Source organism: Agrobacterium sp. ST15.16.055 (assembly GCF_027956555.1).
Lineage (GTDB): Bacteria > Pseudomonadota > Alphaproteobacteria > Rhizobiales > Rhizobiaceae > Agrobacterium > Agrobacterium salinitolerans.
Map to the genome: position 1 here is coordinate 399,157 of NZ_JAQKGN010000003.1, position 56,260 is coordinate 455,416.

Annotated in this window: 56 protein-coding genes and 1 tRNA gene (1 of these 57 cut by a window edge); 28 read left to right on the top strand and 29 right to left on the bottom strand. The window is 60.2% G+C overall.

Annotated features, from left to right (window positions below):
• On the bottom strand, positions 1–84 hold the 5' portion of the coding sequence (gene aroC, locus PL599_RS07905; protein WP_269823270.1) for a chorismate synthase. The gene continues 1,014 nt to the left of window position 1, outside the view; the window shows 84 of its 1,098 coding nt (coding positions 1–84); its start codon is at positions 82–84; its stop codon lies beyond the left edge, outside the window.
• A 436-nt stretch (positions 85–520) separates the two neighbouring features.
• Here aroC and PL599_RS07910 point away from each other — a divergent pair, with 436 nt between their 5' ends.
• Entirely contained in the window at positions 521–781 is a 261-nt protein-coding gene (locus tag PL599_RS07910) for a DUF1344 domain-containing protein (protein WP_162520615.1), read from the top strand.
• Between the two features lie 218 nt (positions 782–999).
• Here PL599_RS07910 and PL599_RS07915 read toward each other — a convergent pair whose 3' ends face one another.
• The 4 genes from PL599_RS07915 to PL599_RS07930 form a co-directional block, all read right to left on the bottom strand.
• On the bottom strand, positions 1,000–1,593 hold the full coding sequence (locus tag PL599_RS07915) for a histidine phosphatase family protein (RefSeq protein ID WP_269823268.1): 594 nt from the start codon (positions 1,591–1,593) through the stop codon (positions 1,000–1,002).
• A 30-nt stretch (positions 1,594–1,623) separates the two neighbouring features.
• The gene (fabI, locus tag PL599_RS07920; protein WP_077982821.1) at positions 1,624–2,442 is read right to left on the bottom strand and encodes an enoyl-ACP reductase FabI; all 819 of its coding nucleotides are present in this window, start codon (positions 2,440–2,442) and stop codon (positions 1,624–1,626) included.
• Between the two features lie 131 nt (positions 2,443–2,573).
• The gene (locus PL599_RS07925) at positions 2,574–3,674 is read right to left on the bottom strand and encodes a DnaJ C-terminal domain-containing protein (protein ID WP_269823266.1); all 1,101 of its coding nucleotides are present in this window, start codon (positions 3,672–3,674) and stop codon (positions 2,574–2,576) included.
• A gap of 212 nt (positions 3,675–3,886) precedes the next feature.
• Positions 3,887–4,336, bottom strand: a complete 450-nt coding sequence (locus tag PL599_RS07930) for an RT0821/Lpp0805 family surface protein (protein WP_077982819.1) — start codon at positions 4,334–4,336, stop codon at positions 3,887–3,889.
• A 56-nt stretch (positions 4,337–4,392) separates the two neighbouring features.
• Here PL599_RS07930 and pdxH point away from each other — a divergent pair, with 56 nt between their 5' ends.
• Entirely contained in the window at positions 4,393–5,013 is a 621-nt protein-coding gene (gene pdxH / locus PL599_RS07935) for a pyridoxamine 5'-phosphate oxidase (protein WP_269823265.1), read from the top strand.
• A gap of 29 nt (positions 5,014–5,042) precedes the next feature.
• Here the strand turns inward: pdxH and PL599_RS07940 are convergent, their stop codons facing one another.
• Entirely contained in the window at positions 5,043–5,822 is a 780-nt protein-coding gene (locus PL599_RS07940) for a sulfite exporter TauE/SafE family protein (RefSeq protein WP_271358978.1), read from the bottom strand.
• Between the two features lie 154 nt (positions 5,823–5,976).
• Between PL599_RS07940 and PL599_RS07945 the strand changes: the two genes are divergently transcribed.
• Entirely contained in the window at positions 5,977–6,285 is a 309-nt protein-coding gene (locus PL599_RS07945) for a MazG nucleotide pyrophosphohydrolase domain-containing protein (RefSeq protein ID WP_077982817.1), read from the top strand.
• On the opposite strand, the gene PL599_RS07950 is transcribed toward PL599_RS07945, so the two are convergent.
• The 4 genes from PL599_RS07950 to PL599_RS07965 all read right to left on the bottom strand — a co-directional run bounded on the left by PL599_RS07950 (position 6,274) and on the right by PL599_RS07965 (position 9,615).
• On the bottom strand, positions 6,274–6,948 hold the full coding sequence (locus PL599_RS07950) for an HAD family hydrolase (protein WP_269823262.1): 675 nt from the start codon (positions 6,946–6,948) through the stop codon (positions 6,274–6,276). The two genes, PL599_RS07945 and PL599_RS07950, sit on opposite strands and share 12 nt — an antisense overlap.
• A 6-nt stretch (positions 6,949–6,954) precedes the next feature.
• A complete protein-coding gene (locus tag PL599_RS07955; protein ID WP_077982815.1) occupies positions 6,955–7,392 on the bottom strand; it encodes a bleomycin resistance protein in 438 nt (145 codons plus the stop codon).
• Between the two features lie 200 nt (positions 7,393–7,592).
• Positions 7,593–9,008, bottom strand: a complete 1,416-nt coding sequence (gene tldD, locus PL599_RS07960; protein ID WP_077982814.1) for a metalloprotease TldD — start codon at positions 9,006–9,008, stop codon at positions 7,593–7,595.
• 82 nt (positions 9,009–9,090) lie between these two features.
• On the bottom strand, positions 9,091–9,615 hold the full coding sequence (locus tag PL599_RS07965; RefSeq protein ID WP_003521101.1) for an invasion associated locus B family protein: 525 nt from the start codon (positions 9,613–9,615) through the stop codon (positions 9,091–9,093).
• Between the two features lie 432 nt (positions 9,616–10,047).
• Between PL599_RS07965 and coxB the strand changes: the two genes are divergently transcribed.
• From coxB to PL599_RS08025, 12 genes are all read left to right on the top strand, one after another.
• Entirely contained in the window at positions 10,048–10,911 is an 864-nt protein-coding gene (gene coxB, locus PL599_RS07970) for a cytochrome c oxidase subunit II (RefSeq protein ID WP_416172485.1), read from the top strand.
• A gap of 14 nt (positions 10,912–10,925) precedes the next feature.
• Positions 10,926–12,626 (top strand): cytochrome c oxidase subunit I, encoded by a 1,701-nt coding sequence (gene ctaD / locus PL599_RS07975; RefSeq protein ID WP_142914139.1) that lies wholly within the window; start codon positions 10,926–10,928, stop codon positions 12,624–12,626.
• Positions 12,627–13,122: 496 nt separating this feature from the next.
• On the top strand, positions 13,123–14,076 hold the full coding sequence (locus tag PL599_RS07980) for a heme o synthase (RefSeq protein WP_269823259.1): 954 nt from the start codon (positions 13,123–13,125) through the stop codon (positions 14,074–14,076).
• The gene (locus tag PL599_RS07985) at positions 14,076–14,207 is read left to right on the top strand and encodes a hypothetical protein (protein ID WP_077982810.1); all 132 of its coding nucleotides are present in this window, start codon (positions 14,076–14,078) and stop codon (positions 14,205–14,207) included. Before PL599_RS07980 ends, PL599_RS07985 begins: the two co-directional genes overlap by 1 nt.
• 29 nt (positions 14,208–14,236) lie before the next feature.
• The gene (locus tag PL599_RS07990) at positions 14,237–14,854 is read left to right on the top strand and encodes a cytochrome c oxidase assembly protein (protein ID WP_137409883.1); all 618 of its coding nucleotides are present in this window, start codon (positions 14,237–14,239) and stop codon (positions 14,852–14,854) included.
• Positions 14,855–14,915: 61 nt separating this feature from the next.
• Positions 14,916–15,791: a cytochrome c oxidase subunit 3 gene (locus tag PL599_RS07995; protein WP_077982808.1), complete on the top strand. Its 876-nt coding sequence runs from the start codon at positions 14,916–14,918 to the stop codon at positions 15,789–15,791.
• Positions 15,792–16,083: 292 nt separating this feature from the next.
• Positions 16,084–16,470 (top strand): DUF983 domain-containing protein, encoded by a 387-nt coding sequence (locus tag PL599_RS08000; RefSeq protein WP_077982807.1) that lies wholly within the window; start codon positions 16,084–16,086, stop codon positions 16,468–16,470.
• A 10-nt stretch (positions 16,471–16,480) separates the two neighbouring features.
• Entirely contained in the window at positions 16,481–17,215 is a 735-nt protein-coding gene (locus PL599_RS08005) for an SURF1 family protein (RefSeq protein ID WP_137410965.1), read from the top strand.
• Between the two features lie 77 nt (positions 17,216–17,292).
• On the top strand, positions 17,293–18,339 hold the full coding sequence (ispH, locus tag PL599_RS08010) for a 4-hydroxy-3-methylbut-2-enyl diphosphate reductase (protein ID WP_269823258.1): 1,047 nt from the start codon (positions 17,293–17,295) through the stop codon (positions 18,337–18,339).
• A gap of 92 nt (positions 18,340–18,431) precedes the next feature.
• The gene (locus PL599_RS08015) at positions 18,432–19,400 is read left to right on the top strand and encodes a homoserine kinase (protein ID WP_269823257.1); all 969 of its coding nucleotides are present in this window, start codon (positions 18,432–18,434) and stop codon (positions 19,398–19,400) included.
• Complete coding sequence (rnhA, locus tag PL599_RS08020) at positions 19,397–19,837, top strand: ribonuclease HI (protein WP_060723001.1); 441 nt, start codon at positions 19,397–19,399, stop codon at positions 19,835–19,837. Before PL599_RS08015 ends, rnhA begins: the two co-directional genes overlap by 4 nt.
• Before the next feature lie 135 nt (positions 19,838–19,972).
• On the top strand, positions 19,973–20,281 hold the full coding sequence (locus PL599_RS08025) for a Dabb family protein (protein ID WP_077982804.1): 309 nt from the start codon (positions 19,973–19,975) through the stop codon (positions 20,279–20,281).
• A gap of 14 nt (positions 20,282–20,295) precedes the next feature.
• On the opposite strand, the gene PL599_RS08030 is transcribed toward PL599_RS08025, so the two are convergent.
• From PL599_RS08030 to PL599_RS08040, 3 genes are all read right to left on the bottom strand, one after another.
• A complete protein-coding gene (locus tag PL599_RS08030) occupies positions 20,296–22,773 on the bottom strand; it encodes an autotransporter domain-containing protein (protein ID WP_269823255.1) in 2,478 nt (825 codons plus the stop codon).
• Between the two features lie 502 nt (positions 22,774–23,275).
• Entirely contained in the window at positions 23,276–23,761 is a 486-nt protein-coding gene (locus PL599_RS08035) for a peroxiredoxin (protein ID WP_269823254.1), read from the bottom strand.
• A 100-nt stretch (positions 23,762–23,861) separates the two neighbouring features.
• A complete protein-coding gene (locus PL599_RS08040; protein WP_269823253.1) occupies positions 23,862–24,713 on the bottom strand; it encodes a protein-disulfide reductase DsbD domain-containing protein in 852 nt (283 codons plus the stop codon).
• A gap of 161 nt (positions 24,714–24,874) precedes the next feature.
• Between PL599_RS08040 and PL599_RS08045 the strand changes: the two genes are divergently transcribed.
• The 3 genes from PL599_RS08045 to PL599_RS08055 all read left to right on the top strand — a co-directional run bounded on the left by PL599_RS08045 (position 24,875) and on the right by PL599_RS08055 (position 27,030).
• The gene (locus tag PL599_RS08045) at positions 24,875–25,480 is read left to right on the top strand and encodes a YqgE/AlgH family protein (RefSeq protein ID WP_077983033.1); all 606 of its coding nucleotides are present in this window, start codon (positions 24,875–24,877) and stop codon (positions 25,478–25,480) included.
• 106 nt (positions 25,481–25,586) lie between these two features.
• Positions 25,587–25,778, top strand: coding sequence for a CsbD family protein (locus PL599_RS08050; protein ID WP_077982800.1), 192 nt, complete (start codon positions 25,587–25,589; stop codon positions 25,776–25,778).
• Between the two features lie 157 nt (positions 25,779–25,935).
• The gene (locus tag PL599_RS08055) at positions 25,936–27,030 is read left to right on the top strand and encodes a zinc-binding metallopeptidase family protein (protein WP_269823252.1); all 1,095 of its coding nucleotides are present in this window, start codon (positions 25,936–25,938) and stop codon (positions 27,028–27,030) included.
• A gap of 144 nt (positions 27,031–27,174) precedes the next feature.
• On the opposite strand, the gene PL599_RS08060 is transcribed toward PL599_RS08055, so the two are convergent.
• The 4 genes from PL599_RS08060 to thrC form a co-directional block, all read right to left on the bottom strand.
• A complete protein-coding gene (locus PL599_RS08060) occupies positions 27,175–30,090 on the bottom strand; it encodes a sensor domain-containing phosphodiesterase (RefSeq protein WP_137409890.1) in 2,916 nt (971 codons plus the stop codon).
• Positions 30,087–30,686, bottom strand: coding sequence for a GNAT family N-acetyltransferase (locus PL599_RS08065; protein WP_077982798.1), 600 nt, complete (start codon positions 30,684–30,686; stop codon positions 30,087–30,089). Before PL599_RS08065 ends, PL599_RS08060 begins: the two co-directional genes overlap by 4 nt.
• Positions 30,687–30,779: 93 nt before the next feature.
• A complete protein-coding gene (locus tag PL599_RS08070) occupies positions 30,780–32,078 on the bottom strand; it encodes a M16 family metallopeptidase (RefSeq protein WP_080791210.1) in 1,299 nt (432 codons plus the stop codon).
• Positions 32,079–32,099: 21 nt separating this feature from the next.
• Positions 32,100–33,497, bottom strand: coding sequence for a threonine synthase (gene thrC / locus PL599_RS08075; RefSeq protein ID WP_269823251.1), 1,398 nt, complete (start codon positions 33,495–33,497; stop codon positions 32,100–32,102).
• Between the two features lie 275 nt (positions 33,498–33,772).
• Between thrC and PL599_RS08080 the strand changes: the two genes are divergently transcribed.
• Positions 33,773–34,312: a PilZ domain-containing protein gene (locus tag PL599_RS08080; protein WP_165691208.1), complete on the top strand. Its 540-nt coding sequence runs from the start codon at positions 33,773–33,775 to the stop codon at positions 34,310–34,312.
• Between the two features lie 71 nt (positions 34,313–34,383).
• Here PL599_RS08080 and PL599_RS08085 read toward each other — a convergent pair whose 3' ends face one another.
• The 3 genes from PL599_RS08085 to PL599_RS08095 form a co-directional block, all read right to left on the bottom strand.
• Complete coding sequence (locus PL599_RS08085; RefSeq protein ID WP_269823250.1) at positions 34,384–34,698, bottom strand: BrnA antitoxin family protein; 315 nt, start codon at positions 34,696–34,698, stop codon at positions 34,384–34,386.
• Complete coding sequence (locus PL599_RS08090) at positions 34,677–34,955, bottom strand: BrnT family toxin (RefSeq protein ID WP_173988315.1); 279 nt, start codon at positions 34,953–34,955, stop codon at positions 34,677–34,679. Before PL599_RS08090 ends, PL599_RS08085 begins: the two co-directional genes overlap by 22 nt.
• A 70-nt stretch (positions 34,956–35,025) precedes the next feature.
• Complete coding sequence (locus tag PL599_RS08095) at positions 35,026–35,715, bottom strand: HAD family hydrolase (protein WP_077982794.1); 690 nt, start codon at positions 35,713–35,715, stop codon at positions 35,026–35,028.
• A 222-nt stretch (positions 35,716–35,937) separates the two neighbouring features.
• Here PL599_RS08095 and PL599_RS08100 point away from each other — a divergent pair, with 222 nt between their 5' ends.
• Complete coding sequence (locus PL599_RS08100; protein ID WP_077982793.1) at positions 35,938–36,618, top strand: GntR family transcriptional regulator; 681 nt, start codon at positions 35,938–35,940, stop codon at positions 36,616–36,618.
• Positions 36,619–36,663: 45 nt separating this feature from the next.
• The gene (locus PL599_RS08105) at positions 36,664–37,137 is read left to right on the top strand and encodes a DUF1284 domain-containing protein (protein ID WP_077982792.1); all 474 of its coding nucleotides are present in this window, start codon (positions 36,664–36,666) and stop codon (positions 37,135–37,137) included.
• Between the two features lie 84 nt (positions 37,138–37,221).
• On the opposite strand, the gene PL599_RS08110 is transcribed toward PL599_RS08105, so the two are convergent.
• Positions 37,222–38,322, bottom strand: a complete 1,101-nt coding sequence (locus tag PL599_RS08110; RefSeq protein WP_269823249.1) for a hypothetical protein — start codon at positions 38,320–38,322, stop codon at positions 37,222–37,224.
• Between the two features lie 237 nt (positions 38,323–38,559).
• Here PL599_RS08110 and PL599_RS08115 point away from each other — a divergent pair, with 237 nt between their 5' ends.
• Positions 38,560–39,705 (top strand): site-specific DNA-methyltransferase, encoded by a 1,146-nt coding sequence (locus PL599_RS08115; RefSeq protein WP_077982790.1) that lies wholly within the window; start codon positions 38,560–38,562, stop codon positions 39,703–39,705.
• Positions 39,706–40,038: 333 nt separating this feature from the next.
• Here PL599_RS08115 and PL599_RS08120 read toward each other — a convergent pair whose 3' ends face one another.
• The gene (locus PL599_RS08120) at positions 40,039–40,650 is read right to left on the bottom strand and encodes an HAD family hydrolase (RefSeq protein ID WP_142914152.1); all 612 of its coding nucleotides are present in this window, start codon (positions 40,648–40,650) and stop codon (positions 40,039–40,041) included.
• A gap of 46 nt (positions 40,651–40,696) precedes the next feature.
• Positions 40,697–41,833, bottom strand: a complete 1,137-nt coding sequence (gene mutY, locus PL599_RS08125) for an A/G-specific adenine glycosylase (RefSeq protein WP_244614298.1) — start codon at positions 41,831–41,833, stop codon at positions 40,697–40,699.
• A gap of 98 nt (positions 41,834–41,931) precedes the next feature.
• Here mutY and PL599_RS08130 point away from each other — a divergent pair, with 98 nt between their 5' ends.
• The 3 genes from PL599_RS08130 to PL599_RS08140 all read left to right on the top strand — a co-directional run bounded on the left by PL599_RS08130 (position 41,932) and on the right by PL599_RS08140 (position 46,820).
• Complete coding sequence (locus PL599_RS08130) at positions 41,932–42,459, top strand: DUF721 domain-containing protein (protein ID WP_269823248.1); 528 nt, start codon at positions 41,932–41,934, stop codon at positions 42,457–42,459.
• Positions 42,460–42,587: 128 nt separating this feature from the next.
• Positions 42,588–43,268 (top strand): DsbA family protein, encoded by a 681-nt coding sequence (locus PL599_RS08135; protein WP_269823247.1) that lies wholly within the window; start codon positions 42,588–42,590, stop codon positions 43,266–43,268.
• A gap of 84 nt (positions 43,269–43,352) precedes the next feature.
• The gene (locus PL599_RS08140) at positions 43,353–46,820 is read left to right on the top strand and encodes a chromosome segregation SMC family protein (RefSeq protein WP_269823246.1); all 3,468 of its coding nucleotides are present in this window, start codon (positions 43,353–43,355) and stop codon (positions 46,818–46,820) included.
• 435 nt (positions 46,821–47,255) lie between these two features.
• On the opposite strand, the gene PL599_RS08145 is transcribed toward PL599_RS08140, so the two are convergent.
• Entirely contained in the window at positions 47,256–48,227 is a 972-nt protein-coding gene (locus PL599_RS08145; protein WP_269823245.1) for a VOC family protein, read from the bottom strand.
• Positions 48,228–48,453: 226 nt separating this feature from the next.
• Here PL599_RS08145 and ppdK point away from each other — a divergent pair, with 226 nt between their 5' ends.
• A complete protein-coding gene (gene ppdK, locus PL599_RS08150) occupies positions 48,454–51,180 on the top strand; it encodes a pyruvate, phosphate dikinase (protein ID WP_269823244.1) in 2,727 nt (908 codons plus the stop codon).
• On the opposite strand, the gene PL599_RS08155 is transcribed toward ppdK, so the two are convergent.
• The gene (locus PL599_RS08155) at positions 51,158–51,430 is read right to left on the bottom strand and encodes a hypothetical protein (protein ID WP_077982781.1); all 273 of its coding nucleotides are present in this window, start codon (positions 51,428–51,430) and stop codon (positions 51,158–51,160) included. The genes ppdK and PL599_RS08155 overlap by 23 nt on opposite strands.
• Before the next feature lie 150 nt (positions 51,431–51,580).
• Complete coding sequence (locus tag PL599_RS08160; protein ID WP_269823243.1) at positions 51,581–52,945, bottom strand: dicarboxylate/amino acid:cation symporter; 1,365 nt, start codon at positions 52,943–52,945, stop codon at positions 51,581–51,583.
• Between the two features lie 318 nt (positions 52,946–53,263).
• Between PL599_RS08160 and PL599_RS08165 the strand changes: the two genes are divergently transcribed.
• Positions 53,264–54,187, top strand: coding sequence for a DUF1499 domain-containing protein (locus PL599_RS08165; RefSeq protein ID WP_269823242.1), 924 nt, complete (start codon positions 53,264–53,266; stop codon positions 54,185–54,187).
• Between the two features lie 248 nt (positions 54,188–54,435).
• Here the strand turns inward: PL599_RS08165 and PL599_RS08170 are convergent, their stop codons facing one another.
• The gene (locus PL599_RS08170) at positions 54,436–55,344 is read right to left on the bottom strand and encodes an MBL fold metallo-hydrolase (RefSeq protein WP_269823241.1); all 909 of its coding nucleotides are present in this window, start codon (positions 55,342–55,344) and stop codon (positions 54,436–54,438) included.
• A gap of 203 nt (positions 55,345–55,547) precedes the next feature.
• On the opposite strand from PL599_RS08170, the gene PL599_RS08175 reads away from it, so the two are divergent.
• Positions 55,548–55,622 (top strand) — tRNA-Gln (locus PL599_RS08175).
• Positions 55,623–55,634: 12 nt separating this feature from the next.
• Here the strand turns inward: PL599_RS08175 and PL599_RS08180 are convergent.
• Together PL599_RS08180 and PL599_RS08185 are read right to left on the bottom strand one after the other, a co-directional pair.
• Complete coding sequence (locus PL599_RS08180) at positions 55,635–55,946, bottom strand: type II toxin-antitoxin system RelE/ParE family toxin (protein WP_269823240.1); 312 nt, start codon at positions 55,944–55,946, stop codon at positions 55,635–55,637.
• Positions 55,936–56,217: a type II toxin-antitoxin system ParD family antitoxin gene (locus tag PL599_RS08185; RefSeq protein ID WP_077982777.1), complete on the bottom strand. Its 282-nt coding sequence runs from the start codon at positions 56,215–56,217 to the stop codon at positions 55,936–55,938. The genes PL599_RS08180 and PL599_RS08185 overlap by 11 nt, the downstream gene beginning before the upstream one ends.
• Positions 56,218–56,260: the final 43 nt, after the last annotated feature.

Genomic DNA, 56,260 nt, shown 5'->3' on the forward strand with positions numbered 1-56,260 from the left:
ATCCACCACACAGCCGAGCGACGGCCCGTGGCTTTCTCCCCAGGTGGTAACGCGAAAAAGGTGACCGAAACTGTTATGCGACATCGTTCTCAAGACCGGAAACAGGGCGCCTGTGGACGGCGCCGTTTAAAACAAGCGGATTTGTCTTAGTGGAAAATCCGGGCAAGGCAAAAGCCTTTCTTTCATCGCAAACGGGATATGGAGGTGACGTACCGTTCACGACTGGTGAAATGACGAAAAACGACAGTCCCCGGGATGGGCGGCGCAAAGCGATTCGACGGTTTCAACGGATTTCCGAGATGACGAAATTGTAAAGGGACGGAGGTTTTCCACCTTAAACCGGAGTTTTCCAATATTGCCGGAAAATGCGGTGTAAAAACCACTAACGGCTTGAACAGGATTTGAAATCCGTTCATCAATTGGGCTGAAAATGTCATGGTTGCGGGCAATTTCCGCCACATTCGAAAGGCAATTCTTCATGCATGTAAGGTTTTCACGCAAATCCACGAAAGCTAGATCGATGCGTATGATGATTGCCGCCCTTCTGGCCACCGCCAACCTCCTGATGCCTATTAACGGCTACGCCCAGAGCGTCGATGTGGAAGGCACGATCAGCAAGATCGATGCCAATGGGCTGAGCATTACCTTGAACGACGGCAAGACCTACCGCGTGCCGGAGGAGTTCAATTTTGAAGGTTTGAAAGCGGGCGTGAAGGTCGTGGTTTTCTACACGGAAGTGGATGGAAAACGCGTGGTCGACGACCTTCAGGTCGTTGAGTAAGCTCCAGGCCTTATGCCAAACCTTCGTTGCGAGACGAGCGGGTGTCGCGTGTTTCTTCTCCCCGCCGGGGAGAAGTCCGCGGCAGCGGGATGAGGGGGCACGGCTAGAGGGATTCGGCGACGTCGCCCCCTCATCCGACCCTTCGGGCCACCTTCTCCCCGGCGGGGAGAAGAAACGAGCCGCGATGTCCTGCCAGTCTTAGCAAACCTTGACAGCCCTCAAGAAATCCACTCCGCACTATTCCTGTCGATCTGAACCTTCAAGATCTGGTCCTGCGGGATCTGCGTTCTCGACGCCTCGTCCTTGTCCATGCCAGAAACCAGCCGGAAGATCGAGCGGATCACACCGCCGTGGCAGACGCAGACGGATTGCCTCTCAACCGAAGAAAGCCATGCGCCGATGCGCCAGGAGAGGATTTCATAGCTTTCGGCGTCCTGGCCGGGCGGAATGAAATCCCATTTATTGGCCTTGCGCGCCTTCACCCGGTCCGGAAACTCTTTCTTCAGCTCCGGCAGGGTCTGTCCCTCCCAGTCGCCGAAAGAGACTTCGATCAGACGATCGTCGGTGCGGTAGGCAAGAGGGTCGAGGCCCATCGCGCCGCGCATCAGTTCCATGGTCTCGCGCGTGCGCCCGAGCGGGCTCGCCACATAGTCGAAATCCGTGGCCTGTTCTCCCAGCAGCTGCGCGAGGAGCTTGCCGTTTCCGACCGCCTGCTGGCGGCCGAAATCGTTGAGCGGAATGTCTTTCTGGCCCTGAAGCCGGCGTATCGCATTCCAGTCCGTTTGTCCGTGCCGGATCACATAGACGAGCAAGGCGATACCCCGTTCTTACACTTTTCAGGCTTAGTCCTTCACCACCGAGATGTCAGGCGCATCCACGGCCTTCATGCCGATGGTGTGGTAACCGGAATCGACATGGTGGATTTCGCCGGTCACGCCGGTCGAAAGGTCGGACAGCAGGTACAGCGCCGACTTGCCGACTTCCTCGATGGAAACGGTGCGCTTCAGCGGCGCATTGTATTCGTTCCACTTCAGAATATAGCGGAAGTCGCCGATGCCGGAAGCTGCAAGCGTCTTGATCGGGCCGGCGGAAACGGCGTTGACACGGATGCCGCGATTGCCGAGGTCGACGGCGAGATAACGCACGCTGGCCTCGAGAGCAGCCTTGGCCACACCCATGACGTTGTAATTCGGCATGACCTTTTCGGCGCCGTAATAGGTCAGCGTGATGATCGAGCCGCCGTCATTCATGACCGGCTCGGCGCGCTTGGCAATGGCGGCCAGCGAGAACACGGAAATATCCATGGTGCGGTTGAAGTTGTCGCGGCTGGTGTCGAGGTAACGGCCGGTCAGCTCGTCCTTGTCGGAGAACGCAATAGCGTGCACGACGAAGTCGATCTTGCCCCAATGCTTTTCCAGCGAGGCAAAAACGGCGTCGATCGTCTCGAGATCGGTCACATCGCAATGACCGGCCATGAAGGCGCCGAGTTCCTGCGCCAGCGGCTCTACGCGCTTCTTCAGCGCATCGCCCTGCCAGGTCAACGCAACTTCCGCGCCCGCGTCGGCACAGGCCTTGGCGATGCCCCAAGCGATGGAACGATTATTGGCGACACCCATGATGAGGCCGCGTTTGCCAGCCATGAGGCCGGATGCCTGAGCCATTTTGTGCTCCCTAGTACTTATGATCGGTCCTGCCTATGGCATAGGCTGCAATCCTGTTCAAGATTGCCAAAGATCATCAACTGTTAGGGAGCGTAACAAAGGGTGCGTTGTCCCGGCTATTCGCAAAACTTTCACAAATAAAGGCCTTCGCGCATGTGCCGCATCAGGTCGGTTACCTTTTCATCGGGCTTTTCCAAGAGGACGATGCGCAATTCGACGACGAGATCGCCGGAGCCGCCCTTGCCGTCGGCAAGGCCCTTGCCGGCAAGCCTCAGCACACGGTCTGAGCCGGACCAGGCCGGAATGGTGATGTTTTCTTCGCCGAGCGGTGTCTTGACTTTCGTTTCACACCCCAGAACCGCGTCGCTGAGCGATATCGGCAGGGTCGTGTGAATATCGAAGCCACGAAGGGAGAAAGCGTCCTCTCGGTCGGTCAGCAATGTCACGGCAAGATCGCCGCGCGCGATGTTGGGAAGCTTCAGCCCCTGTCCCTTCAGCCGCACCACATGTCCGTCGGTCATGCCGGGCTCGAGCTGGAACCGAACTTCCCGCTCATCGGCAAGAGAAATGGTAATCCATTTTTTCTCCAGCAGATCGGCGACCGTGACGGTGGCCTCAGCGGTGATGTCAGGCGCTTTTTCCGGAGTCGGCTGCGGCGCACGGAACCGCCGCACCAGCGCGCTGAAAAGATTGGCGGCAAGCGAGGCGGGTGACGTCTTGTCATCGCCGGTGGCGGTGGCTGCGGGTATATCGCCTTTTGCAGCGCTCGCGGCCGCCTTTGCGGCTTCCGCCGCCTGCTGCACCTTGGGATCGTTCTGGGCATCGGCGCCAAAAATGCGCTCGACGATGTCTTCGGCGCTTTCCGGTTTGCTATCGGCTTTCTGGCCGGTCTGCGCCCGGTTGCGGGCGTCCGCACGGGCCAGTTCCTCCATCAGCTTTTCGGCGGCCTTGGCGCGCTCGGCAGCCTCGCGCGCGGCTTCTCGCTGCTGCATGATGGTTTCGCCGCGCTGTTTCTTTTCGGCCGCCTTGCGGGCTTGATCGTAGAGATCGCGCTTTTTCGGGTCTTTGAGAAGATCGTAAGCCTGCCCGATCTCGGCAAAGCGCGCCGAGGCGTCGGGATCGTCGCGATTGGCGTCCGGATGGACGGTTTTCGCCTTCGTGCGCCAGGCGGCCTTGATGTCCTCGTGGCGGGCGTCACGTTTCACGCCGAGGATGGAATATGGATCGCGCATGCGAAACACCAGTTACGTTGGCTCAGGCACGTGCTGCCGCTCATGGCGCAATCCTGAAACTAACCCCTCCGAAAAGGGATGCCCGCGATCATTCGCCAGCACGCCCTCGGTTTAATCAACGTCGACTGTTGCAATAAGTTGCTAATCACTCCTTTACGGAGGAGACGTACTGCACCCGGGCGGGCTCTATTCCATATTTAAGGGTAAACAGATTATTTCTGCTCGAAGCGCGTCAGCAGCCATTCGCCGGTTTCCGACAGGCAGGCCTGTCCCGAATAGCTCGCCACACCCTCGAAGGAATGGCGTGTCGTCCTGAAATTGCGGCAGACGAAGCCGCTGGACTTGTCTTCGTGAATGGCGGTGACGACGCCGGCGCTGCCGGTGGCGGCATTGGCCCAGGGCAGAGGCTGGTCGGCGAGCTTGGCGAGGTCGGCCGATGTGACCGCATTGCGGATCGTCGCATCGTCCGTCTGCGGCGCATTGTTCGGCTGGTTGGGAACGGAGGCCGTGGAAAGCGAGCGGTCAACCTTGTCTCCGCCGAACAGGTCGAGGCTGACGCAGCCGCTCAGCACCGCGAGCATTGACACGACGGCGGAAACTTCCGCTATCGACGAAAGGAGGCTCTTTGTTCGACTGTTCGACTTTGCTATGACGGTCACCATCTTTCACCGGAGATCATCTCTGGCGTCCAAATCAGCTCGGGAGCATTTTATTCAATATGTCGGAAACGGGGTTAACATCCAGTGACTTCACGGAAGAAAATGAACCGTTCACGCTTTTTGCCGAATGGCTGAAGGACGCGACGGTTTCCGAAATCAACGATCCGAACGCGGTGGCGCTCGCCACCGTGGACGAAAATGGCCTGCCGAACGTGCGCATGGTGCTTCTGAAAGGCGTCGATGATCGCGGTTTCGTTTTCTATACGAATTTCGAAAGCCAGAAGGGTCAGGAGATCCTCGGCCAGAAAAAAGCGGCCATGTGCTTCCACTGGAAAAGCCTGCGGCGGCAGGTGCGTCTGCGCGGCGAGGTGGAGATCGTGAGCGACGAGGAGGCGGATATCTATTACGCCTCTCGCCCACGCGGCAGCCGCATCGGCGCCTGGGCATCCAAGCAGTCGCGGCCTTTGGAAGGCCGTTTTGCGCTGGAAAAAGCGGTAGCCGAATATACCGCCAGATATGCGATTGGCGATATTCCGCGCCCATCCCACTGGTCCGGCTTCCGCATCCGGCCACTCAGCATCGAATTCTGGCACGACCGCAAGTTCCGCCTGCATGATCGCATCGAATTCCGCCGCGACACCCCTGACGGTGCCTGGTCCAAGGTCCGTATGTATCCGTAACACCATCCGGGCAGGCCGTCTCGGCCTGCCTATTTCAGCAACTGGTCAAACAGCGGCAGGCCGATGACGGCGGAAATCGCGATCAGGCCGTAGCAGATGCGCCGGAACGCCGCCTCATCGGCAAGCCCGTGCAGTCGCGCACCGGCATAAAGACCGAGCCCATAAAAGGGCAGGGCCAGCAGGAAAAACACGAAGACATCGACGGTAAACAGGCCGCCAAGAAAGTAGCTGGCGATGGAGAATACCGTTGAAACCGCGAAATAAAGAATGACATTGGCGCGCACGAAAGCGCCTTTCAGCGCGCCGCCCAGCCAATAGGCGACGACGGGCGGGCCACCCAGCTGCGCGGCCCCTGAAAACAGCCCGGCCAGCAGCCCTGTAAAAAGGGTGAGCGGCGTCTTTGGCCGGCCGCTGTAACGCCAGCCGGACACCAGAAATACCAGCAGCACCACGACCACGCCCGAGATGAGCCAGCGTAGCGTCAGTGGATCACCCTTGGAAAGCAGCATTGTGCCGACGGGCACGCCGACAAAGGCGCCGGCCGCCATGGTGAAGACTTCGCGCCGGTCCGCCAGGCGAAAGGCGGGCGGTATCATGCCGAGCGTCAGCACGCCGTCCACCACCAGCAATACCGCCGAAGCGATACGCGGCCCGACGATGGCGCTGGCCAGGGGAACGAAGATGAGTGCCGCACCGAAGCCGGAAAATCCGCGCGCAAGGCCGGCAAGAAAGGCGGCACCCGCAAACATGGCGAGCAGCGCCGGGCTGTGCGCGGTGACGAGTGACGACAGGAAGTCGAGATGGGGCATGGGCGATGGCACGTTTGTTCGAATATCTTTTCTCTATCTCGCTTGCATGCGCATGTCTCGGAAATTTCCGTTCATGGCTGCATGACGCACTGACGGGTCGACGCGGTCAGAGAATCATGATTAGAGTTGTGATGCGTGAACAAAGGATGAACAAATGTTTGCTGACATGATGCGTCGGTTTGAAGAGGCGTCGCAAAAATATGCCGCTGAAAACGGAATATTCCGCGACCCGGACTGGTACATGCTGAAGCTTCAGGAAGAGGTTGGCGAGATGACGCAGGCCTGGAACCGGCTGACGGGACGGGCACGCGTTAAGGGCAGGAGCAAAGAGGAGATGAAGCGGGATCTGGCCGACGAAACCGCCGATCTCCTCGGCCATGTGCTGTTGCTGGCCCATTACAACGGTCTCGATATTGAAGGAGCGATCGAGCGTAAGTGGCGCTTTACGCCGTCAAAACCCTGAAGGCTCCAGCTTTTCCAACATGGCCACCACCGCATGAAGGTCGCTTGCAACCGCAACGCATTTCTCCCGCATTTCCTCGGTCGGCGGCGCGACATCGGGAACCATGATCGTCATCATGCCCGCCGATGTGGCCGAGCGCACGCCGGAATAGGAATCCTCCAGCGCAAGGCAGCGACCCGGATCGCGGGAAAGTCGTCCGGCTGCGGTCAGATACGGCATGGGCGCCGGTTTCGGCTCGGTATAGTCGCCACGCGCGACGATGGTGTCAAAGCGCTTGAGAAGATCATAAGGGCCGAGATGGCGTGTGACCGAATCGTGCCGCGATGAGGTGGCGATGGCGCGGCGGATATCGAACCGGTCGAGAAGATCGAGGATTTCGATGACGCCGGGTTTCAGCGCCACTCCCTCCGCCATCATCAGGCCGAGATGCCGGAGCCAGGCATCACGGAAGGTCGCCATCGGAAAATCGGCACCATAATCGGCAAAGATGGTGCCGGTGATGACATCCCAGGGGCTGCCGCAGACCTTTTGATAGGTCTCGACCTTCATGCCATGGCCGCCTTCATCCGAGGCCGCCAGAAACGAATCGCGATAGAGCGCCTCGCTTTCGATCAGCAATCCGTCCATGTCGAAAACCACGGCGTGCGGCAGAAAAGGCAGCATGGTCGCTCAGCCGAACCGGAAGGGACGTTCGCCAAGGCTTTCGAACGGGCGGATCAGATAGCCATCGGGATCTGCGACGATAAATTGCCGGTTGCCCACTTCGACCGTGCCGCGCCTGTACCATTTTTCCTCCAGCGGCATGACGAGGTCGATCGATGATCGCTCCAGCCGGGAAAGAATGGGTTGCAGGGAAGGAACGGCGAGCTGCAGGTTCATGCCGCGGCCAAACGGCGTATCGAGCGAGGCATTGCCCGCCACGAAGGTTCGGGTTGCGCCGATCTGGTCGATCATCAGTTCTGCGTCGCCTAGCGCCAGATAGGTGAAACCCTCTTCGGGGCGCTCATAGACCACATGAAAACCGATCAGGTCACAATAAAAAGCGCGGCTTTTCTGCCAGTCGCTGACGGCAAGTTCAGGAACGAGGGCATTTCGTATGATGGTCATGGTCTCCTTTGCCGCGCAGGCCCGGGATGGGAGGAGGGGCCTGCCATAAGGGGTGATCTTAACGTCTTCCCGGCCGCACGCCAGAGGAAACCTCATCATGGCAGCCATGTGCGGGGTCATGGGCTGGGATGGCGACGCTATGGGTGAAGGACTGTCGCGGCAGGTTCGATGTTTCCCGCAACCGCCCATGCGCCGCGGAACTAGGCCTTGGTACCGCCGACGGTGATCTGATCCATGCGCAGATGTGGCTGACCGACGCCGACAGGCACCCATTGTCCGGCCTTGCCGCAATTGCCGATGCCGGTATCGAGCTTGGAATCGTTACCGATCATCGAGACGCGCTTCATCGCATCCGGCCCGTTGCCGATCAGCATCGCGCCCTTCACCGGCGCGCCGATCTTCCCGTTTTCAATGAGATAGGCCTCGGTGCAGCCGAACACGAATTTGCCGGAGGTGATATCCACCTGGCCGCCGCCGAAGGAAACGGCGTAGATGCCCTTCTTGACGGAGGCGATGATCTCTTCCGGCGTTTTATCGCCCGAGAGCATGTAAGTATTTGTCATGCGCGGCATCGGCACATAGGCGTAACCCTGCCGACGGCCATTACCCGTGGGCGTCGCACCCATCAGCCGGGCGTTTTGCCGGTCCTGCATGTAACCGACCAGCCTGCCGTTCTCGATCAGCACGTTATAGCCGGAAGGCGTACCTTCATCGTCGATGGTCAGCGACCCACGCCGGCTGTCGATGGTGCCGTCATCGACGACGGTGACACCGGGTGCTGCGACCATTTCGCCCATCAGACCAGCGAAGGCAGAGGTCTTCTTGCGGTTGAAATCGCCTTCCAGACCGTGCCCCACAGCCTCATGCAGCATGACGCCCGGCCAGCCGGAGCCGAGCACCACATCCATGGTGCCAGCCGGCGCATCGATGGCGGTGAGGTTGACGAGCGCCTGGCGCAGCGCTTCATCCGCGCCGCGCTGCCAGTTTTCCGTGGTGATGAAATCGCCAAAGCCGACGCGGCCGCCGATGCCATAGGAGCCGCTTTCCTGCCGGTCGCCTTCACCCGCCACCACCGAAATGTTGATACGCGTCATCGGCCTGACGTCGCTGACACGGTGGCCGTCGGCGCGCAGAATATCCACCACCTGCCAGCTTGCGGAAATCGTCGCCGTCACCTGCCGGACATTCGGATCCTTATCGCGCAGATAGGCGTCGATATCGGTGAGGAGCTTCACCTTCTCCTCGAAGCTTGGGCTGCCGATCGGATTCTCGTCGCCGTAAAGCTTCTTGTTGGTGCGCTGGGGTGCTGCGGCATAGGAGCCGGAATAACCCTTGGTCACCGCGCCCACCGCATCCGAAGCGCGCTTCAACGCGCCTTGCGAAAGCTCGCCCGCATGGGCGTAGCCCACCGTCTCCCCGGCAACGGCGCGCAGGCCGAAACCTTGGTCGGTATTGAAGGAGCCGCCCTTGAGCCGGCCATTGTCGAATGTCAGCGATTCGGCCTGGGCATGTTCGATGAAGAGCTCGCCATCGTCAGCGCCGGCGAGCGCCTCGCCGACGAGCTTGCGCAATTGCGTCTCGTCGCAATCGAAGAGTTTTACAAGATCGTCGGTCATGGGAGGCTCCAGTCATTATCGTTCAGTGACCGATTTAGGCACTGGAGCGGACGGACGCAAGGCTGTCCGGCAATGGCGGGCTTTAAGGAAGCGCGTCGTAGCCCTCGGCAAAGCCGGAAAGCTCGATCGGAATACCGACGCGATCCTGATCCACGGCTTCACGCAGCGCGAAAACCGCATTCTTGCCGGCGCGCAGAACCTTCAGCAGCTCGTCGTCAATATCCACTTCCACATAGCAGCCTTCGGAGAAGCAGCGGGTGAAATAGGCGCGGCCGATATTATTATTGTCGATATAAAGCTCCATGCCATCCTTCAAAAGCACGCCAAGCGGCGCGAGGATGCGCAGGATGCGCGACTTGCGGTCGGCCGTCTTCAGCACCACCACCGAAAGCCCCACTTCCGGGCGGTCGTCGGCGATCACGTTCTGCATCAGCGCGCATTGTTCTTCGGATGCGCCTGCCGGCTTGTCGCAGATGACCGACCATGCTCCGTGCGTCGACTTCGGCGTGCCGGGCGGCTGCTGTTGCGCCAGCGCCGCGGCAGCGGGAGCGATGATTGCAAGACCGGCGGCGGCAAGAAAAGTGCGCGCGAGCGGGGAAAGACGCATGGATACCTCTGGGATTCGAATCAGTGCGGCTATTTTGACGCCATAATCCGGAAAAAAAAGCCTAGCGACTTCAATTCCAGCGGAGTTGGGCGGAAATAGGACCTGTTGGCGCTCATAGCCGTCTGATTTGTCCCGCGCGTCATTCGTTATCCGGCATTCAAACCGGCTGGAAGACGGGGCTTTGTCGCATTTGGGCTGCTCGAAATCGCGCTCAGTGGGTCAGCTCGGACACAGGGTGCGGGAAAGTCGGTCGTGGATTGATCAATGGCAAAATTGGGGCGCATCCGTGTCCCGACGCATATTGCGGCAGAGGGCAAACTGTGGTTTTAAGTTAGTACCATAAGCATGGATTCTGCGTCTGTGATTGATCTGGATCAGACGCGTGAGGGAGAGGGTACCGTGACGAATAGGATTTACGCAGCACTGGCGGGGATGACCTGTCTGCTCACGGCTGTCGGCGCCCACGCCGATCAGCCGGTGCATTGGCAAATGGGCATGCAGGAGGCCGCCACGCCGATCATGCACGAAATACGCTGGTTTGAACAATATACGCTCTGGTTCATTGTTCCGGTTACGCTTTTCGTTCTCGCGCTGCTCATCGTCGTCGCCCTGAAATTCCGCGCCGCGAAAAATCCGGTGGCTTCCAAGACCAGCCACAACACGGCGATTGAGGTTGTCTGGACGCTGGCGCCGGTGCTCATTCTCCTGTTCCTCGCTTTCCCCTCGTTCAATCTTTTGAACGCGCAGCTGACGCAGCCGGAAAACCCTGACCTGACGCTGAAGGCGACCGCCACGCAATGGCTGTGGAGCTATGAATATGCCGCAGCCGAAGGCGCCGAACCGCTTTCCTTCGACAGCTATCTGCTGAAGGATCAGGATCGCGCTGCTGCCGGCAAGGAAGACAAGGCCCGCTATCCACGTCTTCTCGCGGTTGACAATGAAATGGTCGTCCCCGTCGGCAAGACCGTTCGCCTTCTGGTGACGGCGGCGCCGACGGATGTCATCCACGCTTTCGCCATGCCCGCTTTCGGCGTCAAGATCGACGCTGTTCCGGGCCGCCTCAACGAAACCTGGTTCAAGCCGGAAAAGGAAGGACTTTATTACGGCCAATGTTCCGAGCTTTGCGGCAAGGACCACGCCTTCATGCCGATCGCCATTCGGGTGGTTTCCGAACAACAGTACAATGCCTGGCACGCCGCCGCCGCTTCCGATCTGAACGGCGCGAACCGGGCGCTGATGGCCTCCGTCGATGGCGCTCCGCGCACGGTTGACGTTGCCGCCAACGAAACCAACTGACTGGAGTGACGACAATGGCTGGACCTTCCGCACACGACGATCATCACTCGCATGGTCATTCCGCTCATGACGATCATTCGCATGATGCGCATCATTCCCATACACCGGGCTTTTTCGCCCGCTGGTTCCTGTCCACCAACCACAAGGACATCGGCACGCTCTATCTGATCTTCGCCATCATGGCGGGCATCATCGGTGGCGGGCTTTCGGTTGTCATGCGCATGGAGCTGCAGGAGCCGGGCATCCAGATTTTCCACGGTCTGGCGTCCATGGTTTACGGCTTCGAGGGCGACGCTGCCATCGACGGCGGCAAGCACATGTTCAACGTGTTCACCACGGCGCACGCGCTGATCATGATCTTCTTTATGGTCATGCCCGCGATGATCGGCGGTTTTGCCAACTGGATGATCCCGATCATGATCGGCGCGCCTGACATGGCTTTCCCGCGCCTCAACAATATTTCCTTCTGGCTAATCGTTCCCGCCTTCATCCTGCTGCTTCTGTCGCTCTTCGTCGAAGGCCCGGCGGGTGCTTATGGCGTGGGTGGCGGCTGGACCATGTATCCGCCGCTATCGACGAGTGGCATGCCTGGGCCGGCGGTCGATCTTGCGATCTTCTCGCTGCACGTCGCCGGTGCATCCTCGATCCTCGGCGCGATCAACTTCATCACCACGATCCTCAACATGCGCGCGCCGGGCATGACGCTGCACAAGATGCCGCTTTTTGCCTGGTCGGTTCTGGTCACCGCATTTCTGCTGCTGCTGTCCCTGCCAGTTCTGGCGGGTGGCATCACCATGCTTCTGACCGACCGTAACTTCGGCACGGCATTCTTCTCGCCGGAAGGCGGCGGTGACCCGATCCTCTACCAGCATCTGTTCTGGTTCTTCGGCCACCCGGAAGTGTACATCCTGATCCTGCCCGGTTTCGGCATCATCAGCCACATCGTGTCCACCTTCTCCAAGAAGCCGGTTTTCGGTTATCTCGGCATGGCCTACGCCATGGTCGCCATCGGCGCCGTCGGCTTCATCGTCTGGGCCCACCACATGTACACGGTCGGCCTTTCGCTCGAAGCGCAGCGCTACTTCGTTTTCGCCACCATGGTGATCGCGGTGCCGACGGGTATCAAGATCTTCTCGTGGATCGCGACGATGTGGGGCGGTTCGCTGACCTTCTCGACACCGATGGTGTGGGCAATCGGCTTCATCTTCCTGTTCACGGTCGGCGGTGTCACCGGCGTCCAGCTCGCCAATGCCGGTCTCGACCGTTCGCTGCACGACACCTATTACGTGGTGGCGCACTTCCACTACGTTCTGTCGCTCGGTGCCGTCTTTGCGATCTTCGCCGGCTGGTATTACTGGTTCCCGAAGATCACCGGCTATATGTACAGCGAGTTCGTCGGAAAGCTGCATTTCTGGGTCATGTTCGTCGGCGTGAACCTGATCTTCTTCCCGCAGCACTTCCTCGGTCTTGCCGGCATGCCGCGCCGCTACATCGATTATCCCGATGCCTATGCCGGCTGGAACATGGTATCGTCTTACGGTTCCTATATCTCGGCCGTTGCCGTGGGCATCTTCCTCTTCGGCGTCTGGGAAGCCTTCGCCAAGAAGCGGATTGCCGGTAACAACCCGTGGGGTGAAGGTGCGACGACGCTCGAATGGCAGCTGTCTTCGCCGCCGCCCTACCACCAGTGGGAACAGCTACCGCGCATTCGCTGATGCGCGGGCCGGAAGGCGCGGCAGGGTTCGCGAATTCCGGACGCTCAGAACAAGGAACGGTGCGGCCTTGGCCAGCGCCGTTCCCTTGGAGCATTTCCAGGAAAAGTGGAACCCGGTTTTCCGTCCGGAAATGCCTCGAAACAAAGAGTTGGAGTGTTTTCGTGTTTCGAAGAAACGCGAAAAAGCTCTAGGCAGGCAATGCCCGCTGCCGCGTGACATTTTGTCCAAGCGAAGCATATCGTCCGACATGATACATGCCCCGGACGTGATAAATGCCAAGTCTGGCCTTTATGTATGAGCAGCGCAGACGAATGGCGGGATGGGCGCGGTCACAGGCCGGGCAAATGAATGGTATCGGTTCTTCCGGATATCGCCCATGCCGGGACGTTCGGGCCAATGAATTGACGCATCGCGCATGCCGGAAATCACATTCGTTTTTCGGGCCGGTGCAGGGGATGTCGCGACAGGCGGCACCTGAAGGAAAACAGGACAGGAAATGAGCATTATCGACAATCGCGACATGCTGGGCGTGGAGGGCTCCGAACTTTCGGAAGCCGGCGCGCGCGATTATTTCGAATTGCTGAAGCCGCGCGTCATGTCGCTCGTCGTCTTCACGGCTTTTGCGGGTCTCGTGCTGGCGCCGGGTGAAATCAACCCTGTGCTCGGCATCATCGCCATTCTCTGCATCGCTGTCGGCGCGGGCGCATCCGGTGCCCTCAACATGTGGTACGATGCCGATATCGACGCCGTGATGAGCCGCACCGCCCGGCGACCGATCCCGTCCGGCCGCATCGCGCCGCGCGAGGCGCTGGCCTTCGGACTGACGCTCTCGGCCTTTTCGGTGGTCATCCTCGGCCTTGCGGTCAACTGGTTCTCGGCAGGTCTGCTCGCTTTCACCATCTTCTTTTACGCCGTCGTCTATACGATGTGGCTGAAACGCTCGACGCCGCAGAACATCGTCATCGGCGGCGCCGCCGGCGCTTTCCCGCCCATGCTTGGCTGGGCCTGCGTCACCGGCGGCGTTTCGCTGGACAGCATCATCCTGTTCCTCATCATCTTCCTGTGGACACCGGCGCATTTCTGGGCGCTGGCGCTGTTCAAGATGCGCGATTACGGCGCCGTCGGTATTCCGATGATGCCGAACGTGGCCGGCGAACGCTCCACCAAGAACCAGATGATCGTTTATGCGGTGCTGACCGCGGCGGCGGCCGTCGCCCCCTATTTCACGGGTCTGGCGAGCGCCGGCTACGGCATTTTCGCCGCCGTCCTGAGCGCCATCTTCATTTACTGTTCGCTCGATGTCCGTCGCATGCCTGAAGGCGACGAGAAGATGCTGCCGGCCAAGAAGATGTTCGCCTATTCGGTGCTTTACCTTTTTGCGATTTTTTCCGGCCTTCTGGCCGATCATTTCGCGCCGGCCCTGAAGGCCGCCATGTCGGGAGTCCTGTGATGGAAACGGTGGAACTAAGCACGGCGCAGAAAAAATCGAGACGCGGGCGCAACATCGCTCTCGGCGTCCTGCTCGCCGGTCTGGTGGTGCTGTTCTATATCATCACCATCATCAAGATCGGCTCGCATTGATGCGCTGATTGAGGGGAGAGGAGGAGGACATGGCGAATATGGAAGCGCAGACAGCAGAAACCGGCAGACAGAAGGTGAGCAATCGCTCTATCCTCGTGCTTTGTCTCGTGTTCTTCTGCGCCATGATCGGCATGGCCTATGCCGCCGTGCCGCTTTATACGCTGTTTTGCCGTGTCACCGGCTATAACGGCACCACCCAGCGCGTCGAGCAATATTCCGACGTCATCCTTGACAAGACCATCAACGTGACCTTCGACGCCAACACCTCGAACGGCCTCAATTGGGATTTCCAGCCGATCGACAGGAAGGTCTCGCCGAAGATCGGTGAAACGGTGCAGGTCATGTTCAAGGCGACGAACCGCTCATCCGTGGCGACCACGGGCACGGCCGTCTTCAATGTCACACCGATGGAAGCGGGCGCCTATTTCAACAAGGTGGAGTGCTTCTGCTTCACCGAAACGACGCTGCAGCCGGGTGAAACGCTGGAGATGCCGGTGGTTTTCTTCGTCGATCCTGACATCGCCACGGCGCGCGAAACCAAGAGCATTCATACTTTAACGCTGTCCTATACGTTTTATCCGGCGAAAACCGAAAAACCGGTTGCGTCCTTGCCGGTAAAGACTTCATCTGGCGAAAGTAAATTGTGAGAGGAGATCTGGCCTTTTATCCGAGGCCGGATCAGGGAAGAGACATTCGGGGATTGTCGCAATGGCAGATACGCATCAGAAGAACCACGACTACCACATTATCGATCCAAGCCCCTGGCCGCTTCTGGCCTCGATCGGCGCCTTCATCCTGACATTCGGTGGCGTCTGTTACATGCGTTACCTGTCGGGCGGCTCTTTCAAGCTGTTCGGCGCGGAACTGGCCAATCCCTGGCTGTTCTATATCGGCCTCGTCATCGTGCTTTACACCATGTACGCATGGTGGTCCGACACGATCAAGGAAGCCCATGAGGGCAGCCACACCCGCGTCGTCTCGCTTCACCTGCGTTACGGCATGATCATGTTCATCGCCTCGGAGGTGATGTTCTTCGTGGCGTGGTTCTGGGCCTATTTCGATGCCAGCCTCTTCCCGCACGAGGCCATTCAGGCGTCGCGCCTCGAATATACCGGAGGGCAATGGCCGCCCAAGGGCATCGAGGTGATCGATCCCTGGCACCTGCCGCTCTACAATACCGTCATCCTGCTTTTGTCGGGCACCTGCGTCACCTGGGCGCACCATGCCCTGCTGCACAATGACCGCAAGGGCCTGATCAGCGGTCTGCTGCTCACCGTCGCGCTCGGCGTCCTGTTCTCCACCGTGCAGGTTTACGAATACATGCACGCGCCGTTCGACTTCAAGAATTCGATCTATGGCGCGACCTTCTTCATGGCCACCGGTTTCCACGGTTTCCACGTCTTCGTCGGCACGGTTTTCCTGCTGGTCTGCCTGTTCCGCGCCATTGGCGGCGGTTTCACACCCAAGCAGCATTTCGGCTTCGAAGCGGCTGCCTGGTACTGGCACTTCGTTGACGTCGTCTGGCTGTTCCTGTTCTTCGCCATCTATATCTGGGGTGGCTGGGGCGCGCCGCTGCACGGCTGATTGGATCGGATAGAGCCTCGCCCCAAGCAGGGCATGGCTTGTCGAGCGAGCGGGTCTCACTTGTTTCTTCTCCCCGCCGGGGAGAAGTCCGCAGCAGCGGGACGAGGGGGGCAAGGGTAGAGATTGACCGATAGCTAGCCCCCTCATCCGACCCTTCGGGCCACCTTCTCCCCGGCGGGGAGAAGAAATACGAGGCACCGTCGAGTAACAAACAAGTGCCCGGGTTTTGAGGCAAGCTTCCAAGAGACTCGACGTCACCCTCGGGCTTTGGCCAACTTCGCAGGAGGTCATCATGTCTGAACCATCAAACGGCAACTTCGCGCCGGTGGACCCTATCAAGGTGGGCTTGAAGGGCTGCTGCCCGCGTTGCGGAAACGGCCGGCTGTTCGATGGCTTTCTGACCCTAAAACCCGCCTGCAGCGCCTGCGGACTGGATTACGGTTTTGCCGATGCGGGCGATGGCCCGGCGGTTTTCGTCATGCTGATCGTCGGTTTTCTGGTCGTTGGGCTGGCGCTCTGGTTCGATCAGCGTTTTTCGCCCCCCGTTTGGGTGCATATCCTGCTGTGGTTGCCGTTTACGGTGATTGTCTCCCTGGTGCTGCTGCGCAAACTCAAGGGCATCATGATCGCGCTGCAATACCGTAACAATGCAAGCGAAGGCAGGCTTGATCGTGAATGACGTTTCCCACATGAAGGCGGCGGAAAGGCGGGTCTGGTTCGCTGCGCCGCTGGTGCTGCTGGCGCTTGCCATTCTTCTCGGGCTCGGCACGTGGCAGGTGAAGCGTCTCTACTGGAAAGAGGCGCTGATTGCCGATATCGAAGAGCGGCGGAGCGCGAGCCCGGTGCCGCTCTCCGACATAGAGGCGATCGCGAAAAGCGGCGGCGATATCGAATACCGCACGGTCAGACTTTCCGGCACCTTCGATCACGCCCGCGAGCGACATTTCTTCGCCACCCATCAGGGGCGAACCGGCTATTACATCTATACGCCGCTGACGCTTGCCGATGGCCGCATTCTCTTTGTCAATCGCGGCTTCGTGCCCTTTGAGATGAAGGAACCGTCAAAACGGCCCGACGGGCAGGTTGCCGGTGAGGTGACGATAACGGGGCTGGCGCGCGCGCCGCTGGTTGCAAAACCGTCCTCGATGCTGCCTGATAACGATATCGCCAAGAACATTTTCTACTGGAAGGATCTGGCGGCCATGGCCTCCAGCGCCGATATCCCGCCCGAGCGGCTGGTCAACCTCTTCGTGGATGCTGACAGCGCGCCTAATCCGGGCGGTTGGCCGCAGGGCGGCGTGACGCTGATAGATTTGCCCAACAATCACCTGCAATATGCGATAACGTGGTATGGGTTGGCGGCGGCCCTTGTCATCGTCGCCGGTTTTGCCTATTTCCGGAACGGCAAGGCGCAGGGTGAATAAAGCGCAGCCCGCCCGGTAAGGCAGCTTGTCGGGCAAGGCCATGACGTACGGCCCAAGGAACAGGCCAAGGAGCTGGAATGAACATCGCCGTTTCCAAACCCCCTTTGACGATAAGGCTGTGCGGACCGCGCGGCTTTTGCGCGGGCGTGGACCGGGCGATCCAGATCGTCGTGCTGGCGCTGAAGGCCTATGGCGCACCCGTCTATGTCCGCCACGAAATCGTGCATAACCGCTATGTGGTGGAAGGGCTGGAAGCCAAGGGCGCGGTTTTCGTCGAGGAACTGCATGAAATTCCCGCCGAGCATCGCGAGCAGCCGGTGGTTTTCTCGGCCCATGGCGTGCCGAAATCCGTGCCGGAAGATGCGCAGGCGCGCAACCTGTTTTATCTCGATGCGACATGCCCGCTGGTCTCCAAGGTCCACAAGCAGGCCATGCGCCACCAGCGGCTTGGCCGCCATGTGGTGCTGATCGGCCATGCCGGCCACCCCGAGGTCATCGGCACCATGGGCCAGCTTCCCGAAGGCGCTGTCTCGCTCATCGAGACGGTGGAAGATGCGGACCGCTACGAGCCACTGGACCGCGAAAATCTCGGCTTCGTCACCCAGACGACACTTTCGGTCGATGACACGGCCGGCGTCATCGCCAGGCTGCAGGAACGTTTCCCGGCCATGCAGGCACCCGCCGCCGACAGCATCTGTTACGCAACCACCAACCGTCAGGACGCGGTGAAACAGGCGGCCCCCGGCTGCGATCTCTTCATCGTCGTCGGCGCGCCCAATTCCTCCAATTCCAAGCGGCTTGTGGAAGTGGCGCTGCGGGCCGGTGCACAGCGCTCCGTGCTGGTGCAGCGGGCCTCGGAAATCGACTGGAATGAAATCGGCGATATCCGCACCGTCGGCCTTTCGGCCGGCGCATCCGCACCGGAGGTCATCGTCGATGAGATCATCGAAGCCTTCAAGGCGCGCTTCGATACGACGCTCGATCTCGCCGTGACGGTTGAGGAAACGGAACATTTCCTCGTCAATCGCGAGCTGCGCAGCATTGAGCTGACGACGGACGACATGGCTTTCGTGAACGGCAACGCCAATGATGCGCTGCCGCCGAAAACCGCCGCCGGTATCTGAAGCGGGATGGCGCGGAATGCGGGCGGTTTCCGTCTCTCCTGCGTCATGTCCTCTCGAGATTTCCACTCCATCCTTCATCAAGAGATTTGAAATTGGCAGTTTATACGGACATCACCGAAGATGATCTGAGGAATTTCCTCACGCAATATGACGTCGGCAGCCTCACCTCCTATAAGGGCATTGCCGAAGGCGTCGAAAACTCCAATTTCCTGCTGCATACCACCAAGGACCCGCTGATTCTCACGCTTTATGAAAAGCGCGTGGAGAAATCCGATTTGCCCTTCTTCCTTGGCCTCATGCAGCATCTGGCCGCCAAAGGCCTGTCCTGCCCCCTGCCGCTGCCGCGCAAGGATGGAGAGTTGCTGGGAGAGCTGTCGGGCCGGCCGGCGGCGCTCATCTCCTTTCTCGAGGGCATGTGGCTGAGAAAGCCGGAAGCGAAACATTGCCGCGAAGTCGGCAAGGCGCTGGCCGCCATGCATCTGGCCGGCGAGGGGTTCGAGATCAAGCGGCCGAACGCGCTCTCCGTCGAAGGCTGGAAGGTGCTGTGGGACAAGTCCGAAGCGCGCGCCGACGAGGTGGAGAAGGGCCTGAAGGACGAGATCCGTCCTGAGATCGATTATCTCGCGGCCCATTGGCCGAAAGATTTGCCGGCTGGCGTCATCCATGCGGATCTGTTCCAGGACAATGTGTTTTTCCTCGGTGACGAACTCTCCGGCCTGATCGACTTTTATTTCGCCTGCAACGACCTGCTCGCTTATGATGTGTCGATCTGCCTCAACGCCTGGTGCTTCGAAAAGGATGGCGCTTACAACGTCACCAAAGGCAAGGCGTTGCTGGAAGGTTACCGGTCGGTGCGGCCGCTCAGCGAAGCAGAGCTGGGGGCGCTGCCGCTTCTGGCGCGCGGTTCGGCGCTGCGTTTCTTCCTCACCCGCCTTTATGACTGGCTGACGACGCCGGAGGGCGCGCTGGTGGTCAAGAAGGACCCGCTGGAATATCTGCGCAAGCTGCGGTTCCACCGTTCCATCGCCACTGTCGCCGAATATGGGCTGGTAGGCGAATGAAGCACGTCGATATTTTTACCGATGGTGCCTGCTCCGGCAATCCCGGTCCGGGCGGCTGGGGTGCGGTGCTGCGCTACGGCGAGGTAGAGAAGGAACTCTCTGGCGGCGAGGCGGAAACCACCAACAACCGCATGGAGCTGATGGCGGCGATTTCGGCGCTCAATGCGCTGAAAAGCCCCTGCGAGGTCGATCTTTATACCGACAGTGCCTATGTGAAAGATGGCATCACCAAGTGGATTTTCGGCTGGAAAAAAAAAGGCTGGAAAACCGCCGATAACAAGCCGGTCAAGAATGTCGAGCTATGGCAGGCGCTGGAGGCGGCGCAGGAACGTCACAAGGTCACCCTGCATTGGGTAAAGGGCCATGCCGGCCACCCGGAAAACGAGCGCGCCGACGAGTTGGCGCGAAAGGGCATGGAGCCCTTCAAACGCCGGTAACGCAGGCCTGCTCTATTTCGGGCCGGGTAAATCCGCGCCAGCGGCCCTTTTATCGGGGGTTGTGAAAACCGAAACCCGACCTATCTTGTCGTCAAGGGGCGCTCCGTTAGCGCCAAACGGAGGAGAGAAATCCGGATGATCCTGCATTGTGTATTTCTACGCTTCAAGGCTGCAACGGCCTCTTCTGAGAAACAGGCGATATTCGAGGCGATTGCCGCCCTGAAGGATGTGATACCCGGCATCATCGATGTGAAATACGGCCAGAATGTCTCGCCCGAAGGCTTGAATGGCGGTTTCGTCGATGGCTTTATCGTCACCCTGGAAAGCCCCGAGGCCCGTGACGACTATCTCGCCCATCCGCAGCATCTCGAAGTGGGGGAACGTTTGGTGTCGCTGACCGATGGTGGCCTTGCCGGGCTTCTGGTGTTCGACATGAATGTCTAAAGCCAGGCGGCCCGTCAGAAAGTTATTTTCCAACCGGTGCGAACCCACAGGTCTGGATCGCCGCCCTCGCTGGTGACGTTGAGGTTCAGCGACGCTGTGCCGCCCGCCACATCGAATTCCGCGCCAATGCCGCCGCGTAACCAGAAGCGGTCGATATCCCGTCCGGAAAAGGAAAACCCCATCAGCCCGTCAATGGCGCCCGTGGTCGTTGCCGTCTTCTTTTCCAGCCGATAGACCGCCTCGGCGCGTGCCATGATGCGGATTGAGTCGCTGAGATCAGTTACCCCATCGAGACCGGCGCGAATGATGGTGGATTGCTCGCCGCTCGCATCAAAAAGCGCTGGGAACGCGCCACCGGTTTCCGCATAGGCGCCCATCTCGGCTTTGGCATAGGTCGCCCCTGCATAAGGCGTCAGCTTCCATCCGCCGATTGAGAACGCATCCAGCCAGTCGAAGCGTAGTTTCGCCGCCCAGACATTGAGATCGGTTTCGCCCCGCGAATAATCCATCGCGCCGCCATTGAGGTAGCCGCGTTCGATCGACATCCTGCCGGGTGCATAATAGCCGCCAACGGTGGCGTAGAGGCCGCCAGCGAGCGGCATGCTGATTTCGGGTGCGATGTAGAAGCCCCTGTGAATGAAGTCACCGCCGGTGTTTATATCACGCTGGTCGTAGAGGCCGCCGAAGGCGATGCGCGCGGTTGCATCACCTTCAAGCCCGATGCCATAGCCGATATCGGCAACACCGAAACCGCCAGCCGTGTCGCGACCGTCGTTGTGCCCAACATCGCTCACGATGGAAAAAGATTGCCGGCCCGGCTCCAGAAGACTGCGCATCGGCGCGCCATGAGCACCGTCAAGAACGGTATTGGCAATGTCGAGGCCAATACCGGCATTCGGCCTGGCTGCCAGCGTCCGGGCATATTGATCGAGATCGATGATACCGGAACGCGCGGGAAGGACGGAATGGCCAGTCTTGGCGGCGGAATCGGGTGGGGAAACAGAAGATGCAGAAGGTGCAGAAGGTGCAGCAGATGCAGCAGATGCAGAAGGTGCAGCAGATGCAGCAGATGCTGGCGCTGCCAAAGATGTCGCGGTTGTGGGAGATGTGGACGCATTGGAAGAGCCGGAGGGCTGGGCGGACGTTGACGACGTAGATGGCGTTGACGACGTAGGTGACGTAGATGACGTAGACGACGTAGACGATGGAGAGGAGGCGCCGGACGATGTCGAAGGAGTAGTCGAGGTGCCCGACCCGCCGGTGAGATCGATTCCCCGCGGTTGTCTGCCGCTACTCCCTGAATCTGTAGATGTTACCGTATCCACGTCGCTCAGATTGGTGCGCGGTTCCACCGTGCCGGTGTCCGCAAGCACGATACGGGCGATGTAAGGCGTGTTGTTTTTCGTCTGGCCGACAATGATATTGCCGTCGGCGCTGACGCCGGTGGCATTGTGGGTGAAATCGGCAACGACGGTGACGCCGTTGCCGCGCAGCCAGTCCTCGACGGAAACCATGCCTGTCGCCTCCGTCCAGCGGAAGCCGCGCTGCCGGCTGCCGGCCTGCGAAGCGCCGACGATGACGGAGCCGTCGGCGTTCATGGCATAAGGGCTGGAACCGCCGCGGCCGCCAATCGCGCCGAGGGGCTGCATGACGCCGGTGGTTGCGTTCCAGCGGAAGCCGCGCCATTCGTCCACGGAAATTATATCGCTTCCGAACGAAAAATCGTCCCGGGAAAATGGGAAAGACGATGAGGTATAGCCGTCGCTCATCCTGTCTTCCAATTCATCGAAAGGGGTACCAACGACGAATCGCGACTCTCCTGCGACAAAAGAACCATCGGCGCTGACGGCGACGGCACGGGCGTCGAATGAGCCGGGCAGGGTTCCCATGTCGTGTGCGATGCCGGTTGCCGCAGTCCAGCGGAAAGCATGGGTGCCGATCGCCGTATAATACTGGCCGACTATGACTGAACCGTCAGCATTGACTGCATGGGCAACGGATGAAACCGTATCAGGGGGCATATCAAGCGCGGTCATGGCGCCTGTCGCCGCCGACCAGCGAAACGCTTTCTGCGTCTCGTTTGCCCCCGACCCGCCGACAACGACGGAACCGTCATCACTGACGTCCCTTGCGGTGGATTGGCGGTCCGCACCGAGTGCGCCGAGGTTCCACGCTCCCGTTGACGCGCTCCAGCGAAAAGCCTGGCCGCTGCTCAGGGTGCCGATAAAGACCGAACCATCGGCATTCACCTTCTCGGCGCGGCCTCGGCTTGTACCGGTCATGTCGTTGACATAGAACAGGCCGCCGCTCGCGGTATCCCAGCGGAAAGACCGTGGTCCGCTGCTGGTACTGGAGTATCCAACCGCGATAGACCCATTGGCGCTGATGTCGCTGACCGTGAAACTTCCGCTCTCTCCCAGCCGGCGCACATAGGGATAATCCTCGGGATCGCCGGCATTTGCCGTCTGGCTCCATCCGGCTGCGATCAGCATTGCGATCATACCGGAAAGATATCGCGAAAGATCGATTGCGCTGGTCGGACAGGATCGGGCCCCACTTTGTGCAAATGCCCTCAAGTGGGCAGCAAAGCGACCGTGATTTTTGCGCGCAAATATGCGTCGATGTGCAGAAAAACGATTTCTCCGGGTCAGATCGCCAAGTCTACCGCTGAAAAAAGGGGCCGATCCGGGGCGTTTCTCAGACATGGTTGCTCCGCGCCACCGGTGCTGTAATCCGTCGCATCAATACCCCTGAAGATTTTTATCTACGTGATGCGGGTGGATATTAAAGTAAGTATAATTCGCATCAGTTCAGATATATGAATATAATAAAAGCAAAATATTCTTATGAACTAAAATTAAACATGTAAATATTTGCTTTTTTCCAAGTATAATTTTCATTATTGGCGCATGATTCGTCAAGGCCCGCGAAAGATAAGTTCGCGGGCCTGCTTAATATTTGATGTATGAATTTGTGTATTTAAGAATAAGCTTCTTAAAGCTGCTCGATCATTGCAGCGGCGGCCGATACGGTCGCCTGGCCGGGGTTTTCTTCGACGTTCAGCGACTTCACCACGCCGTCTTCCACCAGCATGGAATATCGCTTGGAGCGAACGCCGAGACCGCCGCCGGAAAGGTCGGCATCGAGGCCGAGCGCCTTGGTGAAGGAAGCGTCCCAGTCGGCGAGGAAGTGGATCTTGCCCTGGCCGCCCGACGCTTGCGCCCAGGCGCCCATGACGTGCCAGTCATTGACGGCGACGACGGCGATATCGTCCACGCCCTTGGAGAGAATGGCGTCGCGGTTTTCAAGATAGCCCGGCAGATGGTTCAGCGAGCAGGTGGGGGTGAAAGCGCCGGGAACGGCAAAGAGAACCACCTTCTTGCCGCCGAAAAGCGCGTCAGTGGTGGTTTCCACCGGGCCATCGGCCGTCTTTTCCTTGAAGGTTGCGGAAGGCAGTTTATCGCCGATCTTGATCGTCATGTCCGTGCTCCTGTGGCCGTTCGGTTTGCGCGACTATAGAGCAGGGACATGAAATCTGTCATGCGGTTTTCAATTGAAATGTCGACTGTCGGACATCCGCTCAGGGCTTGGGAAAATTCAGTATCGTTTCCATTGCCCGGTCGCCGGATTTGACCAGGATTGGCCAGCTGTTGCCCGGCACCTGATAGGTTTTCGGCAGGCCCTTTATGTTCATGTAGAAAGAGAGCTTGCGCTTGTCGCGCACTAGGTTCTGCGGCTCGTAATAGGCAAAACCGGAAGGGCCTGCGATGAAAATCTCGGTCTCCTTGGGTGCATTTTCCGGGAGCTGCAGCTGCACACCGAGCATGGTCTTGTCGGGCGTGATGTGAAAATCAATGACCTTGAAATCGTCGGAGGCCGCTTCGGGCAGGGTCTCGCGTGCCTCTTCGAGAAGACGACGTTCCTCGCTGTCATCATCAGCAGAAGCATTGCCGCGGTTGATTGAAAATTTCGCCTCGAACGGAATACAGATATTCTGACACACGCCGATGAAGGCGGTCAGGTTGATCGTTCCGCTCGCCGCCGGGTCCGTGGCCTTCAGCTGAAAGGGCAGGCTGACCGCGTGGTCATAACCGATATCGGTGATACCGCCGTTTTCGATCAGTTTCGGGACAGGATAGGCCATCGTTGTCAAGCTGACGCCGCTTGCCGGGTCGGGCGTGATCTGCGGCGGTATGCCGGCTTCGCCCGGTTCGCGCCAATAGGTTATCCAGCCGTCCTTCGGCTCGATCTGCAGCACGCCGCGCACCACGCCGTCCGCATCCATGGCAAGGCTTGCCACGCGCATCTGGCCGCCCTCGCTTCGCGCCCAGTCGGTAATTTCGGCCCGGGCGGCTTGTGCGCCGCCAAGGAAGGCGGCAAATACGGCCGCAAGGCGAAGAGGTGAAAATCGAAAGAATATCCTGAAGCTCATGCTTCCCGTCTAACCCAACATGGCACTCCGGACCAGTTACGAATTCGTGCGGTTCATCATTTTCGGTTGATTGATCGGGCGCTATGTCGCATCCTGTCCGCTGTCGAAGTGCGAACGCCGTCTTTCGTTCAATGGCGAAATTCGGTCTGCTGGAGGCACCTGTGAGCTTTTCTACCCTGATGGACAAACGCGAACGTGGCTTTCTCGATGGTCAGTTCCTCATGGCGATGCCGGGACTGGAGGACGGCAATTTTGCCCGTTCGGTGATCTATATCTGCGCCCATTCGGATGCCGGCGCCATGGGTTTCATCATCAATCGCCCGCAGCAGATCACCTTCACGGATATCCTGCTGCATCTGAAGCTGGTGGATAGCAACGATGCCATCATGCTGCCCAACCGCACCCGCGAATTTCCGATCCAGTGCGGCGGCCCGGTTGAATCCGGTCGGGGTTTCGTGCTTCATTCGGACGATTACTTAAGCGAATCGTCCATTCCGGTCAGCGATGATATTTCGCTGACGGCGACGCTCGATATCGTCCGTGCCATCTCCAACGGCCGCGGCCCGCAAAAGGCGACCATGATGCTCGGTTATGCCGGCTGGGGGCCGGGCCAGCTGGAAAACGAGATCGCCAATAATGGCTGGCTGAATTGCCCCGCTGCGGAAGAGCTGATCTTCGACCGTGGCCTGGACGATAAATACGAGCGGGCGCTGGCCCTGATGGGTGTTGATCCCCGTATGCTTTCCACGGATGCCGGGCACGCCTGAGCCCACTTTGTTCTCGATAGTTTTTTACTGGAACCAAATCCTGATCCCCAACGTTACTCACCCGAAAAGCCGTACAGAAAGTACGGCTTAACTAGGGAGAAGTAATATGGGTAGCACATCTGACAAGATCGCCGGTAAAGCCAATGAAGTTGCTGGCAAGGTGAAGAAGAACGTCGGCGAAGCCACGGGCAATGATGAATTGCGTGCCAAGGGTGCCGCTCAGGAAACCAAGGGCAAGGTTCAGTCCTCCGTTGGCAAGGCGAAAGACGCTGTCAAGGGCGCTGTCGACCGCATGTAATATTGCATGAAATGATGCGCCCCTCCCACAATAGGGCGCGTGGAGCGCATGTGTTTCCGCACATGCGCTCTTGTCGTGCGTGGGCCAAGGCTGACTCGTTCGTCACGCCGGTATTTATGTCTGCCTTCCTCCTCCGACCATAGCAAGGGTGTCACCCGTGAAGCTTTTCTCCTGCGCGTCCTGCGGCCAGCCTGTTCATTTCGACAATCGCTTCTGTGTCGCCTGCGGCCATCGTCTGGCTTTTGTGCCGGAACGGCTGTCCATGGAGGCGCTCGCACCTGCGGGTGAACCGAACTGGCAGATAATTGCTGAGCCACAAAAGCTGGTGCGGTTCTGCGCCAATGAGGTGAACGATATCTGCAACTGGTCGGTGCCGGCGGAAAGCGCCAGCGCCTTTTGCCCGGCCTGTAGCCATAATCGCCTGGTGCCAGACATTGCCACGGAAGAGGGGGTCGAGCAGTGGCGCGGTCTCAGCCAGGCCCAGCGGCATCTGTTTTATTCGATCCTGAAACTTGGCCTGCCACATCCCAACCGCGATGCTGATCCCGCCGGCGGTCTCGTTTTCGACTTTCTGGTGGATGAGGTGGCGCCCGATGGCTCCATCATTCCCGCCATGACCGGTCACGACGAAGGCCTGATCGCCATCCGCGCCGCAGAAGCGGATGATGCGACGCGCGAACAGGTGCGCGCCAATATGAATGAGCCCTATCGCACCATGCTCGGCCATTTCCGCCACGAGGTCGGGCATTTCATCTGGAACAAGCTGGTGCGGGACGCGAACCGGCTGGAAGCCTGCCGCGCCGTCTTCGGCGACGACCGCGAGGATTACGCCGCCGCCCTGCAACGCAATTACGAACAGGGACCGCGTCCCGACTGGCAGGAGAATTTCATCAGCTCCTATGCCTCGGTCCATCCGTGGGAAGATTTCGCCGAATGTTTCGCCCATTATCTGCATATCGTCGATACGCTGGAGACAGCACGCGCCTTCGGTGTGGCGATAGACCCCGACGGACACGAGGAAATGGCGGCGGAGGTCACCTTCGATCCCTACAATGCCCGCAGTGCCACGCAGCTGGTCAAGGCCTGGATACCGCTCAGCGTCGCCATCAATTCCATCCAGCGCAGCATGGGGGAGGCGGACCTCTATCCCTTCGTGCTGACACCGCCTGTGGTGGCGAAGATGGAGTTCGTTCATGACCTGCTGCACGGGAACGTGGCGGTTGATGCGCCGCAGATGGCGATGGGTCAGTGACCGTTTGGCGTGAGATCCAAGACTTTTGAAGAGAAGGAATAATCTCTCCAATGGTCATTTTAGGATGCGTGATTAGATCCTCGGGACGAGCCCGAGGATGACGTCGCACTCGTCCAGGGTAGACACATCACCGCCCCCCTTCGCTCAGGAAGCCCGCTTCGTCGGCTGGAACCGCTCGCGCAGCAACTTCAGCGCCGCATCGCCCGAAACCGGGGTGCCGAACAGGAAGCTCTGGCCGAAATGACAGTTCATGCGTGCCAGTTCGGCCGCATCTTCAGGTGTTTCGATGCCTTCCGCCACGACCTGCATGTCGAGCGCCCGCGCCATGGCGATGACGGAGCGCAACAGCACATTGCGCTTGTCGCTGGTATTGGCCACCAACGCCTTGTCGAGCTTGATCGTGTCGAAGGGGAAGCGGGTGAGATAGGCGAGCGACGAATAGCCGGTGCCGAAATCGTCCATGGCGAGGCTGATGCCCGTTTCCTTGAGCTTGGAGAGCACCAACCGCGCCTGCTCCGGGTTCTCCATCACGACGGATTCGGTCAGTTCCAGCTTCAGCTGTTGCGGATTGCAGCGCGTGCGGGTCAGCATGCCGCGGACGTCGTTATAGAGTTCGTTGTTCAGCAACTGCGCACTGGAAATATTGACGGAAATGAAGATCGGCATCTTGTCGATGGCATGCTGCCAGTCCATCAGGTCGGTCGCGGCGCGCTCCAGCGCAAACATGCCGAGCGGTTCGATCAGTCCGGACGCCTCGGCAATCGGAATGAACTCGCTTGGCGGAATATTGCCGCGCTTGGGATGCTCCCAGCGCATCAACGCCTCGAAACCGGCCAGTTCGCCATCGTCAAGCTTGACGATCGGCTGATAGGCGAGCGACAGTTCCTTGCGTTCAATAGCCCGGCGAAGGTCGCTTTCCATCTGCAGGCGGTCGGTGCCGGACGTGCGGAAAGCGGGGCGGAACGGCTCGACGCGGTTGCCGCCGGCGCGCTTGGCGCGATACATGGCGAGTTCCGCATCGCTGAGCAATCCGGCCGCACTTTCCTGCTGGTCGATCCACGAGACGAGACCGATGGAGGCGGTGAGGATGATTTCGCGGTTGGCGAAGTTGATCGGCACCATGATCGCCTTGTTCACCGCATCGGCAAAATCCGCGACACGCTGCGGGTCACGCTCCGAGGTCAGGATCAGGCCGAATTCATCGCCGCCGAGACGCGCCAGCGTATCCTGCGGTTTCAGCAGGCGGCGCAAGCGCCGGGTGAGCGCGATGAGGATATTGTCACCGGCGGCGATGCCCAGCGTATCGTTGACCAGCTTGTAGCGGTCGATATCGATCGCCATCACGGTCGGGCGCACACCCTCGCTGTCGGGGGAGAGGTTGAGGATAGATTGCAGCCGGTCGAGAAAGACCTGCCGGTTCGGAAGCCCGGTCAGATTATCGTTCATCGCATCCTGCAACAGCCGTTCCACCGAATTTTTCTGTTCGGTGATATCGGTGATGGTGCCGACGCAGCGGATGATCTCGCCGTTGGAGCCAAGAACCGGACGGGCGCGGATTTGCAGCCAGTGGAAATGCCCGTCTTCGGCGCGAATGCGGAATTCGTGGTTCAGACGGCCCTTGCGATGGTCGAGCAGCACGTCGAGCGTCGCCTTGAACCGGTCGCGGTCGTCAGGGTGCAGACGCGGCAGCCAGTTGCGGGCAGCGCCGTGCATGGTGCCGGGCTCCAGCCCCAGCCGGTTGGAAATGTCGGGTGTGGTGACGATGCGGTCACGCGTCACGTCCCAGTCCCAGACGGTGTCGCCGCTGCCCGTCAGCGCCAGCGATTGCCGCTCCAGATCGGAGAACAGCCCCTGCTGATAGGCGCTGCCGGCAAAGGCGTGCTGAATGACGGTGAAGCCGATGAGAAGCACGATCAGTACCAGCCCGCCGCCAAGGGCAGGCTGGACGATGTCGTTGTCGAGCTGCCCGGTGACGGTCAACCAACTGCCGAACAGCCAGACGAGGATCAACGCCCAGGATGGGACGAGCAGGATTGCCCGGTCGTATTTGTTGAAACCGAGATAGATGATGAGCGCGATGCCCGCCGTCGCCGTCAGCGCGAAGGAAACGCGCGCAATACCCGACGCAACCGATGGATCGTAGATCGCCACGCCGAACAGCAGCGCCAGTCCCACCACCCAGGCAAAGGTCGCATAACCCAGATGCGCATGCCATCGGTTCAGGTTGAGATAGGTGAACAGGAAGACGACGAAGCTGGAGGCGAGCGCCACTTCGGCGCCCGCCCTCCATATTCGTTGATCGCTTGAGGTGACGGTAATGAGTTTTTCAAGGAAGCCGAAATCGACGCAGATATAGGCCAGAACCGCCCAGGCGAGCGCTGCCGAGGCTGGCAGAACCGAAGTACCCTTGACCACGAACAGGATGGTGAGCAGCACGGCCAGTAGGCCGGCGATGCCGAGCACGATGCCGCGATAGAGCGTGAAGGCGTTGATCGTGTCCTTGTAGGCTTCCGGTTCCCAAAGATAAATCTGCGGCAACTGCGGCGTCGAAAGCTCGGCGACGAAGGTGATGACGGAGCCGGGATTGAGCGTGATGCGGAAGACGTCAGCATCCGGGCTGGGCTGCCGGTCGAGCGCAAAGCCCTCGCTCGGCGTGATCGCGATGATGCGCTGCGAGCCGAGATCGGGCCAGAACAGCTTGGAATTGACGAGGCGGAAATGCGGCGCGACGATCACGCGCTCCAGCTGCTCTTCGGAGACGTTGGCAAGCGCAAAAACCGCCCAGTCACCCTGATGGTCTTCGGAACTGGCGCGCACTTCGATACGGCGGCGGATACCGTCAGGGCCGGGTGCGGTCGAGACCTGAAAGGCTTCGCCCTGATTGGCATAGATATCGGTCGTCGCGGTGAGATCGAGCGCCGTGTCGTCACGGGAAATCTTCACCGGTTCGAAGGCGTAGGAATAGGAAGAGAAAAGCAGGAAAAGCAGGAAAATCGGCGCAGCCAGCACGATTGCCGCCAGACGTTTCGCAAGGCGAGGCGCAGTGTGATTGTAGGTCATGTATCGTACTTCGTTCCGCCGGAGCTTTGCTTGTCGGCAAGAAGGGAAAACATCATATGATCCCGCCATTGGCCATTGATTTTCAGATATTCCCGCAGAAGGCCTTCCCGCTGGAACCCGGCATTTTCGAGAAGCCGGATGCTTTTGAAGTTTTCCGGAATACAGGCTGCCTCGATACGGTGCAACTGAAGTCCGTTAAAGATGTATGGTATTACCAATTTTAATGCGGCAGACATATGGCCTTGGGCGGCGTGCCGCTCGCCGATCCAGTATCCGATCATGCAGCTTTGCGCCGCACCCCGGCGGATGTAACCGATGGTGATGCCGCCGACCAGCAGCGTCTCTTTCTCGAACAGCAAAAAGGAAACGGCGGTGCCGGAGGAAAATTCCTGGCCGTTGCGTACCACGCGCGTGCGGAAAGCGCTTTCCGTCAGCTCGTCCGGCCGCCAGGTCGGCTCCCATGGCTGCAGAAAGTGGCGGCTTTCCGAGCGCAGCACATGCCACTGCTTGAAATCGCCATAACGCGGCAGTCTGAGAAGGTGATTGGCGCTGCGCAGTTCGGGCGTGTCGCTATGTCGGGAAAGAAAACGCAGCATTCACGATCCCTGTTCGGCAGATTTCGCCACCCGCGGGCGGGGTGGCGAATGATGTGAGCGGTCTCCGCCTTTAAGTCCCGCTCTCATAGTGGTTTATCCGTTCGCCTTTATCCTTGCAGGCTGCTGCGCGGAAAGCGCGGCAGTCATGTCTGAGAGAGGCGGCAGATGTTCGAGCGGACCAATGGCGGAGAGTGTCGGTACTGTCTCGAAAAACAGCCGTCCTGCAAGATCGGTCAGGCGTTCACGGGTAATGTCCTCCAGGCGCGTCATCATCTCCTCATTGGGGATGGGGCGGCCATAAAGCATCATCTGCCGGGCAATCTGGCCGGCGCGGGCTGCCGGGCTTTCCTGTCCCATCAGCAATTGTGCCCGAATCTGCGCGCGGGCACGGTTGATTTCGTCCTGATGGATGATCTCCGAAGACTTGCGCAATTCATCAACAATGACGGGCATCAGTTCCGGCAGGTCGTTGCCGCCGGTCGCCGCATGCACGCCGAAAATGCCGGTATCGGAAAAGCCCCAATGGAAGGCGTAGACCGAGTAGCACAGGCCACGGGACTCGCGCACTTCCTGAAACAGGCGCGATGACATGCCGCCGCCGAGAATATTGGCGAGGATTTGCGAACAGTAGAAGTCGCGGGCGTGATAGGCCTTGCCCTCGAAACCCAGCAGCACCTGCGCATCCATGAGATCGCGCGTCTCGCGGATTTCGCCGCCGGTATAGATCGCCTTTTCCATGACAGGCGTTGCCGCTGGCACGAGCGGCAGCGAGGCGAAACGCTCTTCGACCTGCTTCACGAAGCTTTCGTGATCGACTGCGCCGGCCGCCACGACGAAGATGCGGTCCGTCGTGTAGTTGCGGGCGAGATAGTGCCTGATCTGGCCGGTGGTGAAGGATTGGACGGTGTCCGGCGTGCCGAGGATCGGGCGGCCGATGGTCTGGTCGCGATAGGCGATACCGGAGAAATTGTCGAAGATCACGTCGTCGGGCGTATCGGTGGCGGCACCGATTTCCTGCAGAATGACGTTTTTTTCCCGCTCCAACTCGTCTTCGTCGAACAGCGATTCCGTCAGAATGTCGGCAAGGATATCGACGGCGAGGGGGACGTGGTCTTTCAGGACGCGGGCGTAGTAGGAGGTCGTTTCCGTCGATGTCGCGGCGTTGACTTCGCCGCCGACATTTTCGATCTCTTCGGCGATCTGCCGGGCGGTGCGGCGCGCCGTGCCCTTGAACGCCATATGTTCGAGAAGATGGGCGATGCCGTGTTCGGCAGTCGTCTCGTTGCGGGACCCGGATTTGATCCACACCCCAAGAGCAACGCTTTCGAGATGTGGCATTCTTTCCGTAACAACGGTCAACCCGGACGAAAGCCGGGTCACATTAACTTTCATACTCAACGTCTTTCCGCGTCTCTATTTGCCGGCGCGTGCATGTTGGCCGATGAAGGTTTCCACGGCCTTCAGCTCTGCGTCCAGAATGTCGAAACGCTCCTCCCGGTTCATAATATCGGCTAGCCATACTGGAAGCGCAGGCTCGATTGCGCAAGCGGATTTTACAGCGGCCGGGAATTTTGCCGGGTGGGCGGTAGACAGAACCACCATCGGGCTTGACGCTTTTTCGTGTTTCTCAGCCACGAAAACGCCTGTCGCCGTATGCGGATCGATCAGGTAGCCGGTCTTTGCAAGCGTGTCGCGAATGGTCGCCGCCACCTGCTTTTCGGTGGCGCGGCCGGCACGGAAATCCTTTTTGATGAATTTCAGTGCCTTCGGCGGAATTTCAAACGCGCCGGACTGCTTCAGGCCGTCCATCGACGCCTTTACCGCAGCGGAATCGCGGTCATAGGCTTCAAACAGCAGGCGCTCGAAGTTGGACGAAATCTGGATGTCCATGGAAGGCGAGGTGGTCGGCTTGACGCCGCGCATCTCGTAACGGCCGGTCTTCAGCGTGCGCGCCAGAATATCGTTGTCATTGGTGGCGATGACAAGCTTGTCGATCGGCAGACCCATCTTCTTGGCGACGTAACCGGCGAAGATATCGCCGAAATTGCCTGTTGGAACCGTGAAGGAAATTTTCCGGTCGGGACCGCCGAGCGAGAGAGACGCGGTGAAATAATAGACCACCTGCGCCATGATGCGCACCCAGTTGATGGAGTTGACGCCGGAAAGCTTCACGCCGTCGCGGAACTTCACGTCGTTGAACATTTCCTTCACCAGCGTCTGGCAATCGTCGAAATTGCCGTTGATCGCCAGCGCGTGCACGTTCGACGCGGTGGAGGTCGTCATCTGGCGCTGCTGCACCGGCGAAACCTTGCCATTGGGGAAAAGGATGAAGATATCGGTGCGCTCGCGGCCGGCAAAGGCGTCGATCGCTGCGCCGCCCGTGTCGCCGGAGGTGGCGCCGACAATGGTGGCGCGCTCGCCGCGCTCAGCCAGCGTATAATCCATCAGACGGGCAAGAAGCTGCATCGCCACATCCTTGAAGGCGAGCGTGGTGCCATGGAAAAGCTCCAGCACGAAGGTGTTCGGCCCGGTCTGCGTCAGGGGTGCTACGGCCGGATGGCGGAACGTCGAATAGGCGTCGTCGATCATCGCCCTGAACTTGTCGGCCGGAATTTCACCGCCGGTGAAACGGTAGAGAACCTCGAAGGCGACGTCCTGATAGGATTTTCCGCGCAGGTTGCGGATTTCCTTTTTCGACATGGAGGGCCATTCGCGCGGCACGTAAAGCCCGCCATCACGGCCAAGGCCCGCCAGAAGCGCGTCGCAGAAACCAAGCGAAGGGGCCGCACCCCTGGTCGATACATATTTCACGAGATAGTCCCTTGTCGTTTACCGGTCTGTCCGTGCCGTTGCCGGCTCTTTATCAGCAGCATCCCGCCGGAATGAGGCGATTGGCGAGGTAATGAAGGGCTTTTTTGAAAATTCAAGCAAAACCGAACATGCCAATCGATTTTTTCCGGCGTCGCTGCTATAGACCATCGCCAACCTGCGTGAAAGGTCAATAAACAGCGTCTCCGGTTCGGTTCCGGGACAATGGAGAGGGAATTAGAAGAGTGTCAGGGAATTTCTTGCGTTTGTCCGCCGCGATGTCGCTTCTGGCCGTTGTTGCAGGATGCAATTCATCCAACCCGTCGGACTCGCTTGCCGTCAATCCTCCAGCCGCGCAGGCCAATGCCGTGACCCCGGTTGTGCAGGCCAACTGCCCGACGGTGACGGTTCTCGACGCCAATGCCGTCCATCGCGTTTACGCCGGTGGCGCCAAGGACGATCCGCAGAAACTCGCCTATCAGGTCTCGCTGTCAGACACGACACGCTCCTGCACCGCCAATGAATCGACACTGACTGTGAACGTCTTGGCGCAGGGCCGCCTCGTTCCCGGCCCGATGGGCAAGCCCGGCCGCGTGACCGTGCCGATCCGCGTGACGGTGAAGGACGGCGACGGCGAGATTTTCGGCGAAACGACCAACTTCGCCATCGATCTCCCCGCAGGCGGTGCTGGCACGCAGTTCATCTTCAACAACGACCACGTCGCCATCCCCAACGGACCGGGCGGCGCGCCGCGGTCTGTCAGCGTCTATATCGGATTTGCCGAGCAGGGTGCGAAGGCCAAGACCAAACGCCGGTGATTTGACGGGCTAGATGTGAAAAACCGGGGCTGCTTTTGCGGGCTCCGGTTTCTTTTTGAATGGCAACGAATTTAAATGCCTGCTGCCTTTCGCAAGGCCTCGTTGATGCGGCTCTGCCATCCTTTGCCACCTTCGCGAAAACGCTCCACCACGTCTTCATCGAGGCGTAACGTCACCTGTTTCTTCGGCTTATCCACCGGCGGACGGCCACGCGTCTTTCTGTATTTATCAATTGCTTCGAAGAAAGCAGGAGGCAAAACGTCTCGGGCGGGGCGTGCATTTGCCAGTTCCTGATCCGTCATTTCCGGGAAGTCGACGGCGTCCCAGTCCGCTTCGGTATAGCCGCGTCCGGGTTTGAATTCTTTTAGTTTTGCAACTTTGGCCATGGCAACCTCCTTCTTTCCCTGGAACTCGCCCGTCGGAAGCTGATGATGGATATTGCTTCTGTCCCGACAGTCGCAAAAACAACGGCCATAGTCCCGTCCCGGAAATATCCGATCGCTTTGAAGCGCGAACTTCCCGGTTCGGTCAGGCTTTCCTTGATGATGGCGTTCTCCCAATCAAACCCATCGATATCTTCAAAATCGAAGCCGTGCTTCTCGATATTGGCGAGCCGCTTGTGCTCATCCCATATGATTTTCATGAATTAATGTAGCTACATTTATTAAAATATCAATGCTGCCACTCAGATCACGAAAGAAGCCCCTTCACAACTAAAAAGCGCCTTCCCACTCCGCCATCGCCGCGATCACGGCCGGCAGGTCCTGCATGCGCGAAATCACCGTTTCCGCACCCGCATCCGTCAGCCGGTCGGCGTGGCTCGGATAGGTGTGGGATGCGCCGGTAAAGCCGATGACGCGCATGCCGGCGGCCTTAGCGCCGTGGATGCCGTGCACGGAATCCTCGACCACGACCACGCGGTCGGGGGAAACGCCGAATTGCGCCGCACCGTGCAGGAAGATGTCGGGCTTGGGCTTCACGCGGTCGGCCCCAAGGTCCTTGGCGGAATAGATATGCGGCGCGAAATAGGGCTTCAGCCCCACCTTCGTCAGCATCATGTCGAGGCGGTGGCTCGATGAGTTCGAGCAGATGCAGCGCGGTGTCGTCAGGCGCGAGAGGGCGAATTTGACGCCCTCGATGACCTTCACGTCGCGTTCCAGCCGCATGTCGAGCAGCTTTTCCGACTTGTCGAGCAGCGATGCCGACAGCGGAATGCTGGCTTCGCTTTCCACCTGCAGGAGAATATTCTTCCAGGTCATGCCGGCGAAACGCTCGCCCATTTCCTCGACGGAGATCGGATATCCGGCTTCGGTCAGGAGACGCGATTCCACCTGCGCCGCGATGATTTCGGAATCGACGAGAACGCCGTCACAGTCGAAAATAATGAGGTCGAAGCCGCTCATGGGCGCTCCCTGTATCGAATTTGGCTGGAAGAAGATGATGCCGGGCTTTTAGACCATGTCCGCGCCAAGCTCAACCGGCTCGCCCGCAGAGGTCGGTCCCATCAGGCTCATAGCTCGGTCGGCCTGTGTAAGCGACTGCGTCGCCTCGAATATTTGGTTTGGCGTTCCTCTTTCGCGCAAAAACCGCTACACACGGCCGCGCCATATGCGTTATGGGATGTTATGCCCAAGACAGTGAAGAATACGCCTGAAGACACCATTGCCGCGCGCATCAGCCGCACGCTTGCCGAGCGTATCGTTCGCGGTGAGCTGTCACCGGGCGAAAGGTTGCGGCAGGACCACATTGCCGCCGAATTCGGCGCCTCGCATGTGCCGGTGCGCGAGGCATTCCGGCGGCTGGAAGCGCAGGGACTGGCGGCCAGCATTCCGCGCCGGGGTGTCCGGGTGGCGGATTTCGGCCTTGACGATGTGCGCGAGGTGGCGGAAATGCGCGCCGCCCTTGAAGTTCTGGCGCTGCGCCACGCCATTCCCAACATGACTTCAGCCATTCTCGACCAGGCGGAGGCCGCAACGCTCGAAGGCGACAGCGCCGTCGATGTGCAGCATTGGGAGGAGGCCAATCGTCGTTTCCATCGCCTGATCACCGCGCCCTGCAACATGCCGCGCCTGATGGAGGCGATTGACGGATTGCATGCGGCGAGCGCCCGCTTCCTGTTTTCTGCCTGGCGCGCCGGCTGGGAGCGTCGTACCGATACCGATCACCGCGCGATCATCGACGCGCTGCGCGGCGGCCGCGCCGAAGAGGCGGTGCGTATCCTCGACGGGCATGTGCAATGGATCGGCCGCAAGGCGATCCGCACCTCGTCCGGCTCGGTGCGCGACGCCTTCGCCATCGTCGGATAGGACGGGCCCGTGACCGTCCGTCTCCGCCCCCACCATCTTCTCTGTATGCTGACCTATGTGGGCAAGGGATATACGTCCGGCTTCGTCGAAAATTATGACCGTGTCGCCGCCCGGCTGAATGCGGGCGAGGATATCGAACTGGTGGAAGGGGCGGACGATATCTGCGAAGGTCTGCTCTGCGAAAGCCACGCCCACTGTTTCAACGAAGGCATTGTCCAACGGGACGAGACGGCCCGTCTGTCGGTGTCGGCGCTTTTGGGCGAGGCACTGGCCGCCGGTAAAAGGCTGCGGGTGACGCCGGATTTTCTCACCAAGATGCGCTTGGCTTTTGTCGCTGGAGACATCCGGCAGGCCTGTCGCGGCTGCCAGTGGATCAGGCTGTGCGACCGCATCGCGGCCTCGGGATTTGCCGGCGTGAAAATCGGCGCGCCGTTGCAGGTGGTGCCGAAGGATGCGGCGGGTCTTTCCAGCCATCCGATGCTCAGGCCCAAATACGGGCCTTCCGGCCGGAAATCGTGATGTTCTAAATTCCGCCGGCCCTCATCCCTGTGCTTGTCACAGGGATGAGGTGAGAGGAAGCAGGGAACAAGCGCCCCGCCGCAATTACTCCGCCACCGTCGTCTCGGTCCGCTCCGCCGCCTTGACCGTCGCCTTGATTTCCTTCGGCTCGCGACCGGATTTCTTGTCGTAGCTTACCTTCACCGAATAATCGCCCGGATGCAGGGTTTCCTGATGTTTCGTGCCGTAACGACCGGAAATCTCCTTCTGCGTGCCCTGAAGATCCTTGGTCGTTTCGACGATATCGATCCGTTCAGCACCAGGGGCGGTGATGGCGAGAACGCCCGCATCGAGATTGACGGTAATTTCCGTGCGTTGTCCGGCAGTCATGGTGAAGGGCTGTTCCACCGTCACCTTGCCGAGACGGGCGCGCATGACGAAATCCCCGGCCGGCATTTCCATCATCTTGCCGGTGCCGTAAATGCCGTTGATGGTCTGGCGCGTGCCATCCAGCGTTTCCTTGGCCGACATGGCCTCGAAGCGGATATCGTCCGTTTCGACGGCCCTTCCGCCTTCCGCATAAACCGCCTTGGCAACGACAACGCCACTTGGAATGACCAGTTCGTGGCTGATCTTATCGCCGGCCTTGATGGCAAGGGTTTCCTCAGCCCGCGCCGGGCCTATGCTGCCGGTAAGTGTGATCTCGCCCGCCGGCACGAAGACGGTATTCTGGCCGTAGACACTGTCCTTGAAATCGCCCTTGGTGATTTCGGTTTTCGCCTGCGTCTCCACATCGCCGCCGGCGCTGCGCTTCGGCACGACGGTTAATTCGGCCGCATCGAAATTTACTTTCGGCCTCGCGACGCTTCCGTCCTTGACCTCGAACGACACTTCGCGGGTCACATTGCCGAGCGCCGCGACCCCGACATATTTGCCCGCCGGCAGTTTCGCCTCGAAGGTGGCGTCATAGGACCCGCCGGCATTGTCGTCGGTGCGGCCGCCGGAGCGGTCTGCCTTGTAGAAATCCCAACGCACCCTGTCGCTGTTGCCGAGCGAGGGGCCGCCATCGAACAGGACCGCATCGGTGACGACGTTATATTGCGGGGCCGGTTGCTGCGCCTGCGAGGCCGCCGGCAGTGCCGTTGCAAAAAAAGCGGCACAAACGACACTCATGGAAAAAGAAGCCATTTTCATCACGGACCCCATTGCGGATTACCCCCTGCCATCATGGCTCCTCCCGCCGCGCCGATATGCGGGGACAGGAGAACCCATTGTGCACAACGTTTTTGCCCGGCTTCGGGTTCCCCCACCGGCCGCCGCAAATCGCGCCTGCGTGCCGCGACAGCGATTTATTTCGCATTTTCCGTGACTTGTTCAGGCTTTGATAACCATCTTCGGTAACCATAAGCATCAGTAGAGAGTAAGCGTATGGAGCGAGTACCAATGGCAGCAGTTTTTCCGCTGGCCGATTTTCGGCGTGCCGGTTTTGATCGTGCGGGTGAGAGTGACGCCTGGAAAGACAGCATCATCAAAGGTGATTGTGTCGCTGCCTTGGATGCCCTACCGAGCCAGTCGGTGGATGCGATTTTCGCCGATCCGCCCTATAATCTGCAGCTTGGCGGCACGCTGCACCGTCCCGACCAGTCGCTGGTCGACGCCGTCGATGACGAATGGGACCAGTTCGCCTCCTTCGAGGCCTATGACGCCTTCACCCGCGCCTGGCTGCTCGCCTGCCGCCGTGTGCTGAAGCCCAATGGCACCATCTGGGTCATCGGCTCCTATCACAATATTTTCCGCGTTGGCGCCATGCTCCAGAACCTCGATTTCTGGATCCTCAACGATATCGTCTGGCGCAAGACCAACCCCATGCCCAATTTCAAGGGCCGCCGTTTCCAGAACGCCCATGAGACGATGATCTGGGCGAGCCGCGATCCGAAAGCCAAGAGCTATACCTTTAATTACGATGCGCTGAAGGCTTCCAACGACGATGTGCAGATGCGCTCGGACTGGCTGTTCCCGATCTGCAGCGGCAATGAGCGGCTGAAGGGCGAGGACGGCAAGAAGGTGCATCCCACCCAGAAGCCGGAAGCCTTGCTGGCGCGCATCATCATGGCGTCCACCAAGCCGGGCGATGTCGTGCTCGATCCGTTCTTCGGCTCCGGCACCACGGGTGCTGTTGCAAAACGTCTCGGCCGTCACTTTGTCGGCATTGAGCGCGAGCAGGATTATATCGACGCGGCGTCCGCCCGCATCGCCGCCGTCGAGCCGCTCGGCAAGGCGGAACTGACCGTCATGACCGGCAAGAAGGCCGAGCCCCGCGTTGCCTTCAACACCTTGCTGGAAAGCGGCCTCGTCCGCCCCGGCCAGGTGCTGACGGATGCGAAGCGCCGTTATAGCGCCATTATTCGTGCGGATGGTACGCTTGCATCCGCCGGAACCGCCGGCTCCATCCACCGCCTCGGCGCGAAGGTGCAGGGTCTCGACGCATGCAACGGATGGACGTTCTGGCACTTCGAAGACGGCGACGACCTGAAGCCGATCGACGATCTCAGAGCCATCATCCGCAGTGAAATGGCAAAGGCCGAATAGTCGAAAGTCCAAAAGGCTGAAGACGGACGATCCACCGCCCGCCCTTGCCAGCATACGTCTCCGTCCGGTTTAGTACCTTCAGTCCCGGATGGAGAACGACCAACGCCCGGCACCTCGGTGTCGGGCGTTGGTATTTTCGAATATATTATTTTAGTCAGGCAAGTTTCGCGCAAGAGACGAACAATACTGTCTCAAATCAGAGCAATGGTTGTGAAAATCCGGTTCGGAAAGCTCACAAAAACATTGCGTCCGATGCCGCTTGCGGCAGGACTGGCGCAGGCCGGAGACCGCCATTTCCGCCTGCGCCAATTTCTTTTCCTGATCTGTGCATGATTAAACCTCCACCCCAAAAGCATGCAAATCCTGCTTCAGTTTCTCGGCGCCGGTAAAATGCACCGCCTGCCAGCCGGCTTCTTTTGCGCCTTCGACATTTGCGAGCGTATCGTCAATGAAGATGCTAGCGGCGGGGTTAAGGCCGAATTCCCTGGCGTGCAGCTCATAGATCGCCACGTCAGGCTTCAGCAGCTTCACATCGCCAGAGACGGTGACGCCGCGCGGCAAGGTGAGGAAGGGAAACATCTTCTGCGCCTCGCGAAAAGTGTCGGAGGCGAAGTTGGTGAGCATCGTCACGTCATGGCCGCTGTTGATCAGCCCGACCATGATTGCGACGCTGTCGTCGTAGGAATGCGAGACCATCTCATGCCAGAACTTGCGGAAGGAGCGGATGTGCTCTTCCCGGTCCGGGAATTTCTCAACCAACAAGGCCTCGGCGTCCTCCCAGCGGCGGCCGCGATCCTGTTCGAGGTTCCAGTCGTGGGTGCAGACATTGTCGAAGAACCATTGGCGCTCGTCGGCATCGGGGATAAGGCGGCTATAGGGAATATGCGGATCGTAGTGGATCAGCACTTTGCCGATGTCGAATACGATATGCTCAATCTGGGTCATCGAAATTTCCTGCTTTTATCGGATATTAGAGCGTCTGAAAAACGCTCTAAAACTTTGAGTTGCGCATCGTTCCTGTCGAAAATCGATTCCGATTTTCGGGCCGATGCGTGGATGGAATAGCCTGCGCGATGACTTTCTTCATCACCGTTGGCAGCGCCTGCGCGTCAAGATTTGTAACCGGCTCCCACCATCCGTCATCCGGGCCGGTCTGAAGCCTGTCCGGCACCTGCGCGCGATAGACTGTCAGCCGCAGTTCGAAATGGGTGAAGACATGCACGATGACGCCCGCCGCCTGCCAGTCGGCGGCAAAGGGCGCGTGGCTCACCTCCGTGCCGCCATCCAGACGGGCGGTCCATGCCGTTGTCGGCACCTCGGTCATGCCGCCCAGAAGCCCGCTGTCGATGCGCCGCCGCAACAGGATTTCACCTTCTGTATTGACGGCCACAAAAGCAGCCCCGAGCCGCACCGGCTTTGCCTTTTTCGCGGCTTTCACCGGAAACCGTTCCGGCTCGTCTTCCGCAAGCGCCAGACAGACGCCATTGAACGGACAGAGCGCGCAGGCCGGCCGCTTCGGCGTGCAGATCGTTGCGCCGAGGTCCATCATCGCCTGGGCAAAATCGCCGGGTCGGTCTGCGGGCGTCAGTTCGGCTACCTTCATTTTCATCGCTGGCTTGGAGCCGGGTAGGGGCGCATCGATGACAAAGAGGCGCGAGATGACGCGCTCCACATTGCCATCCATGACAGCAGCCTGACGATTGAATGCGATGGCAGCGACGGCGGCCGAGGTATAATCGCCGATACCGGGCAATTGCTTCAGACCCTCTTCGGTATCCGGAAAGACGCCGCCATGTTCGCGCGCGACGGCTTCCGCGCATTTTTTAAGGTTGCGGGCGCGGGCGTAATAACCGAGCCCCGCCCAGGCGGCCATGACATCCTCGACCGGTGCCGCCGCCAGATCGTCAACACGCGGCCAGGCGGCCAGAAACTTCAGGAAATAGGGTTTGACCGCCTGCACCGTCGTCTGCTGTAGCATCACTTCGGAAAGCCAGACGTGATAGGGATCGGCACGTTTTCCCTGCGCCGCCATGGCCGGGGAGGTGCGCCAGGGCAATTCGCGATGATGCCGGTCGTACCATGCGAGCAGCATCTGCGCATAAGACGACGAGGCGGTTTTTTGAAGCATGGTTTGCCGTTTCTGTTCGATTTGGCCTATAGTTGGGACATAAGAAGCGGGCGATCAAGAACATGCGGATTCGCCGGCTCCCAAAACGTGAGTGAAACATGCGTTATCCCCAGAAGGGCGTTCAACAGAGGAAAGGCGTCGTCCAGATCGCCGAAGTTGCCAATGGCATCATGGACCCGGTCCTGTCGAAACGCGCCGGCATCAACACCGCGCTGCTCGGCTCCTGGGACGAGATTGCCGGCGACGATTTTGCCGATTGCACACGGCCCGAAAAGATCACCTGGCCGCGCCGCGACGAAGGCCCGGATCGCGGTGGTTATCAGCCCGGCGTGCTGACGATTGCCTGCGAAGGCGCGCGCGCCCTGTTTCTCACCCATGCGCAGGGCGAACTGATTGCCCGCATCAACGGCTTTTTCGGCTTTCCGGCGGTGCGCCAGATCAGGATCGTGCAGAAGCCGGTGTCGCATGCCATCACCCGCCGGCGCAAACCGCAGCCCCTGCGCGGCGATGCGGCAAAACGTCTCGATGACATGATGGAAGGCATCGAGAGCGAGGCATTGCGCAAGGCGGTGGAACGGCTCGGCACGGCGGTCTTGCAGAAGAAGCCGCGCGGCCGAAGCATTTGATCGATGCGGTTGTCCTTGACTGGTCACAATTCTTTGACAAGAAGAGTCCAAAACCCCGCTTGTGATGAACAGGCCGTCGCTATATCGGAATCAACGGACAATAGAGTCTATTACCAACAGGTGCTTTCATGCATTTTCCCGAACTGACCATTTCCCGTCGCAGCCTTCTCGGCGGTGTTGCCCTTGCCGCCGTTGCCACGGCTCTGCCGTTTGCCTTCACGCCCGGTATTGCCGAGGCGCAGGAATTGCCTGAATCCACCGGTGATGTGGATATGGCTGCTGTCATGAAGCCCGGCCCGCTGCCGGAAGCAGCGCTCGGTGATGCCAACGCACCCGTCAAGATCGTCGAATATATGTCGATGACCTGCCCGCACTGCGCTAACTTCCACAACAAGACCTTCGAAGAAATCAAGAAGAAGTACATCGATACCGGCAAGGTCTATTTCGTGCTGCGCGAATTCCCGTTCGATCCGCGCGCCGCTGCCGCCTTCATGCTGGCGCGCTGCGCACCGGAAGGACAGTATTTCCCCTTCGTTTCCATGCTGTTCAAGCAGCAGCAGAGCTGGGCGACCGCCCAGGATGCGCGTGCCGCCCTGCTGCAAATGTCGAAAATGGCCGGTTTCTCACAGGAGTCTTTCGAGGCCTGCTTGACGAACCAGAAACTTCTGGATGATGTGAACGCAACCATGCAACGCGGTGCGACGGAATTCGGCGTCAACTCCACGCCGACTTTCATCATCAACGGCAAAAAATACGCAGGAGACATGTCGGTTGAAACCATGTCGGCTGTCATCGACAAGCTGCTCTGATCACCGAAGCCTGAAAGATACGGGCGGCGGATATTTCCGCACGCCCGTTTTTTATTGCCCGTCTTCTTGCCTGGGTGTGACGGCATGAAGTTCAACAAGCTCCGCGTCGTCGGTTTCAAGTCCTTCGTTGAACCCTCCGAATTCATCATCGAGCCCGGTCTGACCGGCGTTGTCGGCCCGAACGGCTGCGGCAAGTCCAATCTGGTCGAAGCCCTGCGCTGGGTGATGGGCGAAAACTCCTACAAGAACATGCGCGCATCCGGCATGGATGACGTCATTTTTTCCGGCTCCGGCAACCGCCCGGCCAGAAACACCGCCGAAGTCGGCCTTTATCTCGACAATTCCGACCGCACCGCGCCCGCCGCCTTTAACGATGCCGATGAAATTCAGGTGACGCGCCGCATCGAACGTGAAAACGGCTCCGTTTATCGTATCAACGGCAAGGAAGCGCGCGCCAAGGATGTGCAACTGCTGTTTGCCGATGCCTCCACCGGCGCACGCTCGCCCTCCATGGTGGGGCAGGGCCGCATCGGCGAGCTCATCAACGCCAAGCCGCAGGCCCGTCGCCAGCTGCTGGAAGAGGCGGCCGGCATTTCCGGCCTGCATTCCCGCCGCCACGAGGCCGAGCTTCGCCTGCGCGCCGCCGAAACCAATCTGGAGCGGCTGGAAGATGTGACCGCCCAGCTGGAAAGCCAGATCGAAAGCCTGAAACGCCAGGCGCGTCAGGCCAACCGTTTCAAGATGCTGTCGGCGGATATCCGCGCCCGCGAGGCGACGCTTTTGCACATCCGCTGGGTGGAGGCAAAGGAAGCGGAAGGCGAGGCGGAAAGAGCGCTTAATCAGGCGACCAACATCGTCGCCGAAAAGGCGCAAGCCCAGATGGAGGCGGCCAAGCAGCAGGCCATCGCCAGCCTGAAGCTGCCGGAACTGCGCGAGGACGAGGCCCGCGTCGCCGCCGCCCTGCAACGCCTGCAGATCGCCCGCACCCAGCTGGATGACGAGGCGAACCGCCTGCTGCGCCGCCGCGACGAGCTGGCCCGCCGTCTCTCGCAGCTTGGCGAAGATATCGTCCGCGAGGAACGGCTGGTCGCCGATAATGCCCAGATACTCGCGCGGCTTGATGAAGAAGAGGCCGAGCTTCTGGAAATCCTCTCCGATTCCGGTCGCCACGCGGACGAGATGCGCGAGGCCTTCGAGGCTGCGGCCATCAAGCTGTCGGAAAGCGAAGCCATCTTCACATCAATCACCGCCGAGCGCGCTGAGGCGGCGGCCGGCCGTCAGCAACTGGAGCGGGCGATCCGCGAGCTTTCCGACCGCAAGCTGAGGCTCGAGCGGCAATCGCAGGAAGCATCCGCCGAGATTGACGCCATCGACGAAAAGCTCTCCGGCCTTCCCGATCCTGCGGAGCGGCGCGAAGCTGTAGAGGCGGCTGAGATCGCGGTCGAGGACGCTTTGATTGTCGTGGAAGAGGCCGAGGCCGCCGTTGCCGAAGCGCGTTCCGCCGAAGCACTGGCGCGCGGGCCGCTGGAAGCCGCGAAGAACCGGCTGAACGCACTGGATACCGAAGCACGCACCATTACCAAAATCCTCGCCTCCAGTGCTGCTGCCAATGGCAGTTTCACGCCGGTGGCGGAAGAAATGACGGTGGAGCGCGGTTATGAGGCCGCATTGGGCGCGGCGCTGGGCGACGATCTCGAAAGCCCGCTCGATGCGAGCGCCCCCGCCTATTGGGGCGGAAATGGCGACGGCGCTGGCGATCCCGCCCTGCCGCAGGGTGCCGAACCGCTTCTGAATTATGCGCAGGCGCCGGATGCGCTTAGACGTGCCCTTGCACAGATCGGCGTCGTCGCAGACGTTTCGGAGGCCCGTCGCCTTCTGCCTTTGCTGAAAGCTGGCCAGCGACTGGTCACACGCGAGGGCGCACTGTTCCGCTGGGACGGGCATATCGCCAGCGCCGATGCACCGGGTGCAGCAGCACTTCGCCTGTCGCAGAAGAACCGCCTCGTTGAAATCGAGACAGAACTGGATGAGGCCCGCTCCATTCTGGAAGAGGCCGAAGACCAGCTTGCCGCGAAAACCGAGGACATCAGAAGCAGCGAATTGCGGCTTTCGGACGTGCGTGACCGGAGCCGGCTTGCGACCCGACAGCTTGCCGAGGCGCGTGAGGCGCTGACTTCAGCCGAACGGGCTTCGGGCGATCTGCTGCGCCGCCGGGATGTCGTTTCCGAAGCGCTGAACCAGATCGGCGCCCAAATCGACGAGATCGCCGTTCAGGAAGAAAATGCCCGTATCGAAATGGAGGATGCGCCGGATCTTTCCGTGCTTGATCTCAAGCTGCGCGAAAGCCAGCTCGAAGTCGCCACCGACCGCGGGCTCTTGGCGGAAGCGCGCGCCCGCCATGAGGGCGTGAGCCGCGAGGCGGAAAGCCGCCAGCGCAGAATCCAGGCGATAGGGCAAGAGCGTTCCACTTGGCAATCGCGGGCGGCAAGTGCTGCCGATCATATCGCCACGCTGCGCGAACGCGAGGAAGAGGCGCGCGAGGAAATCGCCGAGCTGGACATTGCACCCGAGGAGTTCGACGAGAAACGCCGCAACCTCCTCAGTGAATTGCAAAAGACCGAAGACGCCCGCCGCTCTGCCGCCGACCGGCTGGCCGAGGCGGAAAACCTGCAGCGCGCCGCCGACCGGGTGGCGGCAACGGCGCTTTCGGAACTCGCCGAAGCCCGCGAGAAGCGCGGCCGTGCCGAAGAGCGGCTGGTCTCCGCCCGCGAAAAACGGCAGGAGGCGGAACATCGCATCCGCGAAACGCTGAATACCGAGCCACATATGGCATTTCGCCTGACCGGCCTTGGCCCGGATCAGCCGAAGCCGGATATACGCGATGTCGAGCGTGATCTCGACCGGCTGAAGATCGAGCGCGAAAGGCTTGGCGCCGTCAATCTGCGCGCCGAGGAAGAGCAGGCCGAGCTTTCCGCCAAGCTCGAGGCGCTGATCAAGGAGCGGGACGACATCATCGATGCCGTGCGCAAGCTGCGCGCCGGTATCCAGAACCTCAACCGCGAGGGCCGAGAACGGCTGATCGCCGCCTTCGACGTGGTCAATTCGCAGTTCCAGCGGCTGTTCACCCATCTCTTCGGCGGCGGCACAGCGGAATTGCAGCTGATCGAATCCGACGACCCGCTGGAAGCCGGCCTTGAAATCCTCGCCCGCCCGCCCGGCAAGAAGCCGCAGACCATGACATTGCTTTCGGGCGGCGAGCAGGCGCTGACGGCCATGGCGCTGATCTTCGCGGTCTTCCTGACCAACCCCGCACCAATCTGCGTGCTGGACGAGGTGGACGCGCCGCTCGATGACCACAATGTCGAGCGCTACTGCAACCTGATGGACGAGATGGTGGCCTCCACCGAAACCCGCTTCGTTATCATCACCCACAATCCCATCACCATGGCGCGCATGAACCGCCTGTTCGGCGTCACCATGGCAGAGCAGGGAGTGTCGCAACTCGTCTCCGTGGATTTGCAGACCGCCGAACAGTTACGCGAAGCCGTCTGAGGCGGCTTGTTGGGGGATACGTTCCCGACTTTTGCTCAATGGGAATTTATCGCGCTGTCTCACCCATTTGGGTGAGCGACTTCGCGCGGCATTTTGCTATGTATTGGTCACAAGCTTAGGGTTCTCTCCAGACCCCACCATCCGGTTTCCTGTACCGGATGGAATGCCTTGCGAGGCCGCTGCCGTGGCCTCGCAAGGCTTTCTTTCTAGGGGCCACACGCCCCTTTTTCGCTCATTCCTGTGCTCGTCACAGGAATCCAGCCGGCGCGCGTCTGCGCGGCGACAGGAGCCCTTCCAGCCTAAGGACTTGGGCTGGCTAGATTCCTGTGACGAGCGCAGGAATGAGGGAATGCGGATGCTGTGCTTTGCGGAATTCGAACGATATGGCGCAGGCTTTCTCGGCATCTGCTCGCATCAAAATTTAAGCCTCAAACCTCACCCCGGCACCAGCCGCAGCCGCGTGCCCCAGGGGTCGATCGCTTCCACGACGTTATTCTCCATCTCCACCAGCACGCAACCGGCGGCCCGCAGCCGTGTCTTCTGAGCTTCGAGATCGGCGGGATTGCGAACGGTAATTGAAAACCAGTCGAGGCCGGTTTCGGAAGCGTTGCGTGCCTTCGCACCCCTGCTGTTCCATGTATTCACCGCCAGATGATGGTGATAACCGCCGGAAGAAAGGAAAGACGCGTCCGAGCGCGCATCCTGCGTCGGTCGCAGGCCGATGGCCTCTTCGTAAAAAGCGCGGGCGGCGGCGATTTCGCCGACCCGTAGGTGAACATGCCCGATACGCATCCCCGCCGGGGCAGCCTCATAATCGCTTTTTCTGGTATCGGTCAGCGTCACGAGATCATCGACATCGAGCGGTTCCGTGCCCATTTTCACCACGTTACCGTTCCAGACCCATGTGTCCTTCGGCCGGTCGCTGTAAACCTCGATACCGTTGCCCTCGGGATCGTTGAGATAGATCGCCTCGCTGACATTGTGATCGGCAAAACCCGTTAGCGGCACCTGCTTCAGCGCTGCATGCACTAGCCAGCGGGCCAGATCCTTGCGGGAGGGCATCAGATAGGCGATGTGGAACAGGCCGGCGGAAGTGGGGCTCTCGAAATCCGCCGCCGGCTTGTGCACGAGATCGAGCAGCGGCACGTTGCCGATACCGAGCGTCACACCCCTTGCCGTGCGTTCCACCTCGTTCATACCGAGCACCGAACGGTAGTACTCGATCATCTGATCGAGATCGCGCACACGCAGCGCCGCCTGACCCACATGCATCGGTGTCGTTAAGGCGAAGGGCAGGGTGGCATTTGCGGGAGTTGCACCCCCTTCCGCTTTGAGCGCCCCGGCAAGAGCGGTGGCGGCACAGGAAATTCCGGCAAATTTCAACGTATGGCGGCGGGTAAATTGCATGAATAATCTCTTTGCAGCGATTTGAATGGCTTAGGCAACACTCCGTTTCAGCGCACTACACGAATGCGTCAATCATGCCGTATTTGGCCTTTGCGGCAATTCTTGCGCGCAATTCGCCGCAATTATGCTGCACTGCGATGTAAACTGCACGTTGCGGCGTTCCCAACATGCTGGCAATGCTGTAGATGATAGAAAAATGACAACGCTTCTGGGTGGAGAGCGTGGAATGAAAAAATGGGTTTATACCTTCGGCAATGGTGCTGCCGAAGGCAGGGCAGGTGACGTTGCTATATTGGGCGGCAAGGGCGCGAACCTTGCCGAAATGGCAAGTCTCGGCCTACCCGTTCCCCCCGGCCTCACGATTATCGCCGATGCCTGCGCGCTTTATCACAAGAATGGTCGCGATCTTCCCGAAGAGCTGAAACTGCAGGTCATGGCCGGGCTGCACGGCATGGAGATCGTCACCGGCAAGACCTTCGGCGGCAGCCAGTCGCCACTGCTCATTTCCGTCCGCTCCGGCGCCCGCGCCTCCATGCCCGGCATGATGGACACCGTCCTCAACCTCGGGCTCAACGACCGCACGGTCGAGGCGCTTGGCCACGATGCGGGCGACGCCCGTTTCGCCTGGGACAGCTACCGCCGTTTCATCCAGATGTATGGCGACGTCGTCATGGGCCTCGATCATGAAATGTTCGAGGAAATCCTGGAGGACGAAAAAGGCCGGCTTGGCCATGAATACGATACCGACATGTCGGCAGTCGAATGGCAGCATGTCGTTTCGCTCTATAAAAAGCTGATCGAGGACGAGCTTGGCGAAGCCTTCCCGCAGGATTGTCATGTCCAGCTCTGGGGTGCCATCGGCGCGGTTTTCGCCAGCTGGACCAACCACCGCGCCGTGACCTATCGTCACCTGCATAATATTCCCGGCGACTGGGGTACGGCGGTCAACGTTCAGGCGATGGTCTTCGGCAATCTTGGCTCGTCCTCGGCAACCGGCGTCGCTTTCACCCGTAATCCCTCGACCGGCGAGGCGGAGCTTTACGGCGAATTCCTCGTTAATGCGCAAGGGGAAGACGTGGTTGCAGGCATCCGCACGCCGCAATCCATCACCGAGGCTGCGCGGCTGGTATCGGGTTCCGACAAGCCTTCCATGGAAAAGCTGATGCCGGAGGCGTTTTCCGAATTTCTGGCGATCTGCAAGCGGCTGGAAACGCACTATCGTGACATGCAGGATCTGGAATTCACCATCGAGCGCGGCAAGCTCTGGATGTTGCAGACCCGTTCCGGCAAGCGCACCACCCGCGCCGCCATGAAGATCGCCGTCGATATGGTGGAGGAGGGGCTGATCTCGCAGGAGGAAGCCGTCTGCCGCATCGAGCCCTCATCGCTCGACCAGCTGCTGCACCCCACCATCGATCCCGGCATTTCCCGTCCCATCATCGGCTCCGGCCTGCCGGCTTCACCGGGTGCGGCAACCGGCGAGATCGTTTTTACGGCGGAAGAGGCGGTCGCCGCCGAAGCGGAGGGACGCCGCGTCATTCTGGTGCGCATCGAAACCAGCCCGGAAGATATTCACGGCATGCATGCCGCCGAAGGCATTCTGACGACGCGTGGCGGCATGACAAGCCACGCCGCCGTGGTGGCGCGCGGCATGGGCATTCCCTGCGTCACCGGCGCCGGCTCCATGCGCGTCGATATGCGCAACAAGGTGCTGATCGGCGTCGGCTGCATGCTGAAACGCGGCGACATCATCACCATCGACGGTTCTTCCGGCCGGGTACTGAAGGGCGAAGTGCCGATGACACAGCCGGAACTTTCGGGCGATTTCGGCAAGCTGATGGAATGGGCTGATAGCCTGCGCCGCATGACGGTGCGCACCAATGCCGATACGCCTGCCGACGCCCGTGCCGCCCGCGCCTTCGGTGCCGAGGGTATCGGCCTCTGCCGCACCGAACACATGTTCTTCGAGGGCGACCGCATCCATGTGATGCGCGAAATGATCCTCGCCGAAAGCGAAAAGGGCAGGCGGGCAGCGCTTGACGAGCTTCTGCCGATGCAGCGATCGGATTTTACCGAACTGTTCCAGATCATGCACGGCCTGCCGGTAACGATCCGCCTGCTCGACCCGCCGCTGCACGAATTCCTGCCGAAGACCGATGGTGAGATCGTCGAGGTCGCCGCCGCCATGGGCATGCCGCAGACGGTGTTCCGCCAGCGGCTGGATGCGCTGCACGAATTCAACCCCATGCTCGGCCATCGCGGCTGCCGTCTGGCCATTTCCTATCCGGAAATCGCCGAAATGCAGGCACGCGCCATTTTTGAAGCGGCCGTCGCTGCGGCGCGCATCACCGGCGCACCCGTCGTGCCCGAAATCATGGTGCCGCTGGTCGGCCTCCGCTCCGAGCTGGACTACGTGACTGCGGTCATCGATGGTGTTGCCGCAGCCGTGGCGCAGGAAACCGGCATGGAGATCGAATATCTCACCGGCACCATGATCGAGCTGCCGCGTGCGGCACTACGCGCCCATGTCATTGCGGAAGCCGCGGAATTCTTCTCCTTCGGCACCAACGACCTGACACAGACGACCTTCGGCATTTCGCGTGACGATGCGGCGCGGTTCATCAATACCTATCAGCGCAAGGGTATCATCGAACGCGATCCGTTCATCTCGCTCGATTTCGACGGGGTGGGGGAACTGATCCGCATCGCCGCCGAGCGCGGCCGCCAGACACGGCCGGAACTGAAGCTCGGCATCTGCGGCGAACATGGCGGCGATCCGGCCTCGATCCATTTCTGCGAAGATGCGGATCTCGATTACGTGTCCTGCTCACCCTTCCGCGTGCCCATCGCCCGGCTTGCGGCGGCGCAGGCGACGCTGGCTGCAAAGGCGAGAGAGGGCGAGACGCCAAGCAATGTCGCCTTCATTCCCGTCAGGGGTTCTGTTGGACGATGATGCGCCGCTCCACCACCACGGGGCGGTAGAACATGTCGCGGTTCATCTGCGCCTGCCAGGCGCGGTTATCGGCGCGGCGGTCCATCTCCAGATCGAGAAGGCAACCGGCCATTGGGTCCGTGCCGGGGCGGAAACCATAACCCCGGCATGTCGCCTCATCCCGCGCCCGGCGCTCTTCCGGTGTCAGCGTCTGGCAGGCGGTGAGCGCCAGCATGGCGGCAAGCGAACCGAGGACGATGGAAACACGCATTTTGTTTCTCCCTGATATGACAGCCGTACGGCAGTTTTATTGCCGCGATTGATACGCCTGTTTGCATTTGGGGAAAAGCCGCATCGGGGTGGAAAGTTGCGTTGCAAACCGGGCGGCCGCACGTCGCGACCGCCACAGCCGGCAGAGTACTCAGGCCGCCACTACCTCCCGGTCATCGAGTGCGTCGATGTCCTTGGCGTTGTTGTAGACGGCCTCGTTGAGAATGCCCTCACGCTTGGCGACGATGGTGGGCACCAGCGCCTGGCCGGCGACGTTGACAGCCGTGCGGCCCATGTCGAGGATCGGGTCGATGGCGAGCAGCAGGCCCACGCCTTCGAGCGGCAGGCCGAGGGTGGAGAGTGTCAGCGTCAGCATCACCACAGCACCCGTCAGGCCGGCCGTTGCAGCGGAACCGAGCACGGAAACGAAGACGATCAGAACATATTCCTGAATGCCGAGCGGCACCTGGAAGAACTGCGCGATGAAGATCGCCGAGATTGCCGGATAGATCGCGGCGCAGCCATCCATCTTGGTGGTGGCGCCGAGCGGCACGGAGAAGGCGGCATATTCGCGCGGCACGCCGAGGCTCTTTTCCGTCACGGTTTCGGTGACGGGCAGCGTACCGATGGAGGAACGTGAGACGAAGGCAAGCTGGATGGCTGGCCATGCGCCTGCAAAGAACCGCGACGGCTTCAGGCCATGCGCCAGAAGCAGCGCCGGATAGACCACGAAGAGTACCAGCGCCAGACCGATATACACGGCCGCCGCATACCAGCCGAGCTGCGACAGCGTCGTCCAGCCATATTGGTCAACCGCGCGGCCGAGCAGGCCGATGGTGCCGATGGGGGTGAGGCGGATGACCCACCACAGGATTTTGCGCACGATGGCGAGCAGCGACTGGTTGAAGGCGAGGAATGGCTCCGCCGCCTTGCCGGCCTTCAGGGCCGCGACGCCAAAGGCGATCGACACCACGAGCAACTGCAACACGTTGAAGTTCAACGAGGTGCTGGCCGCGCCGTTATTGAGCTTGGTAGACGCTTCGAGGCCGAAGACATTGGCCGGGATCAGCCCCCTCAGGAAATCCAGCCAGGAGCCGGTGGAAGAAGGTGCGGCCGCCGCCGTATTGGCAATCGCCGTATTGACGCCGGGCTGAATGACGAGGCCGAGCACGATACCGATGACGACGGCGATCAGTGCCGTGATGGCAAACCACAAAAGCGTCTGCCAGACGAGCTTCGCCGCATTGGAGAGGTTCTTGAGGTTGGCGATGGAGGCGACGATGGCCGTGAATATCAGCGGCGGCACCAGCGCGCGCAAAAGCTGCACGAAAATGCTGCCGATGGTCTGCAGCGTCACCGAAAGCCAGTTCGGGCTGCCGGCGGCATCGGGGCCGATGTTGCGCGCAACGAGCCCGAGCAGCAGGCCGATGACCATGGCGATCAGAACCTGAAAGCCGAAATTGCGGTAAAAGGGTTTAGGCCCGGAGGGGCCGGCGGACGTCGTTGCCTGTGACATGAGATGTCTCTTTATTGTGCAAAAAACGAGAATGTTGCACTTTTTACACGCATTCTCGAGGGAGGTCGCCGACAATACGCCGATTTCCTCAGCAATTAAGAGATGGACTTGCGTATTTGTTTCATTGTCGGGGAATTATTCCCTGGAACATGTGCGATGCGGAAAATTATTCCAGGCTCTCCGTCGTAGCGCAGATCGCCATTGTCCTTTGTTTTCCTCGTCGCAAATCCGGTCTATGACATCATATGCAGGTGATTCCCTGTCAGAATTCGGGTGCAACGCTTTTTAGCCAATGCGATCTAACGGATATCCGCTTCCATGACTGTGCGTTTCGTCCGGCCTTTTTCGGTTGCAGCCTATCTTTCCCGGTATCTGGGCCTTGCGGCGCTGGCGCTTTTTCTCATCGCCGCCGGTATCCACCGTTTCGGACCGTTGACGACGCCAGATCTTGTCGGGCTGCTCCTGATTGCCGCCGGTATCGCTCTTCTCGCTGTGCTTCTGGCGCTGATCGGCCTCGAGCGGCTTTGGACCAGGGGTGCGCGCGGCGGGCTTTCGGCGCTGGCGGCGCTGCTTCTCTCGGCCCTGCCGCTCGGCGTGGTCGGTTACGGCGCTTTTCTTTATTGGCAGCAGCCGAAGATTTACGACATTTCCACGGACCTGAGCGACGTGCCGGAGTGGCTGGCGGCACCAGCGGCCAACCAACAATGGCTGGTGCGGCCCGCCGTCATCACCAGGGCCGACCGCGATGCGCAGATGGAGGCCTATGCCAGCCTTGCCGGGCGCCGTTATGAAGGCGCAATCGACCGCATCTACACCGCCGCAAAAAAAATGGCGGCTGCCCAGTCCATCCGCATCACCCATACGAAGGGTGTGATCGGCGTGGAAGATGCCGCCTCCGTCGGGGTGCCGCCACAGGACAGGCAGCAGCAGCCCACGGAAGATGCGCCGGTGGAAGACCTGCCCTCCATCGTGCCGGTGCCCATGGCCCGCCCGACTGATGCGCCGTTACCCACCTTCTTCAACGGCAGCGGCGTGGTGCTGATGCAGGGTGAAACCCGCACCCGCATCTGGGGCCTGCGTTTCGATATCCTCATCCGCCTGAAGGAAGAGGCGGAAACCACCATCGTCGACGTGCGCGTCGCCTCCCGCTACGGCCCGCATGATCTCGGCATGGGTGCGGCGATTGCCGAGGCCTATCTCGATGCGCTGGATGCGGAAATGCAGGGTCTGAACGATAATTGATACGTTTTTTGGTGTGAGGTAGCGCATGGCGCTGCGGCATGTTTCTTCTCCCCGCCGGGGAGAAGGTGGCCCGAAGGGTCGGATGAGGGGGCCAGCTCTCCGGATAACTCTACCCTTGCCCCCTCATCCCGCTGCCGCGGACTTCTCCCCGACGGGGAGAAGAAACGAGTGGCACTCGCCCGCGCCATCAATGGGAGAGCGATGGCTGAGCCGATAGCAAGATTTGAAATGCTGCCTGTCAAAACCCGTCACGCCGGAAAATATTCGCCCGTGAGCGAAGGCGCGCCATCCGTCCGCACTTCGCCCTTTTCGATCAGATCCTCGATATGCGCCAGCACGGAAAGTGCGGCCGCGCCATGCAGGCGCTTGTCGGTGCTGGCATAGATCACCTTCACCATATCGGCGATCCGTCTGTCGCCGTCCCGGATACGCTTCAGAACCGCCTTTTCCCGCATGCGGCGGTGGGCGCGTAAGCCCCGCATGAAGGCGGCGGGATCGGTGACCGGGCCGCCATGGCCAGGCAGGAACAGCCGGTCGTCGCGGGTGAGCAGCCGTTCCAGCGAGGCCATGTAATCGCTCATCGCCCCATCCGGAGGTGCCACGATGGTGGTGGCCCAGGCCATGACGTGATCGGCCGAAAAGACGATGCCGCTGCCCTCAAGCGCAAAGGCGGCGTGATTGGCGGTGTGGCCCGGCGTATGTAGCGCCGTCAATGTCCAGCCATCGCCGGAAAGGCTCTGCCCGTCGCCAAGTGCGATATCGGGCACGAAAGCCGTATCGGAACTCTCGGCAAAGGGGTTTGTCTCGCCCGTGTGTAATGGTCGCGCGGCACGGTGCGGGCCTTCCGCCACGGTCACCGCCCCGGTCGCCTGCGCCAGCCTGCGGGCCAGCGGCGAGTGATCGCGGTGCGTGTGGCTGACGAAGATATGGGTCACCTCGCGGCCTTCGAGCGCCGCCATCAAAGCCTGAAAATGCGCCTCATCCTCCGGGCCCGGATCGATGACGGCAACGGAGCGCTCGCCGACGATATAGGAATTGGTGCCATGAAAGGTGAAGGCGGAAGGGTTATTGACGGTGAGGCGCTGGATCAGCGGGGCAACAGGAACCGCCTCGCCATAGGCCGGCTTGAAGTCGAGATCGAATGCCGGGTCCGCCATCGAGACCTCCTCAGTGAATGCCATGCCGCTCGTGCCGACGGCACCCGCCGCACAATCGCCAAGCCCTATCATGCCGCCTGCGGCCGGGCACCCAAAAAGCTTGTATTTTGTGAAAAAATTGGTCGCCGGGTCATTGCCGCGCCGGGCAGGCTTTGCTAATCAGGCGCGGTTCAGGCAGCGGCGTTTCGCTCTCGCTGCCCTGTTGGGGCGTCGCCAAGCGGTAAGGCACCGGTTTTTGGTACCGGCATTCCCAGGTTCGAATCCTGGCGCCCCAGCCATTTCTTCCAAAATCAGGACAGTGTTCGCAGGTCCCGGCGACCGTCAATGACGCGAACTATTTCCACGGAGCGTATGTTCTCACCATCGGTATCCGGCACGGTTTCGTAGAGAATGATGTCAGGCGCTTCAACCAGCATGCGGGCGGATGGAAAAATTTCCGGGTGGCGCTCGCCAAGATGGGGGTGGCAGATCAAGCGCTCCGCCTTGGCGCGAAACCGAGCGAAATACCGCTCCGCCGCAAGAGGCTGTGATTTACCAATGTCGATGTAGATTTTCTTCACATCGCGGCGAGCGCGGGGTGTCCAGACAAGCTTAATGGTCACGATTTTTCAACGAAGCCAGTTCTGCACGCGCTTCACTGAGTGTGTCGTCAAAATCCACTTCGGTTGAACTGCCACTGGCTTTGCCTTCAGTCCACAATGCGCGCAACTTGGCTATGTCATCGCGTCGCTGAACCCATTTCGCAGACCAGTCACGCATCGCTTCGCGGATCACCTCGCTGCTGCTGGCATAGGCCCCGCTTTCGACGGCATCACGCAAGATTTCGGCATGCTGGGGTGTCATCGAGACACTGATCTTTTCCACATTGGCCACGTCATTTCTCCACAAATAATTGGTAGGAATTATTACTACCAAA

Excerpts from the sequence above, each read along its gene's own strand:
- PL599_RS07910 (WP_162520615.1), top strand. The coding sequence starts at position 521 with ATGCGTATGATGATTGCCGCCCTTCTGGCCACCGCCAACCTCCTGATG.
- fabI (WP_077982821.1), bottom strand. The coding sequence starts at position 2,442 with ATGGCTCAGGCATCCGGCCTCATGGCTGGCAAACGCGGCCTCATCATG.
- PL599_RS07925 (WP_269823266.1), bottom strand. The coding sequence starts at position 3,674 with ATGCGCGATCCATATTCCATCCTCGGCGTGAAACGTGACGCCCGCCAC.
- PL599_RS07930 (WP_077982819.1), bottom strand. The coding sequence starts at position 4,336 with ATGGTGACCGTCATAGCAAAGTCGAACAGTCGAACAAAGAGCCTCCTT.
- pdxH (WP_269823265.1), top strand. The coding sequence starts at position 4,393 with ATGTCGGAAACGGGGTTAACATCCAGTGACTTCACGGAAGAAAATGAA.
- PL599_RS07940 (WP_271358978.1), bottom strand. The coding sequence starts at position 5,822 with ATGCCCCATCTCGACTTCCTGTCGTCACTCGTCACCGCGCACAGCCCG.
- PL599_RS07945 (WP_077982817.1), top strand. The coding sequence starts at position 5,977 with ATGTTTGCTGACATGATGCGTCGGTTTGAAGAGGCGTCGCAAAAATAT.
- PL599_RS07950 (WP_269823262.1), bottom strand. The coding sequence starts at position 6,948 with ATGCTGCCTTTTCTGCCGCACGCCGTGGTTTTCGACATGGACGGATTG.
- PL599_RS07955 (WP_077982815.1), bottom strand. The coding sequence starts at position 7,392 with ATGACCATCATACGAAATGCCCTCGTTCCTGAACTTGCCGTCAGCGAC.
- tldD (WP_077982814.1), bottom strand. The coding sequence starts at position 9,008 with ATGACCGACGATCTTGTAAAACTCTTCGATTGCGACGAGACGCAATTG.
- PL599_RS07965 (WP_003521101.1), bottom strand. The coding sequence starts at position 9,615 with ATGCGTCTTTCCCCGCTCGCGCGCACTTTTCTTGCCGCCGCCGGTCTT.
- coxB (WP_416172485.1), top strand. The coding sequence starts at position 10,048 with ATGACCTGTCTGCTCACGGCTGTCGGCGCCCACGCCGATCAGCCGGTG.
- ctaD (WP_142914139.1), top strand. The coding sequence starts at position 10,926 with ATGGCTGGACCTTCCGCACACGACGATCATCACTCGCATGGTCATTCC.
- PL599_RS07980 (WP_269823259.1), top strand. The coding sequence starts at position 13,123 with ATGAGCATTATCGACAATCGCGACATGCTGGGCGTGGAGGGCTCCGAA.
- PL599_RS07985 (WP_077982810.1), top strand. The coding sequence starts at position 14,076 with ATGGAAACGGTGGAACTAAGCACGGCGCAGAAAAAATCGAGACGCGGG.
- PL599_RS07990 (WP_137409883.1), top strand. The coding sequence starts at position 14,237 with ATGGCGAATATGGAAGCGCAGACAGCAGAAACCGGCAGACAGAAGGTG.
- PL599_RS07995 (WP_077982808.1), top strand. The coding sequence starts at position 14,916 with ATGGCAGATACGCATCAGAAGAACCACGACTACCACATTATCGATCCA.
- PL599_RS08000 (WP_077982807.1), top strand. The coding sequence starts at position 16,084 with ATGTCTGAACCATCAAACGGCAACTTCGCGCCGGTGGACCCTATCAAG.
- PL599_RS08005 (WP_137410965.1), top strand. The coding sequence starts at position 16,481 with ATGAAGGCGGCGGAAAGGCGGGTCTGGTTCGCTGCGCCGCTGGTGCTG.
- ispH (WP_269823258.1), top strand. The coding sequence starts at position 17,293 with ATGAACATCGCCGTTTCCAAACCCCCTTTGACGATAAGGCTGTGCGGA.
- rnhA (WP_060723001.1), top strand. The coding sequence starts at position 19,397 with ATGAAGCACGTCGATATTTTTACCGATGGTGCCTGCTCCGGCAATCCC.
- PL599_RS08025 (WP_077982804.1), top strand. The coding sequence starts at position 19,973 with ATGATCCTGCATTGTGTATTTCTACGCTTCAAGGCTGCAACGGCCTCT.
- PL599_RS08030 (WP_269823255.1), bottom strand. The coding sequence starts at position 22,773 with ATGCTGATCGCAGCCGGATGGAGCCAGACGGCAAATGCCGGCGATCCC.
- PL599_RS08035 (WP_269823254.1), bottom strand. The coding sequence starts at position 23,761 with ATGACGATCAAGATCGGCGATAAACTGCCTTCCGCAACCTTCAAGGAA.
- PL599_RS08040 (WP_269823253.1), bottom strand. The coding sequence starts at position 24,713 with ATGAGCTTCAGGATATTCTTTCGATTTTCACCTCTTCGCCTTGCGGCC.
- PL599_RS08050 (WP_077982800.1), top strand. The coding sequence starts at position 25,587 with ATGGGTAGCACATCTGACAAGATCGCCGGTAAAGCCAATGAAGTTGCT.
- PL599_RS08060 (WP_137409890.1), bottom strand. The coding sequence starts at position 30,090 with ATGACCTACAATCACACTGCGCCTCGCCTTGCGAAACGTCTGGCGGCA.
- PL599_RS08065 (WP_077982798.1), bottom strand. The coding sequence starts at position 30,686 with ATGCTGCGTTTTCTTTCCCGACATAGCGACACGCCCGAACTGCGCAGC.
- PL599_RS08070 (WP_080791210.1), bottom strand. The coding sequence starts at position 32,078 with ATGAAAGTTAATGTGACCCGGCTTTCGTCCGGGTTGACCGTTGTTACG.
- PL599_RS08080 (WP_165691208.1), top strand. The coding sequence starts at position 33,773 with ATGTCGCTTCTGGCCGTTGTTGCAGGATGCAATTCATCCAACCCGTCG.
- PL599_RS08085 (WP_269823250.1), bottom strand. The coding sequence starts at position 34,698 with ATGGCCAAAGTTGCAAAACTAAAAGAATTCAAACCCGGACGCGGCTAT.
- PL599_RS08090 (WP_173988315.1), bottom strand. The coding sequence starts at position 34,955 with ATGAAAATCATATGGGATGAGCACAAGCGGCTCGCCAATATCGAGAAG.
- PL599_RS08095 (WP_077982794.1), bottom strand. The coding sequence starts at position 35,715 with ATGAGCGGCTTCGACCTCATTATTTTCGACTGTGACGGCGTTCTCGTC.
- PL599_RS08100 (WP_077982793.1), top strand. The coding sequence starts at position 35,938 with ATGCCCAAGACAGTGAAGAATACGCCTGAAGACACCATTGCCGCGCGC.
- PL599_RS08105 (WP_077982792.1), top strand. The coding sequence starts at position 36,664 with ATGCTGACCTATGTGGGCAAGGGATATACGTCCGGCTTCGTCGAAAAT.
- PL599_RS08110 (WP_269823249.1), bottom strand. The coding sequence starts at position 38,322 with ATGGGGTCCGTGATGAAAATGGCTTCTTTTTCCATGAGTGTCGTTTGT.
- PL599_RS08115 (WP_077982790.1), top strand. The coding sequence starts at position 38,560 with ATGGCAGCAGTTTTTCCGCTGGCCGATTTTCGGCGTGCCGGTTTTGAT.
- PL599_RS08120 (WP_142914152.1), bottom strand. The coding sequence starts at position 40,650 with ATGACCCAGATTGAGCATATCGTATTCGACATCGGCAAAGTGCTGATC.
- mutY (WP_244614298.1), bottom strand. The coding sequence starts at position 41,833 with ATGCTTCAAAAAACCGCCTCGTCGTCTTATGCGCAGATGCTGCTCGCA.
- PL599_RS08130 (WP_269823248.1), top strand. The coding sequence starts at position 41,932 with ATGCGTTATCCCCAGAAGGGCGTTCAACAGAGGAAAGGCGTCGTCCAG.
- PL599_RS08135 (WP_269823247.1), top strand. The coding sequence starts at position 42,588 with ATGCATTTTCCCGAACTGACCATTTCCCGTCGCAGCCTTCTCGGCGGT.
- PL599_RS08140 (WP_269823246.1), top strand. The coding sequence starts at position 43,353 with ATGAAGTTCAACAAGCTCCGCGTCGTCGGTTTCAAGTCCTTCGTTGAA.
- PL599_RS08145 (WP_269823245.1), bottom strand. The coding sequence starts at position 48,227 with ATGCAATTTACCCGCCGCCATACGTTGAAATTTGCCGGAATTTCCTGT.
- ppdK (WP_269823244.1), top strand. The coding sequence starts at position 48,454 with ATGAAAAAATGGGTTTATACCTTCGGCAATGGTGCTGCCGAAGGCAGG.
- PL599_RS08155 (WP_077982781.1), bottom strand. The coding sequence starts at position 51,430 with ATGCGTGTTTCCATCGTCCTCGGTTCGCTTGCCGCCATGCTGGCGCTC.
- PL599_RS08160 (WP_269823243.1), bottom strand. The coding sequence starts at position 52,945 with ATGTCACAGGCAACGACGTCCGCCGGCCCCTCCGGGCCTAAACCCTTT.
- PL599_RS08165 (WP_269823242.1), top strand. The coding sequence starts at position 53,264 with ATGACTGTGCGTTTCGTCCGGCCTTTTTCGGTTGCAGCCTATCTTTCC.
- PL599_RS08170 (WP_269823241.1), bottom strand. The coding sequence starts at position 55,344 with ATGGCGGACCCGGCATTCGATCTCGACTTCAAGCCGGCCTATGGCGAG.